Here is a 57,671-nt window from a genome sequence, read left to right as displayed (position 1 = left end):
CTGATACCTACCGCGGTTATCTGCTGCAAATGGTCAATCATGCTGACTGGGCCAGTTTTATGGCAGAACTGAATGATCATCGTGACCGGGTACAGCGTTTCTTTGATGATACGTTTAAAGATGCGAAAAACGAGGATTTGCAACAGGAAACGGCGTTATGGCAGGGGACTCTTTTTGCCGCAGAAGCCGAACAATGGCTTGTGCAGAACGGTTACACGCGCGCCAATGATATTGTGCATTTATTACAGCAGACCCGACAAAGCCAGCGTATCCAGCAGTTGCCGGAACAAAGCCGGCGGCGTCTGGATCAACTGATGCCTTTGCTGTTGCGTGAGGCCAGCCAGCAGCAAAGCACTACGCCTGATACTGCATTAATCCGCACACTGGATTTGCTCGAAAGTATTTGCCGCCGTGCCAGCTATCTGGCCTTACTGGCAGAATTCCCAGATGCACTTGCCCTGATTGTGAAGCTGTGTGCAGCCAGTCCGTGGATTGCCCAATATGTTTCAGCGCACCCGATTTTGCTGGATGAGTTACTGAACAAGCAAACCTTGTTCAAGCGTCTTGATACGGTGCAGTTGAAAGCTGAGCTGACACGGCACATGCAGCAGCTGGCTGGCGATGTCGAAGCGCAGATGGATGCCATGCGGCATTTCAAGCATGCCAACGTGCTCAAGATCGCAGCGCAGGACTTGATGACGGCCTTGCCGCTGGAGGCGATTTCGGATGATTTAAGTGCGCTGGCTGATGTGATATTGCAAGTGAGCGTGCAGACGGTATGGCAGAACCTCTCCTTCAAACACCTTGAAACGCCAAAATTTGCCGTGATAGGGTATGGCAAGCTTGGGGGCAAGGAATTGGGTTATTTGTCAGACCTGGATATTATTTTCCTGTATGACGATGAAGCGAATAAAGCACAGGAAGTTTATGCACGTTTTGCCCAGCGCCTGAATACCTGGTTTAACACCCTGACCAATGCAGGATTGCTATACGAAACAGATTTGCAGCTGCGACCAGACGGTAACAGTGGCTTGCTGGTGAGTACGGTCACCGCGTTTGCTGAATACCAGCAGCACAAGGCCTGGGTATGGGAGCATCAGGCCATTACCCGTGCGCGTTTTGTGGCGGGGAATACTGCAATCGGTGCGGCTTTTGAGCGCATCCGCCACGACATTATTTGCCAATCGCGTGACATCGGCGTCTTGAAGCAGCAAATTGTTCAAATGCGCGAAAAAATGCGTGTGGCGCATAAACCCAAAGTCGGTTTGTTTGACGTCAAACAGGGCGTGGGTGGCATCATTGATGTCGAGTTCATTGTTCAATATCTGATTCTCGCGCATGCTACCAGCTATCCACAGCTCACAGACAATATCGGCAATATCGGCATGTTGCGGCGTTGCGCGCAGTTAGGGTTGATCACGTCGCCTGCGCTGGCGGAGCAAGTGGCAGATGCCTATCGAGAGTATCGCACCTTGATTCATCATGTGAAATTACAGGGCGCGGAGGCGGTTGTTCCAAGCCAAGAACTGCAAGCTGAACGCGAAGTCGTCAGCCAGTTATGGCAGATGCTTTTTCCCTCTTGAATGACTGCTTGATCAGGGTGCGGAGATGTCTTCCTGTGCGGTAGTCCAGTTGCCAGAATAACTGACCACGCGGTTGCGTCCAGATTGCTTGGCTTCGTACAAGGCAAGGTCTGCGTGTTTGTAGAGTAGCTCATAAGCGTAAATAGTCTCCGATGAGCTGGAAATGCCTATGCTGATAGTGGTGTGGAAGCGAAGTGTATGTTGTGCCGTGTGGAATGATAGATCAGCAATCCTTGCACGGATACGTTCTGCGATAACTTGTGCTTCTTCCAGCCTGGTATCCGGCAATAACACTGCAAATTCTTCACCGCCTAGTCTGCCGAGCAGGTCATTGTCACGGATGGTTTTTTCTATAGTACGGGCGCAGGCAATCAATACCTGGTCACCTTGTGGGTGGCCATAGGAGTCATTGATGATTTTAAAGAAATCGATATCCAGCATCAGGAAACAGACTGTAGAACCAGCGTGATCTGCCTGTTGTAGCAAGGCTTTGGCCCGGTTGTAAAAAGAATGCCGGTTAGGAATAATCTGTGTGAGGCTGTCAATGGTTGCTTCTTTTTCAGCCTTTTCTTTTGCCTTTTGCAGTTCGCGTGTCCTGATCTTGACCTGATCTTCAAGCGTATGCGTGAGGTGCTGCATATCACCTCGGAATTGTTGCAGGCTGCTGGACATGCTTTTAAACAGCTTGGCCAGTTTGCCGATTTCATTATCCAGCTGGTCTGGAAGTGGCAGTACATTGCCGGTAATTTTGTCGTAATGCTGGGCCTCAATTGCACTAGAAGCATCTATAAAGGTTTCCAGGGGTTCAATGACTTTTTTCTTCATCACCAGATACAGCATGATCAGCTCGATAATCAAGGCTAATAGGCTGATGATCAAGATAAATTTGGCAGCTTTGAGTGAAGGAGAGGAGAGCAAGGATTTGGGATAGACAGTGACGAACCACCAGCCTGGGCCTTCAATCTTGGTGGTTGCCAGGAACTCGTCTTCTGCTTCGACGATAAAATAATCTGCCTGTTTTTTCTGGATCGTCGCCCGCAAAGTCTGGAAATAATGGCTGAGTTGAGCATCTTTCAGTTGTGAAATCATCAACATACCGTGCGTGCGGTTCATCTCTTTTATTTTTGCCGGATGTGCAATCAGGCGGCCATCTTCTCGGAAAATGAAGTTATAAGTGCCAGACAAGTGGTCATTAAAAACGCGGTCAAACAAGGCATTAAGTAAAATATCATGGCCGATATTCAAGGTGTTGGTGGGCGTAATGTCGACGGGTGTTTCCAGTGACACCATCCATTCGAGTGCGGTCGGGTCATAATAAAGGCCAGTCCAGACGCTTTTTCGCTCAGGATTATTTTTAGGGGTGGTGATATAGACCCATTCTTCCGACACCACATTCAGTTTGCTGCTTGCGTTATCGGCCCACCTGACCCCGGGCCAATATACGATGTTGACGTTTTCGGGCATGGAGACATAGAGGTTGGCGAATTGTTGCGTCCAGGCCACGCCGAAGTGATCCACAAGCGTGTAGGCCAGTAGGAGTTTTTTTCTGAAATCATGATCATCTGCCGGTGCATTCGCCCCTACATAGGCAGTAATGTCTTTGCTGATCAGGCCAGACGGGTTAAAAAAGCCATCGTAGGCTTTTTTTTGTAAATGAATGGTGTGGTCTGGCCTTTTTTCAAAGACCTGCCAGAAATAGCGGTCATTATAAAAAAAGTCCTGTTGCCAGTGGGCCAGGAAGCTCGCCCTGAAAATCTGGTGGTTTGATTCAGCCAGCCTGAAAATGACGCTTTCTCGCTGGCCGCGCTCATGTATGTAATGTTTCAGGCCATCTATGGTTGAATTGACCAGGGTTTTGTAGATATGCCAATACGTCAGCGCACTCACGACAATAATCACGATGCTGACCCTTAATGCCATTTGCAGCATGACTTCCATGGTGAGGGATTGTTTGTAATTCAGGAAACGCATGATCATTAAAGCTAGCTAAAGCTGCGGCAAGCAGACCCCGTGGGCTGGATAGGGCTAAAGGAATGATCAGTGATGATATTGCGGCAGTGCACGCGATAAATTCTTATTGTGATGTTGTATTAATCTACGTCAACAGCATTGGCTGAGTCGAAGTATCCCCAATTGCTAACATACTACTGCTCAGGCGCGGATGCAATGGCAAAATGCGGCAAACAACACGCCATATCCCCATTTGGCAGTGAGCAAGCAGCCAGCATAGCCTAACGCAAGCCGCCCGCATGGCAGGTCGCAGACATGCTGACCAGTCCCTGGACTTAGCAGCCCCAACGCAACCCGGCAGTATGCACGGGACTATCCCAGTGTTGGGTAATTTCATTGTCCAGCAAGCAAACGGTGAGCGAAGCACCGGCCATATCAATCGCGGTTGTGTAGTTACCCACCAGGCTGCGGGTAATATGAAAGCCTTTTTCAGTTAGCAACTTGGCGGCCGTATTGTAGATTAAATACAACTCCATCAGCGGTGTTGCGCCAAGGCCGTTGACCAGCAACAAAATATCCCCATGGGTGGGTAATTGTTTGGCTTCAATATCCTGCACGATGGCTGCGACCATATCACCCACAATCGCATCAGCCTCTCGCATAGCCTCACGACGGCGGCCTGGCTCACCGTGTATGCCGACGCCCATCTCTATCTCATCCTCACTGATATCAAATGTGGGGCGACCGGCCGCTGGCACAGTACAGCTGGTAAGGGCGGCGCCAATGCTGGAAGTGCGCACATTGATTTTATCGCCCAGTGCCTTGCAGCTTGCCAGATCAGCACCTGTTTCTGCCAGACTTCCTACACATTTTTCGACAATCACCGTCCCTGCCACGCCGCGTCTGCCAGTGGTGTAAGTGCTATTAACGACCGCACAGTCATCAGAAGTCAGCACGGTGGCATGCTCAAACGGCAGCATTTCAGTGGTCATTTCAAAATTCATGACATCGCCCGCATAATTCTTGACGATAAACAGCACACCTTTGCCAGCGTGCACTGCTTCAGCGGCCGCCAGCATCTGGTCTGGTGTCGGTGAGGTGAACACCTGGCCTGGGCAGGCAGCGTCCAGCATACCTCTGCCTACATAGCCAGCATGCAATGGTTCGTGACCAGAACCCCCACCTGAAATCAATACGACTTTGTTATCCGACTTTTGCTTGCGGGCTACAAAGGTAGGATCAAATTGAATGTCGACCAGATCTGAATGCGCAGCGGCAAACCCACTCAGGCTTTCAACAAGCATCTGGTCTACGTTGTTCAAGAATTTTTTCATATTCACTCCGGAGTGATAAATGCGTTTGAAGGTTGTCTAGCTGATTAAAACAGCGTCACAGACTGCATGTATCATGACCTCGCAGCTTTTTGCTCCTGCATCCAGATGACCAATCGCACGTTCCCCTAGCCCCGATGCGCGGCCTTTGGTGGCCAGCATATTGCGGGTAGATTCTAATCCTGTGCTTGCCACTTGTTTGAGGGCGGTGGCAATTTCCTGGCTGGATTTGTCTTGTTCCGCCATTTGCTTAAATGTATTTGCAACCGGAATCAGGACATCCAGCATGGTTTTTTCTCCGGCTTGTGCTTTACCACGCTGCATGATGGCTTGCACACCTGCTTCAAAAGCAAGGGCCATCTGAAGTGTGTTCAACGTTTCGCTGCCCTTGAGCGTTTTACTCATGCTCATGAAAAAGCTGGCAAACAAGGGTCCTGAAGCACCGCCGATCGTGCTTAGCAATTTCATGCCGATTTTATTGAGGGCATCTGCAGCGGACAAGGCAGTGAGTTCATCTGTCATGCTAGCAATCACCTCGCAACCACGTTTCATGTTGATGTAGTGGTCACCGTCGCCAATTTCGCGGTCCAGGCATTCTATATCTGCTTCATGGTCAAGAATGGCGTGGCGGATGGCGGCGGCATATAGGCTAATAGTGTGGCTGTTCATCACGGATGGCTTGAATTAAAGACTTAAAGCAGCATGTTACTCACAAGTCTTGTACCTCGGCAAGCCTGATTTTGTGCTTTGTGGGGTAGGCGTTTTACCTGTAAGCGTTTAAAATAGCGCGGCGCTGTCCTCGTGGTGAAACAGGATATCACCAGCCCCTCCTAAGGGCTAGTAATTTTATTAAGTTAAAATTATATATATAAATATCAATTACTTATATTTTTAAGTATCTTCAAAAAATTCGTTTTCCCTCATTATTTTGACAAAAAGTTGACAAAAAAAGAGGGGGCTGTTCTAATCGATTTTGTCAAAAATAAGGGTTAGAAATGGCACACATTCAAAAAGGTATACAAGAAGTCAGCTATAAGCAAAAAGACGGAACAGTCATAACTAAATACAGAGTTAGAATTAATAAAAAAGAACTCAAATTAAATAAGTTAGTTGATAGCCTGGACATTGCTAATGAAATCATTAACAACTCAAAAACGATTATCGGAAAAAATGCTTTAAATAACTTCCTTACACAAGAAGAACAACAAGCTTTTGACGAGTATGAAAGAAGTCAATATCAATTAAATGATAGCTTAGAAGCATTGTTAGAAGCTTTCAATGAAAAGCATTTCATTAGAAAACATAATGATTTAAACGAATTAGACAAAATGAGTAATCGTAAATATAGAAAGCTCATTAAAAATATTTCTGCATTAGAAATAACTGATAATTCAATGTTCTTAACTTCCCCTGTTGCAGTAGCTAATGCCTTTGCAGACGAGTATACGATTAAATTCGGGGAGCTAAACCCTTTAAAAATGACAAGCGCAGATATAGCCAGCTATATTGATAAAAGGTTAGAAACAGTTGCAAAAGCTACTGTTAAGAGAGAGCTGAACTATATAAGTAGTTTTTTTAATAACTTCTCGAATTATTATAGTAAATATGAAGTATTGAAAGACATTAACCCAGTTCGCAAAGTCAATAAGAAGGCTTTAAAAAATGCATTCATTAAAAGAGATCGTAGACTAAGTGAAGAAGAAGAAACAAAACTTTTAACAGCATTACAAAGCAATGACAATAAAAGTTTAGTCATTATCACAGTGTTAGCCTTACTCACCGGAATGCGAAAAAGTGAAATTATGCTACTTAAAAAAGGTGATTTGAAAGATAACTACATACAGCTATATAAAACAAAAAACGGCTTGCCCCGCAAGGTTAAATTGCTTCCAGAGGCTCAAATTATCGTAAGTAAGCTAATTAAAGATAATGAGCATAAAAAGCTTACTGATAAAGTCTTTAAGCTGACAATTGAAGGTTTCAATTCACAATGGCAGAGAATTAAGAAGTCGACAGGCATTGAAGATTTTAAATTTCAGGACTTACGAAGTGAGTTTATTAGTAGAGCATTAGAAGAACATTTAAACCCTATGTCTGTTAGTGAGCTTGCAAACATTAATGACATTGCATACTTTGAGAAAACTCACTTATTTAATCACGAAGAAAATTTAAGAGTTAATAGTGATAATAAATTGAATGAAAGAGACACACAAAGACAAGTTGGTCATTTAACCAAGGGAATGACAAAACACTACACAAGAAATTTAATTGACAATATAACTAAAAAGATTGAATAAAAAGTTTACTTTTGAATAAAACGTGAATATCATCGGTTTTGTTATATTTAATTAAACGAATTGGAGAATAATAAAAATGGCTAAAACACTAACAGAGATTGAAAAAGAAATTAAGGCATTAGAAGTTGAAAAACAAAAGGTTTTAAAAGAGTCAAGAAAAGACATAATCAAAGAATTGAAAAAAACTATTTCTCAATATGGCATTACAACAGAAGAGTTGTTTAAAACTAACAACACAGAAAAAAAGAAAGCTATGTATGCTAATCCAGATTTTCCAGAACAAACTTGGTCAGGAATAGGAAGACAGCCTGCTTGGGTGAAAGGTTTTATTGACTTGCACGGTTCACTTGATAAAGCATTGATTAAGTAATAACTAAAATGACAGTAAATAACTAAGCCCCAAAATTTGGGGTTTTTTTATTAGCTTTGAAATGCTGACCTTTTAGATTGTTTATAGCCTTCTAGCTCATTATCTTCTCTAATTGGTATGACAGTATCAAGAACAATAATATTATCGCTTGTAGACTCACTGTTTACTCTCACATACTCGGTAATAACAGTAATTCTATTGCCATTAAAAAAATAGTTTAGATTAAAAAAGAATATTCCCTTTTCTTCTGTCTCGTCAATAATATCTAATTCAATCAATTGTTTTCTAGCTAAATAAAAGCTTTTTTCACACAAAGGCTTTATTTTGCTGTATCTGCAAAACCTTGTGTAATGCTTAAAATTAACTTCTATTTCAGTCTTATTAAAGCTGGCACTGTCTTGTAAACATTTAAAAACATACTCAAAGACTAATTTAGAACTATTCTTTAAATTGCTCAATACACCGTTAGCACTAATAAAAACTTTAATAAACTGCTTATCGTCTGCAAGCTCAACAGTATTTTTAATTGATCTAGTATTCTTGCTATAAAACTTTCCGTTTTTAACTTCAATATTATTATTATCTAAATACTGCTTAATAAATTTATTCTCTTTCATTAATTCCACCCTTTATTGTTGTTCTAATTTAATTAAAGCAACTAAAAGGTAAAAGTCAATAACATAATTACAGATTTTCAAGAAAAAAATTCTATTTTATAGTCTCAAAAAACTGTAATTTAATAAAGAATATTCTGTAATTTGAAAGTGAATAAATACAGTTAGTCCAAAAATATACAGAAAATACTGTAATAAAGTGGACTAAATTAAAAATGCTTTTACAGTGAATTAAGCCTTATTCTAAAAGGCTTATAGAGAATTGACTAAAAAAGTCAGCTAGACAGATATAGATTTATCTATATCTATAAATAGATATAGATAAAGAGAAATCTTAATAAGAGCCGTTTTGTTTGTGTTCGCTATGGCTCACAACAAAACTAGTTAAGCTAAAACCTGCTAGGTCTTAACAACCCTGGTCGCTTCGCTCCTGGAAAGTAGCTTCTGCGAAGCAAGGTCAAGCTAAATCAAGAAGAACAGATAAGTTAAGAAACTCTACGAGCTCAGTCACATTTTAAGAGCCTACAAGCCTTTTAAATCAAATTTCTATATCTCATTATCAATAAGCCTTAATAAACACTCATTAGAGGGTTTATTAAGACCTATCAAGATCTTGTGCGAATGCACAACCTACTTTCAAAAAGCGAGCTTGCGAGCGACCTGTTTTTTTATAGAACTCAATAAATATATTTTTAAAATGTAATGACGATGTATTGACAATTGGAATTCATTTATTAAATTTAAAGAATAACAATAATAAAGGAGAGGTTTAATAATGATAAAAAAAATAAAAAATTACTTATTAGAACTAAAATACATAAATACTTATTACAAATATTACAAAGAACAAGTTAATAATTATCCTAGCTATTCAAGAGACTATTACATTCATATCACACCATTCGATTTTGGCGATACTGCAATAATTAATAATCTAGTTTGCAAAACAGGTTCAATTAACTTTTTAGATAGCTCAAAAGATTATTTTATAGATATTCCACAGCTTTGTGTAGCTAAATCAGTTTTATCTTGTATAGCTTCAATATTTTACGAAAAGCTTAAAGATAGAGATTTCTATGTATATAGAACAATCAAGAAAGAATATGCATACAGTCATTTCTTCAATCAGTATGAGTTTAAGATTTTCAAGCCAACACGATTTAAAAAAATTGGAATGATTAAGAACTGCAATCTTTTATATGAAATTCTTAAAGATCTAAATGATAGAAGAATGCAAGCATATGAAAGAATCAATGATAAAGAAGAGCTTGAAAAAGTATTGAAAGAGATTGTAAAAGAGGTAGAGAAAAAACTATACATTACATATAGATTTCAATGTAAGGCACCGATCCAATAATAAAAAAAATAAAGGAGATAATAAAATGGATAGCACATTAAAAAGTTATTTCAATGATTTAAAGCTAATCAATGAAATTGAGAAAGAAAAAGAAAATATGTTACATCTTGAATTAATGTATTTGAATGATATCAAAAAAAACTTATACGAAAACATAAATTTAACAATGGCTTTTGTTTTAGCAAGCATTGAAATGCAACACATTCAAGATATAGAAAGAGTTGAGAGAGAAAAAAAGAGATTAGCAGAACCCGTAAGAGAAAAGCAAGATTTTGATATTTTTGCAAATGACAATTTTTCCAGTGAAAGAGGTTTATTCCTCAATGAAGTAGAAGATTTATTCACAGACGAAGAAGTTGCAGACAAGATAGTTAATGAATTGTTTGACACAATAAAAACCAATAAGCACCCAGATAATAATAAAGGAGACAACTAAATGGAAGCTTTAATAAAACTAAAAAACAATTTATATGTATCAAAGAAAGAGAAAATTCCACTAGTAAAAGAGATTTTGAGATACAAGGACACTCAAATTTTCGGAGGCTGGAATAATCAATTTATTGCTTACAACAGAAATCAAATGATTTTTTCAATCTATGAGAGAACAGGTCTAAACAATTTCAATAAGTTAGATATCTATTTCAATGAGTTTGCAGAGCAACAAATTGAAGAATTTTTAGAGCTGTGGGATACATACGCAGGACATAAAGACATAGAAAAATTTATCATTCTTCATTTTCACAAGTCTATAACAATAAAATAAAGGAGACATTGAAATGAAAAAGACCAAAAAAATATCAATGAGAGTTAGTGAGGAGTTAAAAAAAGAAATGATAGAAGTTTCAAGTTACTACAACCTATCATTAAGTAAATTCATAGAGCTAATGTTTAGAACTTCACAAGATAAAGACAGTAAAACAAATAAACATATTGAAAAATTAACCAGTGATTTGTAAATTAAAATTTCCCCGAAAGGGGATTTTTTTTATTCAAAAACTAAGAACAAAAGCCAAAATCAAAAGAGCTAGCTAGCTACCCCAAGAATTATAACTAATTCTTTCAAACATAGTGCAACACTTCCGTGTCGCGATTCTGCTATATCCCTTATGGGATATAGATATATAGGTTAAAACCTATGAAGTGAGACTTAATTCTATAAACCCAAAAATCAAAGGCAAGACTTAATCAAAATCCTTATTTAAAGCCATTAATAAAAAAGTCTAATTCTAAATCTTGACATTGAATAAAAATGACTTATAACTAGAAGTATAAAAACAACAACAAAAGGATAATAAAAATGAAAAAAGAACAAATGACAATAAGATTAAAACCGTTGGTAAAAATAGTTTTAACAAAGAAATCACAAGAAGAAAAATTCAATAATTTAAACGATTTTATCAATGATATTTTAGAAAAATATATTTTAAAAAAGGAAGAAGAAAGCAAAGTATTAGAAAAAGTTAATCACACAAATGAAGAAATTGAAAACATAAATTTAGTGTTAGGAAAGATTTTAGAAGTTATGAGCAACAAATAAAATACAAAAAAATTACTGATAAAAATAACAATAAGGAGTAATTAAAAAATGAAAATTAGGTATATATCAAGTCCAAAGCAAGACGCATTTTTAGCACCGTCCGAGTTTAGAAGATACACAAATCACATAATTGTTTTCAATATCGTCTTATTCTCTGCTGTCTTTTTCTCACTCACATATTTATTTTTCAATAAGTATTTGGGTTTAGATTTTATAAAACAATTCAAATTGTTTTTGAATAAAGACTATGAGTATATGAAAATAAACTCAGTTTTATTTCAATTCACGATACTATTTTTTTTCATTCCTTCTTGTTTAGTTTCTCACTTTTTAACTAACCAATTTACAAAAGCACAAAATAGACAAGTAATAAAAGCTGGAAATATAGTAGACGATACAGAAGAAGTTTTAACTAATTTAAGCAAAAACTTTGCTCATAAGTCTACCGATCAAACAATAGCATTTTTAAGAGCTGGTGAACTTGATTTAAACAGCCACAAATACAAACCACTCAAAAAAACTATTTACTTGCCTAAGCCAGTTTTAGAGCTCTCAACAGTGATCACCGGAGAAGCTGGATCGGGTAAGACGCTTTACACAGATAGGCTATTAAAGGAAGTTATAGACAATGACCACAAAGCCATTGTTCACAATGTTAAAGGTGACGAATTAGAGAAGCTAGACGGATATACAAGCCTTTATCTTATAGAGCCCTGGAACAAGAAAGCAGGCTATGCAATAGATTTTCTTAATCTAGTAGCAAGTGACGAGCTAGAAAACGAAAATTCCAGAATTAGAACATTTGTAATGGCATTTACCGAAGGGGCTAACAAGAAGGACTTTTTTGACGTCGGCTCAATCTCTGTGATTGATAGCTTTGTAAGAAGTGTCGTTAGAACCACCAAAGAAAACGGAGTAGTTAAAGGCACATTAGGCGACATTGTTAAACAATGGAATAGCTTTAACATTCAGCCAGTAGATATAAACACTGTTACAAGTGACGATTTATCAAAGCTAAAAGAAGAGTTAAAGAAAAATCAGGGGCAATTGGATGAAATCAATAAATTCATTACAAAATACAACCCAACTGCGAGCATATACATTAATAGTGAAAATGCTAAAACTTCATTATGTGTTCTTGCTAGTTGCATTGAGATAATAAGAAAGTTTGAAACTTTAAGCAGTTTTTGGAATAAGAAAGAAAAAGAAAAGTCTCTTAATATTAGAGAGTGGATAGCTAATAAAAAAGATAGACAAGTAATAATGCTATCTAACTCTAATAAATATAGTGATATAGCAAACTCATATATTGGTGCATTTATTAATTTAATCGTGCCAGAGCTTATAGATAACTCATATAAGCCAACCTCTCAAATACATTTCATACTTGACGAATTCCCCCAATTATCTAGCATTGATTTAGATAATTTTATGAAGCTTCCAGACGTTGGCAGAAGTAAGAATATTAGAACAACTGTAATTCTTCAAAGAAGCTCACAAATCAAAGAGAAATTTCAATCTAACAATAAGCCAGCTGATCACAAATCATTTATGGCAAGTTTTCAAAACAAAATTGTCTGCCGTTTTGCTAGTGACGAAGTTGAATACATTAAGGAATTGATAGGCGAACAGGACATAATTGAATATTCAACAACTACAAACTTCACAGCCCAAGGTCAAACATTTTCAAATAAAACTACTGAGAAAAAACAACCTGCCTACAACATTAATGAGCTCAATAATATTCTTGGACCACAAACTGACAAAAACCTTAACTTCATTGGAGTAAGAGTTTTATTCAAATACTCACAAGATAAGGTTATGCCTGTTGTGATTATGCCCCCTGTTAAATTTCCTAAGAAATTTAAACCTAGCTTCAAATCAAGTTCAAGCGCTGCTAGCTCTAAGCCAATCAATAAAATTAATTCAGCATTAGAAGATAAGCAACAAGAGATTATTACGACCAATCAAGAGATTGTTATAAATGAAAGCATTGTAACAACTCATTTAGAGCCTTCAAAAACTGAGATTGATACAAACCCATTGGAAGGAGCCATTAAGGAGGTTATAGCTCACTCTATTGATACCACCGGAGCATTAGCAACTATCAATCTTGCTGGCGACATAGTAGAAAACTTAACAACAGAAAGCAAAAACAACAATATCACTGAGATAGACGAAATTAGAAGCTTGCTAACTAAAAACAAAAATAAAAAGGAGTTAGAAATATGATCTCAATCGGAAAAATCAATAATGTAAGTTATCACTTAGACCATTCTCAACACGACTATTACAGTGAGAACGACAACGAGCAAGGTATTTTTAAAGGCACTTTAATGAGATATCAAGGCTTAGAAAATAAGCCAGTTACAGAAAAACAATACTTGAAGCAAATAGACTTCGGAGGCGAAAACAATAAAGGCATTGATATTTGTTTCTCACCTCCTAAGGACTGGACCTTGATTTATAACCTATCGGACGAAGAAACACGTTTGAAAATGGACGTTTATAGAGATAAGGCAGTAAATGCGATATGTAGAGCCATTGAGCAAAACACATACATAAGAAAAACAGAGAACAATAAAACCACTTTTGAATTAGCCAAAGCCGTTGGAATAGCTACATTCAATCACCACACAAGCCGAGAGGTTAACGACAAAATCATTAACCCCTTAGGCGTAGTTGATGCCCAGGAGCACACACACTTTACAGTTTTCCCTAAGGTTCTAGGCAAAGATAATAAATACCATTCTCATACTTTATTGCAGGCTAAGTATGAAAAGCATAACGGACACGAAACGATTAGATACTTTGATCAAGTCGGGCAATATGAATTAGCAAAAGGTTTGCAAGAATTAGGCTTCAATCTTTATGAAGCTGATAAACACGGAAACTTTGCAGTAAAAGGTATTACAGACGAGTTAAGAGATAACTTCTCAAAAAGAAGTGAACAAATTAATAAATTAGCTGGGGAAAATGCAGACTATTCAAAAAAACAAGAAGTCAGCTTAAAAGTAAGAGCTAAAAAGGACAGTCATAATTTAGAAGATTTGAGATCTTACTGGCAAGGGAATGCTAAGGCATTAGGTTTTGATAAAAATAAATTAGAGAGCATAAAAGAAAAGCAAACTAGTCAAGACAAAACCCTTAATGAATTAATGAAGGATAGAAAAGCGACTGTTTCAATGAAGAAGCTTAAAACATTATCTTTAAGTAATGCAAAATTTTCTAATAAAACAAACACTGAAAAATTAGAAGAATTTAAAAAAGATAACAAATTAAGCAAATTCACCAAAAACAATTTTGTTTATTCAAAAAATGCATTCATAACAAAATCATTAAATACATTCAATAAATCTAGTCAATCTAAGACCTTTGCAAAGCTTTCTAATAGAAGTCCTGGTACTTCTACACTTAGCCAGAGCAAGCCACAGGCACAACCAAGCCAAGCAGCAACAAAAGCACAACCTAGCCAATCTGCAACACCACGCAAGCCAGCTAGCACACCTGTAACCACTTCAAGATCTGGTGATAGTAATAAGACAGCCACAATAGGGGATATAAAGCGATTAGAGCTCAGTTTATTGAGCCTAGACCCTCTTGATCCTGACTATATGAAACACAAGGGAGCTATTGAAGAACAGATAGCACAACTTAAAGAGGAATTAAGCCACAGCGAGAAATCAGGCACTACAAGCAACAATGATTTAACTAGTAATGATTACATTGAGAGTTTAAGCCAAGCAAATGAAATTGAGCTAAACAATAAATTATTAGAGCTTGAAGATAAAACTGAATTAACAGAAGGACAGATTAATAAAAAACTTAATGAAATAATTGAGTTTCATAATTCAATAAATAAAAAACTAAATGAAAAATTTATAAATAATTCTAAATCAGTTAGTAATGAAATTGTAATAGGAAAATAAATAAAACTTTAATTTATATTAAATATATGTTGTAAACATTTTTAAAATGTGTTAACATTATTTCTTTAGCGAAGAACCCACCAATCGGGTAAAGGAGAAACAAAACTAAACTTGAAATAAAGGAAATAATTATGCAAGCAATTACAAAACACCCGATCTATGGTGATTTATTTAGAGATGTTTTAAGAAGTAATAAAGGAATTAACTTAGCTAGTAATAACAATCATATATTAAAAGCTCTTGTTAATAGTGAGACCTTAGATAAATTTCTAAAATTCCAGAAAAAACTAAAAGACTTAAAATTAAAGCTTATACATTTCAGTATTGGCTTCAACTCCGAAACTGATAAATATCAATTAGTTTATGAGATTGAAAGCAAAATCCACAGCAATTCCCCTGCAAGAGTTGATAGGTTCTTAGATATCAATCTCCCTTTCGTATTCATTCCTAGCTTAGTTAATGACATTGTTAACTCAGCTTTAAATGATATTCCTTTTCCTTTGCTTGTTGAAGTTTCGGAAGGGAATTGATAATGAATAAAAATAAAAAATATCATGGTTATTCAAAGCAGCAATTCTTAATGTGTTGTGCTAAAAACATTATTCTTAAAGTTCCATATGAGCAAGATTACTTGTTATTAAATTATGGTCCTATGATTAGTGAGGTATTGATTAATTACCTAAGGGCAACAACGAAAGATAATTTAGAAATGATTTATCAAAATCAATTTGAGTTCAAAATGAAATTTGACGAATTGAATAATGTTTTCAATTATAAGTTTGATTATTATCATTAATGTTGTTTAGTGTGGAGAAATAACCTTAACCACATACCCACAACACACCCCACACTTTGAGATAGCTTGTTGGCTTCTCAGTGTGGTTTTTTATTATGGATATGCTGGATAAGCTGTAAGCTATTCTTGTATAAGCAATTTACGACAAAAGCCTTGTAAACATTGAGTTTTAAGTCATAATTTTTTGTTGTTCAGGTGCTACCAGAGCGCTTGTAAAAACTGTAATTGTGTTACAGTTTCGCCTGTAAATTGAGAGTGATAAAATGGCGAAAAACAAGCTTATAACCCCATTTGTTAAATGGGTGGGAGGTAAAAGACAGTTGATTGATCAAATCAAGCCTGTCTTACCCAAAGACATAGCTAAGCTTAAATATTTTGAGCCATTTATTGGTGGGGGAGCAGTGTTTTTCCACCTGCAAAATAAACACTCCATAATCAACGATTTTAATGCTGACCTGGTTAATGCCTACAATGTTGTTAAAAACAACTTAGACGACCTTATAGAAAGCTTGAAGAAGCACGAGAACACTTCTACATACTTCTATAAAATTCGTGAGCTAGACCGAGATAAAAGTTTTGCTGACCTTTCAGCAGTAGAGAAAGCTTCAAGATTAATTTACCTCAATAAAACCTGTTTCAATGGATTGTATCGGGTTAATAATTCAGGTGAGTTTAATAGTCCATTCGGCAACTATAAAAACCCTAATATTGTGAATGAGCCTGTATTAAAGGCTGTTAGCAAGTTTTTAGCTGAGCAGGATATAACAATACTCAATGGTGATTATGCCGAAGCTGTTAAATCTGCTGACGAAAAATCTTTTGTTTATTTTGACCCGCCATATCACCCAGTATCCGAAAGCTCAAACTTTACTGGATATGTTCAAGGTGGCTGGCAAGAAGCTGATCAAATACGATTGAAAGAAGTGTGTGACGATTTAACAAAAAGAAATGTTAAATTTTTGCTGTCTAATTCAAGCACTCAGTTTATTAAAGATCTCTACAAAGATTACACAATTGACATAATTCAAGCTAATCGTGCAATTAATTCAGTAGCAGATAAACGAGGTGCGGTTGACGAAGTTTTAATTAGAAACTATGAGTGAAACTAATCTTAATCAATTAGCTTGGACATCGTTATTTGAAAAATACGATATTTTCAATCAATTAGAAACACATAATTTCTTTAATATCACCTCTACACAAATAAACCAATTTCGTGAAGCAAGGTTAATGACTAAGTTTGATAATACTAGTCAACTTCCTAATATTTTTTCTAAAAATGGTATTGGAATATTGCCAACCTCTCGTGGCTCTTACACATTAGGAAAATTTAATATTTTCCATAAATTTGAAGAAATACCAGAAGAAGTAGAGCATTATAGATTTTGCAATATTTATGAAAGCCTAGATTTCAATAATATTAGTTCGGAGTCAACAGCTATAAGCTGCGCTTCTATATCAAAAATATTAGACGATTTTATTGGTGAAGAATTAGTTTCAACTGTTTCAGGCAGAATGGGAACAAGCACTTTTGAATTCAGTTTAGATAAATTTCATACTAAAAAAATCACAGTTGAAAAAGCACAAATTGAAATTGACGGAGGATATGAAGGCGAAAAATCTTTTGTATTGATTGAAGCTAAAAACTACATATCCGACGATTTCATTATTAGACAGCTTTATTATCCATTTAGAAAATGGAAAGAAACAATTCAAAAAGAGGTAAAAAATGTTTACCTCACTTATTCAAATGGAGTATTTGAATTAAGAGAGTATGCTTTTACAGATATTGAAGGCTATAACTCTATCTATCTCGTTAAAAGTAAGAGGTATGCTATTTACAATATTGTGATCAATGTTGAAATAATACAGCAATTAATTTTAGCTACTGCCATAGAGCCAGAGCCATTAGATACACCTTTCCCACAAGCCGACTCTTTTGAAAGAGTAATCAATTTATGTGAATTGATTAACACTTCCGAAATATTGAGCAAAGACGAAATTACAGAAAACTACGACTTTGACTCTCGGCAAACTGATTACTATTTGAATGCTTGCAAATATCTAGGCTTAACAGAAAAGGCATTTAAAGACGGTGGTATAGCTGCCTGTCTCAGTAGCAAAGGAAAAGCGATATTTAAAAAGGATATTAGCTCTCGTAGACTTGATTTTATTAAGCTGATATTGGCTAAAACCGTATTTAGAAAAACATTAGAGTTATATTTCAATAAAGCCAGCATGCCCACCAAAGACGAAGTTGTATTGATAATGAAAGAGTCAAAACTAAATAAAGTAACTTCCGAAGAAACATACAGCAGAAGAGCTTCTACTGTATTGGGCTGGACAAACTGGATAATTAATCAAATAGAAGAATAGTCATTGATTAATTACTCAGTAGTGTAAAATCTCGCTTTCTGTGTCCTCGTAGCTCAGTAGGATAGAGCGATTCCCTCCTAAGGAATAGGTCGCACGTTCGATTCGTGTCGAGGACGCCAATTTGACAAATTTGACAAAAAAATCAGAAACTTTCTAATTTATTTGACAAAAATTTGACAAAAAAACAAAGATTGAATTTGAATTAATGTTTTAAAACAAATGGTTGGCGATTTTTGAACCAAACCCTCCTAAGGGCTAGTTTCAGGTTCGAGTCCTGACGGGGACGCCAGTCCGCAATGGAAAGTTAGTTAAGTGCTTGAAAACAAGCGTTTTCTACCATATAATTGCGGATTGACTTTTTTGTCAATTAACTTTGCATGTACTCACATAGGGTGCCCTTTAAGGGTGTTATTGAGTACGTGTTTATGAATAACCCTTTGAATGGAAAGATAAAATCATGTCCGTGACTATGCGTCAAATGCTGGAGGCCGGTGTTCACTTTGGCCACCAAACCCGTTACTGGAACCCAAAAATGGCCGAGTTCATTTTTGGTGATCGTAACAAAATTCATATTGTAAACCTGGAAAAGACCCTGCCACTGTTTGAAGAAGCACAGAAATACGTGCGCACACTGGCAGCCAACAAAGGTCGTATTCTGTTTGTGGGCACCAAGCGCCAAGCCCGCGACATCGTCAAAGAAGAAGCTCAACGCGCTGGTTGTGCATACGTCAATCACCGCTGGTTGGGTGGTATGTTGACTAACTTCAAAACTGTTAAACAGTCTATCAAGCGTCTGCAAGACTTTGAAGCCATGATGATTGATGGCAGTATCGACAAGTTCGGTAAAAAAGAAGCATTGGGCATCAAGCGCGAAATCGAAAAGCTTGAGCGTTCAATTGGTGGTATTAAAGAGATGGGTGGCTTGCCAGATGCTATTTTCGTGATTGACGTTGGTCATGAAAGCGGTGCGATCACTGAAGCTCGCAAACTGGGTATCCCAGTGATTGGTATCGTCGATACTAACAACTCTCCAGACGGCATCACTTATGTGATTCCTGGTAACGATGACTCATCACGCGCAATTCGTCTGTATGCACGTGGTATGGCAGACGCAGTACTGGAAGGTCGTGCGAATGCGATTTCTGAAATCGTGAAAGCTGCCCAGGAAGAAACAGCACCAGTGGCTGAGGCGACTGCCGAGTAATCACTCGCTGCTGACAAAGGGGCGCTGCGCCCCTTTTTTCTATTGCATGGCATGCAATATGACTGACACACAGTCGGTGTATTGTAGAGAAAAGAATTCTTAGATAAATCCTCTAATAGCAGGAATCCTAATAAAAGGAGTAATAAATGGCTGAAATTACCGCAAGCATGGTGAAAGACTTACGTGAGCGCACTGATGCTCCAATGATGGACTGTAAAAAAGCACTGACAGAAGCCGAAGGCGATATGACCCGTGCGGAAGAAATTTTGCGTGTGCGTTTTGGTAACAAAGCAAGCAAAGCTGCTGGCCGCGTGGCCGCTGAAGGGACTGTTGGTATCAGCATCACTGCTGATGGCAAACTGGGTACCTTGATTGAAGTGAACTCAGAAACTGACTTCTGTGCCAAAAACGAAGAGTTCCTGAAGTTCGTTGGTGAGTTGGCACAAGTGGTCAACGAAAACAATCCAGCCAACATCGAAGCGGTTGCTAATGCACCTATGCGTGGCGAAACTGCTGAAGCAGTGCGCGCACAGCTGGTTGGTAAAATCGGTGAAAACATCACTCCGCGACGTTTTGTACGTGCACAAGCACAAGGCAAACTTTATAGCTACGTACACGGCAGCAAAATTGGTGTGTTGGTTGACCTGGTGGGTGGTGATGAGGCTTTGGGTAAAGATATTGCGATGCACATTGCCGCTGCTAAACCTAAATCACTGGATGCCAGCGGTGTAGACGCTGCATTGATTGAAGCTGAGCGCCGCGTTGCGATTGAGAAAGCAAAAGAAGCGGGCAAGCCTGATGCCATGCTGGAAAAAATTGCTGAAGGTACCGTGCAGAAGTTCCTGAAAGAAGTCACGTTGCTGAGCCAGGCTTTTGTCAAAGATGACAAAGTGACTATCGAGCAGTTGTTGAAATCTAAAGGTGCTTCCGTTGCTTCGTTCACCATGTATACCGTTGGTGAAGGCATTGAAAAAGCAGTGGTTGACTATGCTGCTGAAGTGGCTGCTGCTGCCAAAGTTTAATCGTTATTAAACGATGGACAGGAAAAGTGGAATCCAAGGATTCCACTTTTTTTATGGCTCACGGGTCGGTTTACGGCCCAAAAAACCTTGTTTTGTGATTAAATAAGCACATTTTGAGTTTGGGAAAATAACGATGGCACAACCTGTTTTCAAGCGCGTTCTCCTTAAATTATCCGGTGAGGCGCTGATGGGTGATGATGCATATGGAATCAATCGCGAAACAGTCAATGCGATAGTTGGGCAGATCAAAGAAATTGTCGATATGGGCGTGCAAGTCGGTATCGTGATTGGTGGAGGTAACATTTTTCGTGGTGTCGCACCTGCTGCCGAAGGCATGGATAGGGCAAATGCCGATTACATGGGCATGCTAGCCACAGTCATGAATGCGATGGCACTGCAGGATGCCATGAAGCATGCCGGCGTGCCAGCGCGTGTGCAAAGTGCGTTGAATATTGAAGCAGTCGCAGAGCCTTATATCCGTGGCAAGGCTATTCGCTACCTTGAAGAAGGTAAAGTAGTCATTTTTGGTGCTGGTACGGGTAATCCATTTTTCACCACCGATACTGCAGCGGCTTTGCGTGGCGTTGAAATCGATGCCGAAATCGTGTTGAAAGCCACCAAGGTTGATGGCATCTATACGGCTGATCCGAAAAAAGATCCGTCAGCGACGCGGTATGATCAGGTCTCGTATGACGAGGCAATTAATAAAAACTTAAAGGTGATGGATGCGACAGCTTTTACGCTTTGTCGTGACCAGAAAATGCCGATTGCTGTCTTCAGCATTTTTAAAGAAGGGGCACTCAAGAGCGTCATCTTAGGTGAGAATGAAGGAACACGCGTCAGGGCTTAAGCCGGACGCTGGCGTTATGGAGAAACAATAATGGTTGAAGATATTAAAAAATCTGCTGAGCAGAAAATGCAAAAGTCCCTGGAGGCTTTGAAAACTGATTTGGCTAAAGTCCGTACAGGACGTGCGCATGCTGGTTTGCTCGACCACGTGATGGTCGAGTATTACGGTTCCATGGTGGCGATTAACCAAGTGGCTAACGTCAACCTTGGCGATGCGCGTACGATTAACGTTCAGCCCTATGAAAAAAACATGATTGCGAAAGTTGAAAAAGCTATCCGCGATAGTGATTTGGGCCTGAACCCAGCCACAAATGGTGACTTGATCCGTGTCCCTATGCCTATGCTGACTGAAGAGCGTAGGCGTGACCTGACCAAAATTGTGCGTAATGAAGGTGAAGGCGCTAAAGTGGCGATCCGCAATGTGCGTCGTGATGCCAACGATGCCTTGAAAAAACTCATCAAGGATAAAGCGATTTCTGAAGATGATGAGCGCCGTGCCCAGGATGAGGTTCAAAAGATGACCGACAAGGCCGTGGCTGAAGTTGACAAAATCCTGCAACAAAAAGAAGCTGACTTGATGGCTGTGTAACAGCCATCAACGCGAACGGAAGCTGTTTTGGGTTTATTCTCCAGTTCTACCAAAGAGGTCCCGCCAATTCAAGAGGTGCCACAACATGTGGCTGTCATTATGGATGGCAACGGGCGTTGGGCCAAAAAACGCTTTTTACCGCGCGTGGCAGGTCATCAACGCGGTTTAGAGTCGGTGCGTGCCATGGTGAAGGCTTGTGTCCGCCTGGATATCAAGTACCTGACGCTGTTTGCATTTAGCAGTGAGAACTGGCGCCGACCTCCCGAGGAGGTTACTTTCCTGATGAGCTTGTTTCTGGAGGCGCTGGACCGCGAAGTCAAAAAACTGCATGAAGCCAACGTGATTTTGAAGCTGATTGGCGATCGTTCAGCTTTTAATGCCACCTTGCAGCAAAAGATGCTTGAAGCGGAGCAGAAAACAGCAGCGAACACAGGATTGACCCTGACGATTGCTGTCAATTATGGCGGGCGCTGGGATGTAGTGCATGCGGTTAACCAGTTATTGCAGGCGCAACCAGACCTCAAACAGATACAAGAATCAGATTTAACGCCATATCTTTCCATGCCTTATGCGCCTGAGCCTGATCTATTCATCCGCACCGGTGGCGAGACACGTATCAGTAACTTTCTGTTGTGGCAACTGGCCTATACCGAGCTTTATTTCACATCCACCTTATGGCCGGACTTTGATGATGCAGCATTTGAAGCGGCATTAAGTTCTTACCGTCAGCGTGAACGCCGTTTTGGGCGCACCAGTGAGCAACTGGTTGAGCCAAACGCTTCCTGATTATGCTAAAAACCCGAATTCTTACTGCCATAGTACTGTTGGGATTATTTTTACCCGCTTTGTTTTGGCTACCTTTGCTGGCGTGGGCCTCAATCATGTTAGGTCTCACGCTGATTTGCTTGAGTGAGTGGGCAGGGTTCCTGCAGTTGAGTAAGTCGCAGACCCATGTTTACCTGGCTGTCTCTGCTTTGCTGGGGCTGGCGATGTTATTTTTATTGCCGCAGCTGGGCTTTCACTGGTTTTTTTATCATGCCTTGCAGGTGTTTGCGTTCGCAACCGCGTTCTGGTTGATTGTCGTGCCTGTCAGTTTGTTCTTTCATGTGTTCTCAAAAAATAAAGGAATGAATGCAATCATCGGCTGGGGGTTGATGATGTCTTTGTGGCTGGCATTGGTGGCGGCCAAAGAGGTTAACCCTTATGTGTTGCTAGTGATTATTTCCACGATCTGGCTGGCCGATAGTGCAGCCTATTTTGCTGGCAAGCAGTTTGGACGACATAAGCTGGCGCCAGCCATCAGTCCTGGTAAAACCTGGGAAGGCGTATTCGGCGCCTTGCTGGCAGTGGCCATTTATGCCGCCGTACTCAAGATAACGGGTGCGGTGTCAACTTGGTGGATATTGCCTGGTTTGTGGCTGGTGACAGTTGCTGGTATCTATGGCGATTTGTTTGAGTCATTTTTCAAACGTCGCGCCAACCTGAAAGACAGCGGGCAATTTCTGCCCGGACATGGTGGATTGCTGGATCGCGTTGATGGCGTGATTCCAGCCTTACCTATTGGCATGTGCCTTCTGTTCTGGTTTCATTACTGGCAACAGGCTTATTCGTTTTAAGAGGTTATTTTGCAATACGTCACCATACTTGGCAGCACTGGCACCATCGGTCAGCAGACGCTGGATGTGATTTCACAGCATCCAGGGCGCTATGGCGTGTTCGCGTTGGCTGCGCACAGTAATGTGGATGCTATGTTGCAGCAGTGTGCAACATACAAACCTCGCTATGCCGTGATGCAGGACAAGGATGCCGCGCAGCTATTGCGTCAGCGCGTACAGGCCGAACAATTGAAAGTCGAAGTACTGGCCGGCGTTGAGGGATTAACCTTGGTGTCTGCCCATGCCGAAGTAACTATTGTCATGGCAGCCATTGTGGGTGCTGCAGGCTTGTTACCTGCGCTGGCTGCTGCAAAAGCGGGTAAAAAAATCCTGCTGGCTAATAAAGAAACCCTGGTGATGGCCGGTCAGTTGTTTATGGATGCTGTGAAACAGGGGCAAGCTACTTTGCTACCGATAGATAGCGAGCATAATGCCATTTTCCAGGTGATGCCAAAATTACCCTATGATGAGTTGGCTGATGTCGGTGTTAATCAGATTATCCTCACTGCTTCTGGCGGGCCTTTCCGCACTTATAGTCAGCTACAGCTGCAACAGGTGACCCCAGCCCTCGCGTTAAAACACCCTAACTGGGTGATGGGTGCAAAAATTACTATCGACTCTTCTACGCTCATGAATAAGGGGCTGGAAGTGATTGAAGCACATTGGTTGTTTGATGCACGCCCAGACCAGATTGATGTGGTCGTGCATCCGCAAAGTGTGATTCATTCCATGGTGTCATACGTTGATGGCAGTATTCTTGCGCAGCTGGGTAATCCTGATATGCGTACCCCGATTGCTTATGGCTTGGCTTATCCTGAGCGCATCGCTTCTGGCGTGAAACCGCTGAGCTTGATAGAGGTGGCCAGGTTGGAGTTTGAAGCGCCAGATACGCAACGTTTTCCATGCCTGAAATTGGCTTATGATGCATTGGCTGCTGGAGGCACTGGACCCGCGATGCTCAATGCAGCAAATGAAGTGGCCGTCGCCGCATTTTTACGCGAACAAATCCAGTATTTGGATATTCCGGCACTGATCAATGCCACTCTGCAGAAATTGTCCATCGAAACCGTGCAGTCGATTGAGCAACTGCTGCTTGTGGATAGCCAGGCCAGGGCTTATGTGCAAGCACTCATCTCAAAAATGACTGTTAAACCTGTACGCAAGGTTGCCAGCGTATGACATCAGTCCTGGCGTTTATTGTTGCTATAGGTGTCCTGGTCACTATCCATGAATTTGGCCATTACCTGGCTGCACGCAGTTGCGGTATACGCGTCCTCAAGTTCTCTATCGGCTTCGGCAAGCCGATATTCAAATATCAGGCGAACCCTCAATCCACGCAGTGGATATTATCCTGGATCCCGCTGGGTGGGTACGTCAAAATGCTGGATAGCCGTGAACATGAATCTGTGTCCGCGCAGGTGGATTGGTCGCAGGCATTTGACCGCCAAAGCATCGCTGCCAAAATGTGGGTGGTCTTTGCCGGGCCATTCGCTAATTTATTACTGGCATTTGTCTGCTACTGGGGCTTGATTGCCCAGGGCGAGGTGGGACTGAAACCCTATATTGGCCCGGTAGAGCCAGGCTCATTGGCGGCCCAGGCAAAATTACGCCAGGGTGATCTGATTGTTTCGCTGGATGGCAAGCCGCTCGAAACCTGGCAGGAAGCCCAATGGCATATGTTGGAGAACTGGGTTGCCCATCGATCAGTGCTTGTGTTGACCAAAACTGCACAAGGCGATGTACATCAGCATGTGCTGCCTTTAAATCGCTTGCCAGGTGACCCTGATGGCGAAGTCATGCAAAAAGCTGGTCTGACTGTATTAATGCCTGTTGTCCCGGCAGTGATTGGTGAAGTCATCCCTGGTTCAGTTGCTGAGAAAAGCGGTCTCCAGACCGGTGACCGTATCCTTAAGGTAAATCAAAAAACAATTTCTGACTGGCAACAGTTTGTTAAAGTGGTGCGGGGTAATCCAGGTCAGCCGTTAAAAATAGAATACCAACGCGCTGAGAATTTGTACCAGGTAAAACTGCTGCCTGAAACAGTCCAGCAAGGTGGCCAGAAGGTCGGGCGCCTAGGTGCTGCGGTCAATATGGATGCAGTCGATCTCACACCATATCAGGTGATCCGTCATTACAGTGCGTCACAAGCAGCACTACGTGCAGTAGATAAAATGCATGAAACGATTGCTTTCACCCTTAATATGCTGGGGAAAATGATCACGGGTGAGGCTTCGCTTAAAGCCATCAGTGGCCCCGTCAGTATTGCAGATGCTGCGGGTGAATCTGCTGGGATGGGTATCAAGCCTTATATTGGGTTTATTGCCTTACTCAGCATCAGTATTGCAGTCATGAACCTGCTGCCGATTCCAGTATTGGATGGCGGCCATTTGTTGTATCATATGGCGGAATTGATTCGAGGAGAACCATTACCCGACAAGGTGCTGGCAATAGGACAGCGTTTGGGCCTGGGTATTTTGGGGGCATTGATGTTTATTGCTTTTTTTAATGACATCAATCGTTACCTGATTGGTTGAAAGTATAGTTAATGAGAATAAAATCCAGTTCCAAGTTGTGGTTGTGTTTGTTGGCGGGGGTGATGCACCTGAACGCACATGCGACAGAACCATTTGTCATTACCGATATCCGTGTTGAAGGTTTGCAACGTACAGAGCCCGGTACTGTCTTCAATTACCTGCCCATGCAGGTAGGCGATGTCATGAGCGATGAAAAAGCCGCACAGGCGATTAAGTCTCTCTATGCAACTGGCTTTTTCAAGGATGTACGGATTGAAAATGAAGGCGATGTACTGGTCGTGACTGTGCAGGAGCGTCCTTCTGTCACGCAAATTGATTTCAGCGGTAACAAGTCCTTTCAGACAGACAAAATCAAGGAAGGCTTGAAACAGATTGGTATTGCCGAAGGCCAGATTTTTGATAAATCGCAACTGGACAGGGCAGAGCAAGAAATCAAGCGACAATACCTGTCTCAGGGTAAATACAGCGCTGAGGTCAAGGCCACCGCCAGTCCGCTGGAACGTAACCGTGTTGCCATACGCTTCGAGATTACAGAAGGTCCCGCAGCAAAAATCCGCGATATCAATATCGTTGGCAACCATTTGTTTACCACAGAAGATTTGCGCGCCAACTTTTTGCTCACGACGCCAAACTGGATGAGCTGGTGGAACAAAGATGACCAGTATTCCAAACAAAAACTGACGGCCGATCTGGAAGCATTGCGTTCTTTTTACATGAACCAGGGTTATCTGGAGTTTTCCATCGACTCCACACAAGTGTCCATTTCTCCTGACAAGCGTGATGTCTATATCACCATCAACCTGACTGAAGGTGAAAAATACAATATCAGCAAGACCAAGCTGGCTGGCGATATGTTGCTGCCAGAGGAGGACTTGCGCAAGCTGATCAATATCCAGGATGGTGAAGTATTCAATCGCCAGAAGGTGACAGATGCCAGCAAGATCATTAACGACAAGCTGGGTGAAGAAGGTTATGCGTTTGCCAACGTGAATGCAGTCCCTGAAATCAACAAGCAGGAGCATACGGTTGCGTTTACCTTCTTTATTGATCCTGGCCGTAAAGTCTATGTCAGACGGATTAACGTGCAGGGCAACACCCGCACACGTGACTCCGTGGTCAGGCGTGAAATGCGCCAGATGGAATCTGCCTGGTACGCAGGGGATAAGATCAAGCGTTCCAAAGAACGTATCCAGCGCCTCAACTTTTTTGATAGTGTTGAGCTGGAAACGCCATCAGTGCCTGGGATCAATGACCAGGTGGATATGAATGTGACTGTGGCTGAAAAAGCGACGGGTAGTGTGCAGTTTGGTGCGGGTTTGTCGAGTAGTGATGGTGTCGTTCTGGGGTTCAATGTGAACCAGCCTAACTTCCTCGGCACGGGTAACCGTGTAGCCTTGCAAGTCAATACAAGTAGCTTCAATACGATTTATTCGTTGTCGTATACAGACCCTTATTACACACCAGATGGTATCAGCCGTGGCTTTGATATTTATCGTCGTGATGTGGATACTAGCCGTAGAAATTCAACCCAGCTGAATGTGGGTACCTATAACAGTCAGTCTTACGGTCTTGGCGTACGTTTTGGCATGCCGATGTCCGAAATGGACTTTATCAGTGCTGGTTTGACGCTGGACCTGACTGAAGTTGAACTTTCCGACAGTAGTCCGATTCAATACCTGAGATTCTGTGAAAACAGCAGTGGCTGTAGCAGTAATTCCATCGTATTCAATGCTGGCTGGACCTTCGATTCAAGGGATAATATCCTGTTCCCGCGCAGGGGTGTTTTACAGCGGCTGTCTGGCGATGTATCCATTCCTGGTCTTGATCTGCAATATTACAAAGTCAGTTATCAGCACAGCTGGTATAAAGACATGGGCAAAGACTTCACGCTGATGCTCAATGGGGAAGCTGGCTATGCTAATAGCTACGGCGGTAAAAACTATCCGTTCTTCAAAAACTTCTATGCCGGTGGCGTGAATAGTGTCCGTGGTTTCCTGAACTCTTCTTTAGGCCCGCGTGATATCAATCCAAGTTCAGGTTCTGACTTTGCTGTCGGTGGTACGAAGCGTTTTGTTGGTAATGTCGAATTATTTATGCCTGTGCCATTTGTCTCGCAATCCAATCAGTTCCGTTTGAGTGCGTTTGTGGATGGTGGTGGTGTATATGGTAAAGATGATTCAATTAACTCCGAATATTTGAGATTCTCCACCGGTGTGGGCGTGACTTGGGTCTCACCATTTGGACCATTGAAACTGGTCTTGGCCAAACCACTGAATGAGAAAGATTATGATGACACGCAAGTGCTGCAATTCCAGTTCGGGCAACAGTTCTAATGCTGCGAGAAGCTAAAACTGGTGTGAAGGGAGTCATTGCATGAGAAGTATATGGTTAGGATTTTTCTGCTTGTTACTATATGGTAGCCAAGCGACTGCTGCTGACTTCAAGGTTGGTTATGTGCAAGTGGACAAGTTGCTACAAGAGGCTCCCCAAACTGCTGAGACAGGCAAAAAGCTAGAGAAAGAATTCAGTCCGCGATCCTTGGAACTGGACAAGTTGCAAAAACAGATCCGTGACTTGGAATCACAACTGGACCATGACCGTGCAACGAGTATGAGTGAAGCTGAACGCCGTCAAAAAGAGCGCCAATTGAATAATTCACGCCTTGAATTCCAGAGTAAGCAGCGTGAGTTACGCGAGGATATCAACCTGCGCAAAAATGAAGAACTTGCCTTGTTGCAAGAGCGTATCAACAAGGCTGTACAGACAGTGGCCGAAAGTGAAGGTTATGATCTGGTTGCTTACAGCGGCGTGGCCTATGCCAGCAAGCGTATTGATATTACGGATAAAGTCCTCAAATTGCTGGGTAAAAAATAACCAGTCATCTTTTCACGTCAAGTTTTATTCTCAAGGACAGTCTTTTTTATGGCGCAACACTTTACATTACATGAGATAGTTGCGTCTCTGGGAGGGCAGGTTGATCTTGGTCAGCCTGAGCAAGCAAAGTCGCTGAAAATTTCACGGTTGGCCTCTTTAAAGCAGGCCAAACCTGGCATGATCAGTTTTTTTAATGATACAAAATATACGCAATTATTACAGGAGACGCAGGCTTCTGTCGTGATTTTGCGTCCAGAGCATCGTGCCTTGACTGGATTGCCATGTATCCTCACGGATAATCCCTACGCCTATTTCGCCAAACTGTCAGCCTTGATGAACCCACCCAGGCAATATATCAATCATGTGCATCCTAGCGCTGTGATCGGTTTTGATACGCATTTGCCATCCGAACGGACGATTGATGCCATGACGAGTATCGGTGACCGTGTCAAATTGGGTCATGGTGTGCGCATTGGTGCTGGCTGTGTGATTGAAGATGATGTCACGATTGGACCAAATACAGTATTGGAGCCGCGTGTTGTCATCAAGCATGGGACAATCATTGGTAGCCATTGCCATTTATTTTCTGGCTGTATCATTGGAAATGATGGTTTTGGTTATGCCGAAGAGCAGGGGCAATGGGTTAAAATACCACAAGTTGGCCGCGTCGTGATTGGTAACCATGTGGATATCGGTGCCAACACCACCGTGGACCGAGGGGCGCTTGATGATACCGTCATCGAGGATGGGGTTAAGTTGGACAATTTAATACAGGTCGCCCATAATGTCCGCATCGGTGCGCATACGGTCATTGCCGGATGTGTGGGCATTGCTGGCAGTGCCGAGATTGGCGCACATTGCAAAATAGGCGGTGCGGCCATGATTCTCGGCCATTTGCAGATCGTGGATGGTGTCACCATTTCGCCGGGTTCAATGATTATGCGTTCGATACAGCAAGCAGGCACCTATACGGCACTGATGCCATTCCAGAAACATGAAGACTGGTTACGGACAGCAGCAAATATCCGGCATTTGGAACAATATCAGCTGAGACTCAAGCAACTTGAGCAAGCACTAAGCAATATACAAAAATATTCGGAAGATTGAGAGAATTTATGGCTGAAAACACAATGAATAGCATGGATATTCATGAGATTCTGGAACACCTGCCGCACCGCTATCCATTTGTACTGGTTGACCGTGTCCTGTCTATGGAGCTAGGCAAAGAGATTACTGCCGTGAAAAACGTATCGGTCAATGAGCCTTATTTTCCCGGCCATTTTCCATACCACCCGGTGATGCCCGGTGTACTGATTGTTGAGGCAATGGCACAGGCGGCAGCCTTGCTGTCGTTTAAAACCATGGGTACCAAGCCCACCAATGATTCGGTTTATTATTTTGCCGGTATCGACAATGTGCGCTTTAAAAAACCCGTCTCTCCTGGCGACCAGATTATTCTGCACGTCAAGATAGACCGTATCCTGAAGGGGATCTGGAAATACATCGCCGTTGCCAAAGTGGGTGACGAAATCGTGGCAGAAGCCAATATGATGTGTATCCTCAAAGCCATTGAAAAATAATTTTTGACTAGCGTGTCCTGAAAGACACCTGGGACGCCTGAACATGCAAAACCTGATTCATCCTACCGCAATCATAGATCCTAAAGCCGAGCTGGATAGCTCGGTAGAAGTGGGCCCTTATACCACCATAGGAGCTGGCGTACGAATTGATGCCGGCACCAAGATAGCCTCACATGTCGTGATTGAAGGGCCTACCACCATAGGCAAACATAACGAGATCTTCCAGTTCTCTTCACTAGGTGCCAAGCCACAGGATAAAAAGTTCAAGGATGAACCTACCTTGCTCGAGATAGGTGATCACAATACTATCCGTGAATTTTGTACCTTCAACCGTGGGACAGTACAAGATAAAGGCACGACCAAAATTGGCAACCACAACTGGATCATGGCGTACGTGCATATTGCGCATGATTGCATCGTCGGTAACCATATCATCATGGCCAATAACTCTTCACTGGCTGGACATGTGACGATTTACGATCATGCCATTTTGGGTGGATTTACCCTGATTCACCAGTTCTGCCAGATTGGCGAGCATATTATTACTGCTGTTGGGTCTGTGGTTTTTAAAGACATCCCGCCTTACGTGACGGCAGCAGGATATGATGCCCAGCCACATGGCATCAATGCTGAAGGGCTTAAGCGCCGTGGCTTCAGTGCCGAAACCATACAGCAGATTAAGCGTGCTTATAAAGTGCTTTATCGTCAGGGCTTGTCGCTTGAAGAGGCCAAAGTGACCTTGGCGGATATGGAGAAATCATGCCCGGAAATTGGCCTGATGACCCGTTTTCTCGCGCAAACTACGCGCGGCATTGTGCGTTAAATAAAAAATCATATGGCAAAGATTGCAATGGTGGCGGGAGAGGCCTCCGGAGACTTGCTGGGCTATCACCTCATCCAGGAACTGAAATCACTCCATCCTGATGTGGAGATTTTCGGCATCGCAGGCCCCAAAATGATGAGTTTGGGGGCTAAATCTCTATTTCCGATCGAGCGGCTTTCCGTGCGTGGCTATCTTGAAGTGCTCAGGCATTTGTGGGGGCTGTTAAAGCTACGAAAGCAGCTTTACAAACAGATACTCGAAGCAAAGCCCGATGTTTTTATAGGCATAGATGCGCCAGACTTTAATTTCTGGCTGGAACGCAAACTTAAAGCCAAGGGCATTGCCACCATTCATTATGTCAGCCCATCAATATGGGCCTGGCGTAAAAATCGCATCCACAAGATCAAACGGTCGGTTTCACATATGCTGGCACTGTTTCCATTTGAACCACCGTTGTATCAGCAAGTCGGTGTGCCCGTGACCTATATTGGCCATCCTCTCGCGGATGCGTTGCCTATGGAGCCGAATGCGGGGCAGACCAGGGAAAAACTCAAATTGAAAAAAGACAGCGTGGTGATTGCCATGTTACCTGGTAGCCGGCAATCCGAAGTGAATTTCCATGCGGCACTGGTGCTTGAAACCGCGATTGTTTTTGACCGTCTGATGCGTGAGAATGGCAAGAAAGTGCAATTCCTCGTGCCATTGGTGACACGCGAGACTCGAGATATTTTCCAGAATGCCTGGCACCAATTGCTGACGCAGCAGCCAGAGACCAACATAGATTTGCAAATCATGTTTGGTCACGCACATGATGCCATGACGGCGGCGGATGCGGTATTGGTGGCATCAGGTACGGCGACACTGGAAGCTGCCTTACTGAAAAAGCCGATGGTCATTACCTATAAAATGTCCAATATGAGCTGGCAATTATTAAAACGGATGCGGTTGCAGCCTTATGTGGGACTGCCTAATATACTGGCTGGTGAATTTATTGTGCCTGAATTGTTGCAAAATGAAGCGACGCCTGAAAGCATTGCACAAACCTTGTATAACTTGTTGGCAGATAAAGCGGGTTTAACGATCTTGCAAGAAAAATACCGCAGCATTCATACCCAACTCAAGCAAAACAGCGCGCAGAAAGCGGCAGCGGTGGTTAAACAATTCTTAAGGGCCTGATCGTATGCATGTACTGTGTGGGATTGATGAAGCGGGCAGGGGGCCATTGGCTGGAGCTGTGTACGCCGCCGCCGTCATCTTGAATCCTTCCAGACCCATTAAAGGCCTGGCTGATTCAAAGAAACTATCTGAAGCCAAACGCGATTCATTGGCCATTGAAATCAAATCGCATGCGCTTGCTTGGGGCATTGCCAGTGCCAGCGCAAAGGAAATTGATACCATCAACATCCTGCAAGCCAGCATGCTCGCCATGCAACGTGCCTATCAGGCGATGGCGGACCAGTTTGGACTGCATGCGACGCTGATTCAGGTCGATGGTAATCGCACGCCTAAATTTCATTTGCCGTGTGAAGCGATTGTGCAAGGCGATAGCCTCGTCGCTGAAATTTCAGCGGCTTCTATTCTGGCTAAAACGGCCAGAGATGCGTCATTACTTGAACTGGATGCACAATATCCGCAGTACGGATTCGCGCAGCATAAAGGCTATCCCACCGCTTTACATCTGGAACGATTGGAAAAGTATGGCGTCACGCCAGAGCATAGACGCAGCTATGCACCTGTGAAAAAATTGATCAGTATCATGATTGAGTAGCTACTTGATCTGCCTAAAACAAAAAAGCCGCTTAAAGCGGCTTTTTTATTGTTAGTGTAGCAGTGTGTGCTCATTCAACCAGCAACTCAGTTTTCCCTGGTTTACCATTCATTTCATCTGCATTGGGCAGTGGTTCTTTACGCGCAGTAATCGTAGGCCATACGGTGGCTAGGCGCGCATTGAGCGCGATAAAGTGCTGCTGGTCCGCTGGCACATCGTCTTCCGAGAAAATGGCTTCTGCCGGGCATTCAGCGACGCACAGCGTACAGTCAATGCATTCGTCTGGATTGATCGCCAGGAAGTTTGGGCCTTCAACAAAGCAATCCACCGGGCACACATCTACGCAGTCGGTATATTTGCACTGAATACAATTTTCGGTTACTACATAAGTCATGTTTTAAATCCTTTGCCGGCTATTTCAGCCAAAACGATATTTTATTGCAATTTAGCTTAAATGACGATGTGTTGTGTTGTCATTCATCAAACAATCATGCCCGCACCAACAGTGTTATTACTGCTCTCGTCAATGACAATAAATGCCCCTGTGGCTCGGTTTTTGTCGTAGCTGTCTACCATGAGCGGCTGTGCCAGTTTGAAGCTGACGCGTGCAATATCATTCATTTTGAGGTCAGAGGTCGCTTGTTGTTCCAGGGTATTTACATCCACCTTGTATTGAATACTGCCAATCTTGGCTTTGGACTCACGTGTGGTGTGGCGCACGATATAAGTCCTGGCGGGGGAAAGTGGCGTCTCGGACAGCCAGCAGACGTGTGCTTCAATCTGCTTGACGGCTTCCGGTGCTTCACTGGTTTTAACGATCATGTCACCGCGGGAGGTATCGATTTCGTCTTCGAGTAACAGCGTGATACTTTGCTCCGTTTGCGCACTTTGCAATTGCTCGTTACCCAGCTGGATGGCTTTGACTTTGGATTGATAACCGTTAGGCAATACTGTCACCGAATCGCCAACAGCAATCGAACCTGATTCAACGCGGCCCATAAAGCCACGGAAGTCGTGCAACTCTGGATTCGCTGAATCATGTGGACGGCACACAAACTGCACTGGGAAACGGAATTTTTCTGCCTGATCGCTATGTGCGGCTGGAGCCGCTTCCAGGAGCTCGAGCAAGGTTTCGCCCTGGTACCAGTTCATATTGTCCAGGCGGTCTACCAACATGTCGCCATTGAGGGCAGACATCGGAATAAACTTGATGTCACGTGCTTGTGCCAGGCCAATTTCGCTGGCAAAGGTGATGTAGTCAGCCTTGATTTTTTCATAAGTGGCCTGGTCGTAGTTGACCAGGTCCATCTTATTCACGGCAACCACAATATGTGGAATCCCCACCAGGTGCGCCAGGTAACTGTGACGACGGGTTTGTGTCAGCACCCCTTTACGCGCATCAATCAGGATAATCGCCAGATTAGCGGTAGAGGCGGCAGTGACCATGTTACGCGTGTATTGCTCATGGCCGGGGGCATCGGCAATGATGTATTTACGCGTACCAGTACTAAAGTAACGGTAGGCGACGTCAATCGTAATGCCTTGTTCGCGCTCAGCCTGCAGGCCGTCGGTCAGCAATGACAGATCCACTGCTTCCATGCCGCGTTTTTGCGATGTGCGTGCAATATTATTGAGCGTATCTGCCAGAATGGTTTTTGTGTCATACAGCAAGCGGCCAATCAAGGTACTTTTACCATCATCCACGCTGCCGCAGGTCATAAAGCGCAGCAAAGAGTCGTTATGTTGAGTTGTCATATTAAAAGTAACCTTCTTTCTTACGCTGCTCCATCGAAGCCTCGGAAGTTTGATCATCCAGACGGGTCGCGCCACGTTCGGTAATGGTGGTGGTGGCAGTTTCTACCACAATCTTGCTGACATCGTCGGCGTCAGAGAGCACAGGCGCGGTACATGTCACGTCACCCACAGTACGGAAACGCACTTGCATGTTAATCACTTCTTCACCTGCCTTAGGCTGGTTGATGACCTCACCGGACGTCAACGGCACGTTGACCGGGAAAATGGCGCCATTGCGCATGACGATGTCACGCTGATGGGCAAAATAAATGCTGGGCAATTCGAGTTTTTCGCGCTCGATATATTGCCAGACGTCCATTTCTGTCCAGTTGGAAATCGGGAAGGCACGGATATTTTCGCCCTTGTGTACACGCGCGTTATACAGGTTCCATAATTCCGGGCGCTGGTTTTTCGGATCCCATTGACCAAACTCGTCACGGAAACTCATGATGCGCTCTTTGGCGCGAGCTTTTTCTTCATCACGGCGGGCGCCGCCGATGCAGCAGTCAAATCCGAATTCTTCAATCGCTTCCAGCAAGGTCACAGACTGGTGTTTGTTACGCGGTTCATCAGGCGTTTTCAACACGACCGTACCGCGTTTCATGGAGTCTTCTACCGAACGCACAATCAGGCGTTCACCGAGCTCTGCTGCGCGCTGATCGCGAAAGTTGATCACTTCCTGATAGTTGTGGCCAGTGTCGATATGCATGAGTGGGAAGGGGAAACGGCCAGGGCGAAATGCCTTTTCAGCCAGGCGCAAAATGCACAGCGAGTCTTTACCGCCGGAGAACAGTAGCACCGGGTTAGCGCACTGACCAGCGACTTCACGCAGGATATGAATGGCTTCAGCTTCCAGCCAGTCCAAATGACTTAAAGGTTGTTTTGTAGACATGAGTTTTCAATCGTTACGAATTTATTTTTTGACGTGCAAACCGCACTCTTTGCTGTCGGGTTTTAGCTTCGCATGGCAATGTAATATTTTGCCATGCTACGCAGAAATCCATCATCCTCGTTTGACTTCATTTAACATGAAGTCCACACTCTTTAGATTCTGGATTTTCCCACCACCAGCGACCGGCGCGGATATCTTCACCCATAGCCACGGCGCGCGTACAGGGCGCGCAACCAATGCTGGGGTAAAACTGGTCGTGCAGGGCGTTATACGGTACTTCAAACAGGCGGATATAGGCCCAGACTTCTTTTTCAGTCCAGTCACTCAGCGGATTGAATTTTTCCAGCTGGTTGCCTGCGTCATATTCACGCGTAGGCAAATTGCTGCGGGTCGCCGCCTGTTCGGCACGCATACCGGTGACCCAGGCTTGCTTGCCTGCGAGTGCGCGTTGCAAGGGTTCCACTTTGCGCATATGGCAGCAGGCTTTGCGCAGCTCAATGCTTTCATAGAAGGCATTGATACCTTGGGTACGAACATAATTTTCCACGGCTTCATGCTTGGGGAAAAATACCAGCGGCTTAATGCTGTAAGTTTGTTCAACATCACCCATCAACGTGTAGGTTTCAGCAGGCAGGCGGCCAGTATCCAGCGAGAAAATCTCGATAGGCAGCTTTTCTTTGGCAATCAGGTCCGTTAAGACCATATCTTCGGCGCCATAGCTATTGGCAAACGTAATGGCTGGAAATTCAGCCGCTGCAGCACGCAGCAAGCCGAGCGCCTGCGCACGCTTGGCGTGTACGCTGGCGACCAGTTCATCTGTCAGTGTAGGACGCGTGGCCGGGTTGTTGGCGGCCGGTTTGAGCATGCTGACGCTGGAGTTCATGCGCGGTTCACCCTGCGCCAGACTGGGACATCAGCAACCCCGCCCTGGTAAGGCTGGCTGAAATCATTCAGGCTGGCCAGTGCATCTTCGGCGGAGCGGTCTGCCCGGATCAGGAAGCTGTTAAAACCGGCACGTTTGTGGAAAAACAATTGGTCACGCAATACGTCACCAATCGCACGCAACTCGTTTTTATAACCAAAACGTGTACGCAGCCAGGCGCCTAATGTGAAAATGCGACCATCGGCAAAGCGCTCGACAAAAATTGCAATAATAGGCAGGCTGTTGAGGTCGGCAAACTCTGCCTGCAAGGCTTCAGCCGTTTCGTGTGTGGCTAAAACAATCCCTAACTCGCCAGCTGCGAGGCGAGGCTCTAATTCGGCCTTGCGCGCTTGCCAGACAGTCAGCGGTACCAGAATCTTGCCGCTGGCCGGAATTTGCGTATTGGCGATCTGTTCTGGGGTAAAAGTAAGTTCACCTGTCAGTTTAAAAAGTACGACTTTACCTGCCTGTTTGCGCACAGACTCTTCAGCCGGCGCAGGTGGAACAACACGTGTCCATTCATCAGCCACAATGCTGGCCTGGCCATTGGCAGACAATTGAATCAGTTGACTCATTATGCAGTTTCCTTTTCAGCATAGACATGGGCCTTGAACGGTGCCACACCTAAACGACGTACAGTATCAATAAAGCGCTCTTCATCCTGGCGCTCGCGCACATAGACTTCAATCAGGCGTTTAACCACGTCTGGCATTTCCTCAGCTGAGAATGAAGGGCCAATGACGGTGCCTATGCTGGCGTCATTGCCTTGTTTGCCGCCAATCGTGACCTGATACCATTCAGAACCATCTTTATCCACACCCAGGATGCCGATGTGGCCAACATGGTGGTGACCGCAAGCGTTCATGCAGCCGGAAATGTTGAGTTCCAGGTCGCCGATTTCATAGAGGTAATCCAGATTGTCAAATTGCATCTGGATGGCTTCGGCAATCGGGATGGACTTGGCATTGGCCAGGCTGCAGAAGTCACCACCCGGGCAGCAGATAATGTCAGTCAGCAAGCCAATGTTAGGGGTGGCCAATCCAGCGGCACGGGCTTTTTCCCACACGGCAAATAAATCTGACAATTGCACATCGGCCAGGATCAGGTTTTGTTCGTGTGATGAACGCAACTCCCCAAAGCTGTAAGCGTCTGCCAGATCGGCGACAACATGCATTTGCTCGCTAGTGATATCGCCAGGAGCTTTGCCATGGGGCTTGAGTGACAAAGTCACGGCGCGATAGCCAGAGACGCGATGGGCGTGTACACAACGTTTTACCCATGCAGCAAACGCCGGATTGCTGGCAACGGCAGCGTCAAACGCAGCATCATGCGCTGGCAGCGTTTTATATGGCATGGGCTCAAAATATTTGGCTACGCGATCCAGTTCGTGTTGGGTGATGGTCAGCGGGCCATCTTTTAAATGCGCCCATTCTTCTTCCACCTGACGTTTGAATTCTTCAATGCCCAGTGCTTTGACCAGAATCTTGATTCGTGCCTTGTAAATGTTATCGCGGCGACCGTGGATGTTATAAACGCGGATAATCGCTTCGCAGTAAGACAACACGTGTTGCCATTCGAGGTGCTCACGGATCACGGTGCCCAGGATAGGCGTACGGCCCAGGCCGCCACCGACCCAGACTTTAATCGCCATCTGGCCCTCTGTGTCTTTATAAAACTCTAGGCCGATATCGTGCGCCTGCACAATGGCGCGGTCTTTTTCTGTGCCGGATACCGCAATCTTGAATTTGCGTGGCAACAGGGCAAATTCCGGGTGGAAGGTGCTCCATTGGCGCATGATTTCTGCGATTGCGCGTGGGTCAATAATTTCATCCGGTGCAATCCCGGCAAATTGGTCAGTCGTAATGTTACGGATGCAGTTGCCCGAGGTCTGGATGGCGTGCATTTCTACCGTCGCCAGTTCCGCCAGGATATCTGGTGTATCTTCCAGTTTGGGCCAGTTTAATTGCAAGTTTTGGCGGGTGCTGAAGTGGCCATAGCCACGGTCATATTTTTTTGTAATATCCGCCAGTTTGCGCAATTGTTTGCTGGACAGCAATCCGTAGGGTACCGCAATACGTAGCATGGGCGCATGGCGTTGAATATACAGGCCATTTTGCAGGCGCAATGGACGGAACTCCTCATCGGTGAGCTCGCCTGCCAGGTAGCGTCTAGTCTGGTCGCGATACTGCGCGACGCGTTCGTTAACAATTTGTTGGTCTATCGGGTCGTATTTGTACATGCTTGAGTCACTTTATTCGCAAAAAGCGAAGAGGCAGTATTTTAATGGAAAACGAGCTTAAAGCCTACATAAATCAATATCATAGCCAGCGCAATGCGCACCCAGTGTTCAGCGACGCGTGAGCTCATGTGGCTGCCAAGATAGATGCCGGGAATGGAGCCGATCAGCAATGTGCCCAGTAAGCTGTAATCTATGGTACCGAGGGAGGCATGTCCCAAACCCGCTACCAGGGTAAGCGGAACCGCGTGCGCGATATCACTACCGACAATGGTGGTGATTTTTTCTTTCGGGTAGAGCATGATTAGTGCCGTGACACCCAGCGCCCCGGCACCGACTGAAGTCAGTGTGACCAGCCCGCCCAAGGTGGCGCCCAACACAACGGTAGCCGCTGGCACGTAACGCGCTGGAATCCATTCATCTTTTGAAACCAGTGAGATCAATTTGTTTCTTAATAATACGGCGGCAGAGGTAATGATCAGTGCAACCCCCAGCCAGAATTTAATGGTAGTGACCACATCTCCAGATTGCAGGTCCATGTCATGCAAGGCCCAGAGTGTGAGAATAGACGCTGGTACGCTACCTGTCGCCAGACGTTTGACAATTCGCCAATCAATATTACCCAGTTTGCCATGCGCAAAAATGCCTACTGATTTGGTAATTGAGGCGTACAGCAAATCAGTCCCAACGGCAACTGCAGGCTTGATGTTGTAAATCAGTAATAAAATGGGCGTCATGAGCGAACCGCCACCCACGCCTGTTAAACCAACCAGAAAACCGACAGCGAACCCTGCCAGTATGTATCCGAATTCCATGTGGAGTATCTTCAAAAACGTTCAGAGCGCGCAATGTAACAGATTTTTAATCGTTGATTTAATAATAAATTGTTCTAATATATAGCATTTGGTTATATGGGAATGGGCAATGAAATTCCACCAGTTGCGCTATGTGCATGAAGTGGTACGCCAGCAGTTGAATATTTCGGCCGCTTCTGAAGCTTTGCATACTTCTCAGCCAGGCGTCAGCAAGCAGATTCAGCTACTGGAAGAAGAGTTGGGTTTGCAGATATTCCAGCGCAACGGCAAACGATTGGTCGGTATCACCGAGCCTGGGAGAAAAATCGTGGACCTGGCCGCCCGAGTCATGCTGGACATGCAAAATATCAAGCGGGTAGGGGATGAGTATAGCCAGGAAGACCGCGGTGAGCTGACCATTGCAACCACTCATACCCAGGCACGTTACCGCTTGCCGGCAGCGGTCAAGCAATTTATGGCGCAATATCCCAATGTAAAGCTGACCATACACCAGGGCAACCCTTCACAAGTCACCGAGCAAGTGGCCGCGGGCGAAGCTGATATCGGCATCGCGACTGAAAACATCAGCAAAGATGAGCGGCTTTCCTGCTTGCCCTGCTATGAATGGAACCGCTGCCTGGTGGTCCCACCCGGTCATCCTTTGCTGGAAAAGAAAAACCTGGGCCTGAAAGACTTGGTCAACTATCCTTTGATTACCTATGATTTTGCCTTTACTGGCGGCACGCTGGTCTCCAAAGTCTTTCATGATGCCGGTCTGCAACCCAACGTGGTGTTTACCGCAATTGATGCAGACGTGATCAAGACGTATGTCAATTTGGGGTTGGGGATTGGCCTGATTGCGAACATGGCTTATGACGACACAAGGGATGCGCCTCTTAAAAGCCTGGATTGCAGCCATTTATTTCCCAACAGTACCACCTATCTGGGCGTGCGCCGCGATGCTTTTTTACGCGACTATATGCTTAACTTTATTACCATGTTGTCACCACAATATGATAAGCGCAGTGTGCAACGGGCTTTGCATCAGCACTTGTGATGCAGGTCACATTTGGGTGTGGTGTGAAATGCTGTAATGGCTGGATGTAAGCAATATCAAGGAGGTGTCCGTGCGTCCGAAACATTTAAACATCTTGTGCTACCTTTGTTTTTTCGCCTCGCTGGCCGCTTGTGCCGCACCAGCGAATATCCGCGTGATTGGCAAAGGCATGCCTGATGTTGATCTTGATAATGCCATTTATGAGGTACCGGTTCAGAAGAATGTCAGTTACCAGGATCTCGTCGATAGCCTCAAGTCACTTGCCGAAGGTATGAACTTTGTGAATCCGGCCAACTTCCCCATCGGTGACCATATGAAGCAACGTGGCCAGGATCCGCAAGGCATCAAGGAAGTGCGTACCTTTTGCAACTTAAGCATGGGCACGGAAATTATCCTGGACCACCCTGAGTTCCTGGTGTTTGCCCCTTGCCGCCTGGCCATTTATGAAAAAACAGAGGCCAGCGGTCAACGCCAGCTTTATCTTGGGCTAGACCGGCCAACACATGATTTGAAAAATATCAAACAGCCGACTGTCAGGGCCCAAGCCTCTGCGCAACAGCTCGAAGATGCGCTGATCGACCTTATGGAAAAGGCGCGTCGTGGCGATTTTTAGAGAATGACTTACTTTTTTCTACCTTCCCCTTTTTTGCACCATCCCCTATACTCAAGTTAACTTCATTGTTCGAGTATATTCCATGATCCAACCCATGCTCATTGCTAAAAATAACGAGACTGACAGCGTGATGCTGCCCAAAATGGCTAACCGCCATGGTCTGATTGCTGGCGCGACCGGAACAGGAAAAACCGTCACGCTTCAGAGTTTGGCCGAGCAGTTTTCACGTATTGGTGTGCCGGTATTTATGGCCGATGTCAAAGGTGACTTATCCGGCATGAGCCAAGTGGGTGGTGGCAATGCTAAAGTTGAAGCCAGAGTTCAGCAATTGGGCCTGGCGGACTACGCCAATAAGGCTTACCCCGTCATGTTCTGGGATATGTTTGGAGAAAAAGGCCATCCGGTTCGTACCACTCTCAGCGAAATGGGGCCCTTGTTGCTGGCTCGTATGCTTAACCTCAATGAGGTGCAGGGGGGCGTGCTGAATGCCATTTTCAAAATCGCCGATGATCATGGCATGCTACTGCTGGACCTGAAGGATTTACGTGCCATGGCGCAGCATTGCGCCGAAAACTCGGCCACTTACCAGACGCAATACGGCAATATATCTTCTGCCAGTGTGGGGGCCATCCAGCGTGCATTGCTCCAACTGGAAACCGAAGGCGGTGATGTGCTGTTTGCAGAGCCAGCACTGAATCTGGAAGATATGATGCAAACCGATGGCAAGGGATTGGGATTTATCAATATCCTGGCGGCAGACAAATTGCTTAACTCGCCTCGCGTGTATGCGACATTGTTGTTATGGATATTGTCGGAACTGTTTGAAAAGCTGCCAGAAGTCGGTGATATGGAAAAACCCAAGCTGGTCTTTTTCTTTGATGAAGCACATCTGTTATTCAATGATGCACCTGCGATTTTGATGCAAAAAATTGAACAAGTAGTGCGCCTGGTACGTTCCAAAGGTGTTGGGGTATATTTTGTGTCGCAAAACCCGCTGGATATTCCAGATGTGGTACTTGGGCAACTGGGTAACCGTGTTCAGCATGCCTTGCGCGCGTTTACGCCGCGTGACCAGAAAGCGGTGCAGGTGGCAGCACAAACCTTCCGCGCCAATCCCAAACTGGATGTGGCAACTGCCATTACCGAGCTCGGCGTTGGCGAAGCGCTGGTTTCTTTCCTGGATGAGAAAGGCGCACCAACGCCGGTTGAACGCGTGTTGATCTGTCCGCCAGAAAGCCGTATTGGCCCGGCCACTGATGCCGAACGTCAGCGGGCAATGGCGCAATCTTTGGTGGCGGGCGTTTACGATAAGGTAGTAGACCGCGAATCGGCTTATGAGATTCTCAAGCAACGCGCCGAGCAAGCGGCTTCTGTAGCGCAGGCGCAAACGCAAAAAGAGCAGGAAGGCTCGGGATTTGATCTGGGGGGCATATTGGGAGGCAAAACCAGCCGATCCGACTCTGTGCTCGAATCAGCGGCAAAATCTGCCGCACGGGCCATTGGTTCGCAACTGGGGCGTGCCATTATCCGCGGTGTGCTGGGCTCGATTATGGGTAGTAGTAAAAGCAAACGCTAACGTCATACTATTGAGGATTTTTGCATGCTTAGCGATATCGAGATAGCTCAGGCCGCAACGCTAAAGCCCATCGTGGACATCGCTGGCAAAATCGGGCTTTCTGCAGGCGATTTGCATGCCTTTGGCCCACATATGGCCAAATTGAACCAGGCGACCATCAATCGCTTGTACGACCAGCCCGCCAAAGCCAAATTGATCCTGGTCACCGCCATTAACCCCACGCCGGCAGGCGAAGGCAAAACCACTACAACCATAGGCCTCACGGACGCTTTAAATCGTGCAGGGTATCATGCGATGGCATGCCTGCGCGAGCCTTCTCTGGGGCCGGTATTTGGCATGAAAGGCGGCGCCACTGGCGGCGGCTACGCACAGGTGGTCCCCATGGAAAACATCAACTTGCATTTTACCGGTGACTTTCATGCCATCAGTGCCGCCAATAACCTGCTGGCAGCCCTGATTGATAATCATATTTACCATGGCAATACGTTACAGTTTGATACCGTGAGCTGGCGGCGTTGCATGGATATGAATGACCGGGCTTTGCGCCGGATTACCATCAACCAGCCCACCTCGTATGACACTGGTTTTGATATCACAGTCGCCAGTGAGGTCATGGCGATTTTTTGCCTGGCGACCGATCTAGCAGATTTAACGCGCAGGCTGGGACGTATCCAGGTAGGGGTGTCGGTACAGGGGCAGCCTATATTGGCCAGCGACCTGCAAGCCGAAGGCGCGATGACGGCTTTGCTAAAAGATGCATTTCAGCCCAACCTGGTACAGACGCTGGAAGGCTCGCCGGCTTTGGTGCATGGTGGCCCATTCGCCAATATCGCGCATGGTTGTAATTCGCTGGTTGCCACCCAAACCGCCTTACGCCTGACGGATTATGTGGTCACTGAAGCAGGGTTTGGTGCAGATTTGGGCGCCGAGAAGTTTATGGATATCAAATGCCGTCAGTCTGGCTTGCGACCAGATGTTGCTGTGATTGTAGCGACTGTACGTGCTTTGAAATATAACGGTGGCGTGGAGGTGGCTGACCTCAATACCGAAAACCTGGTGGCTCTTTCTATTGGTGTCGCCAATCTAAAAAAACATGTGGTCAATCTGCGACAGCACTTTGGTTTGCCCGTGGTGGTGGCATTGAATCATTTCACTGCGGATACCGAGACTGAAATTGCCCTGGTTCAAGCGGCGGTGGCGTCTCTGGGTGCCAGCCTGCATGTGTGCAGGCATTGGGCGCAAGGTGGAGCGGGTGCTTTGTCGCTGGCACAGGCTGTTGCCACGCAAGCACAACAGTCAGCCAAACCAACGTTACTTTATGCAGATGACTTGCCATTGACAGAAAAACTCAACACGCTGGCTAAAAATATCTATGGTGCCAGTGCCGTCACTTTTAGTGAGCGGGCCCAACAGCAATTAGTGAATATGGCTGAAGCCAGCCTGGGCTTGCCGGTCTGTGTGGCCAAGACTCAGTATTCGTTATCCTGTGATGCCAGCTTGCGTAATGTACCAGAGCATCATGTCCTGCATGTGCGCGAATTGCGTTTGTCGCGCGGGGCTGGCTTTGTCGTGGCCATTTGCGGCGATATCATGACCATGCCCGGTTTGCCAAAACAGCCTGCCAGTGGTCGCATCAGCGTAGATGCCAGTGGTAAAATAAAGGGACTTTCCTGAAGTCTCTGTCATGCAAACCTTTAGCCAGTTCGGCCAGGCCGACCAAACCATCAACAAATCCCGTTTTATTGCGCGTGCCATGCGCTGCGAAAACGAGCGTGAACTCGCTTTGTTTTTGCGTCAGTTTGCCAGTGAGCACCAGACGGCCGGACATTTGGCCTATGCCTTCCGTATGAAAACGGCAGAAGGCATCGTCGCCCGTTTTTCAGATGCAGGCGAGCCAGCCGGGACAGCGGGTAAGCCGATTATGCAAATGCTGGACGGCCAGAATTATGTCAATTGCTGTGTCGCTGTCGTACGTTATTATGGCGGCATTAACCTGGGTACTGGCGGCCTGGTGCGTGCTTATGGCGGGACCGCCAAGCAGGCTATGGAACAGGCAGGCAGCATGCCGTTTGTGGAAATGGTGCAAGTAAAAATATCTACGACCTATAAACGTGTGGATGAGTTAACGAGAGAAGTCCAGAAACTGCATGGCGAAATTCTCGACAAGCAGTTTGGGGAAAATGTCCATTTTTTGCTCAAAGTGCCGCTGGATGCTGCCAGGCAATTACACGCCAGATTTGAGTGATTCACGTGATTAAAGACCGGAGCCAGTGGTGACCCAATCCCAACGATTCGACATTGCAACTTATCTATTGATGGCCCTGCTGATGTGGCTGGTATTGCAAGTACAGCTTCTGCCAGCGCTCCTGGTCGGGTTGCTAGTGTTTGAGTTGATCCATGTGATCTCTCCACTGATTGCCCGCAAACTCCCTGGGAGATACGCTAAATGGCTGGCCGTGGTGCTGATTGCGACACTGGTGATCGGATTGCTGGTAGCACTGGGTATGGGTATCGTGACCTTGATTCGCAGTGATGCCGGCGGACTGGCTGTACTGTTCGACCAGTTGGCCAGAATCATTGAAGATTCGCGCAAGGTTCTGCCGCCGTGGTTGAATGACCGTCTGCCTGATGATGCCATTACCTTGCAGCAAACCGTGATTGAGTGGCTGCGTGCGCATTCCGCTGACTGGCAATTATTGGGCAAGGAGGCCGGACATCATTTGGCGCACATCCTGATCGCGATGGTGATCGGGGCGATGATTGCCTTGCATGACGTCCAAACCAAGGTCAACCATAAACCGTTTGCGCAAAGCCTGTTGCAACGGATCAGCTTGTTTGCACAGGCCTTTAAAAATATCGTATTTGCCCAGGTGAAGATTTCTGCTGTCAATGCGGCCCTGACCGGTATTTACCTGACGATCATATTACCCATGTGCGGGGTGCATTTACCATTCACCAAGACCATGATAGTCATCACCTTTCTGGTTGGCTTGTTGCCTGTGATCGGCAACCTGATTTCCAACACCGTGATTGTGATTGTCAGTACCAGCCACTCGTTTATGGTGGCCATGGGTTCGCTGGCATTCCTGATTATTATCCATAAACTCGAATACTTTCTGAATGCCCGCATTGTGGGTGGCCAGATTCGTGCCTATGCCTGGGAGTTATTGCTGGCGATGCTGCTGATGGAGGCCACGTTTGGTTTGCCAGGTATCGTCGCCGCGCCTGTGTATTATGCTTATGTGAAAAGCGAGTTCCGTGAACGTGGCTGGGTTTAATACTGACTGTTTTAACCAAAATAAAATACTGCATTTTTAAACCAGTCACAGCGCTGAAGTGAAAGAGGTGTACAAGCAAGGTGTTGTTGGTGACCCGAACGGGCCATTGTGACCAGCTGGCAAGGCCAGTATTCTAACAACATCACAAGGACGCAGCGATGATCGCCCGCTTAAATTTGAAGATTTTATTGATCGGATTTTTGCTTTTACTGATTGTTGGCATCTTTGATGCAGTTGTGTGATTGTGGCGTGTTTTTCAAGTTTAAAGTCTCTTTATAGCCCCGCCAATGCGGGGCTTTTTTCTTTTTTACTCCCGGTAGCCATATAGCGGCGTAGTCAGGCCCGTCATATAAGCTTCATGTCATTGAAAACTTTCTGACATACAGTTTTTCAAGAATGCTCAAGGTAACACAGCGTATCTACCTGTGTTGAAACACAGCGGGCTTCATCGTAAGCGTACAGAGAGGATATTCAGAATGAAACTTAAATCTTGCACAATCACCCCCTGGTTAATAGCAGGGTTGCTGGGGACGGCAGTATTCACCCAGGCGCAGGCTGCAGAATTGATTCAAAACGGTGGTTTTGAAGTGCAGGGCGCAGATAACTACGACATTCCTGGTTGGCAGGTTGCCGAGCAAGGCTTTTTGGGGGGCGTATTGTCACAATCAGGCAATGCGTCTGAAGTGACTGGCAATGCCACCGCAGGTGCATACCAGGGCAGCTACTATGGCTTGCTGGACAACTATGGCCTGGCGGGTAATGTGCTGTATCAATCTTTTACCACAGCAGCCGTTAGCCAGGCGACCTTGTCATTCCAGATGTTTGTTAATAACCAGAGCGCCACGACCGAAATCGACGCGGCAGGGCTGGATTATAGCGTGGACGCCACTGACCATCCTAACCAGCACGTTCGCGTGGACTTGCTGAAAGCAGGTAGCGATCCATTCTCAACCGACAGCGCAGATATCCTGCAAAGTTTGTATCTGGGTGGTGCCAATGGTGGCCTGACTGTCAATAACTATGTCAGCTACCAGTTTGACCTGACTTCCACCCTGGCTGCTGGCGGCAGCTATGTACTGCGCTTTGCCACTGTGGCTAACCAGGGCTCATTGCAGTTGGGCGTGGATAACGTCAGCCTGCTAACGGCCTCTGCCGTACCGGAAGCCGAGACCAATGCCTTGATGTTGTCTGGCCTGGGCTTGATGGCATTGGTCATGCGTCGACGCTTTTCATAACTTACAATACTGAAACCTGATAAAGGACTCATCATGCAATTATTCAACTTAAAACGCACAGCCATGGTCGCCATGCTGTTGGGCTCACAATTACTTTCTAATACGGTGCTGGCTGAAGATGCCCAGTTCTGGCTGAATGATGGTGTAGCCAGCCTCAATGACAGTAAAAAACTGGTACCCAATGCTCGAAAAGCCAAAAACGTCATTCTGTTTGTAGGTGACGGTATGGGGATTTCTACCGTGACTGGTGCACGCATTTTTGAAGGTCAGCTAAAAGGCATGGACGGTGAACGTAACAAGCTGTCTTTTGAACAATTCCCTTATGTGGCCTTGTCCAAAACATATTCTACTAACCAGCAAACTGCAGACTCCGCCCCCACCATGACGGCGATGATCTCTGGTGTGAAAACCAACGATGGCATTATTTCACTGAATCAGTCTGTGGCACGCAATGAGCCAAGCCAAAGCGTATTGAATGCCAACAAAGTGACTACTTTGCTGGAGCAGGCTGAGCAGGCCGGAAAATTGACCGGTGTGGTTTCCACGGCCCGTGTGACTCACGCTACGCCAGCCGCGACTTACGCTCATATCTCCAACCGCGACTGGGAAGCCAACGCTAACCTGACACCAGCAGCCGTAAGCGGCGGTGTGAAAGATATTGCAGCGCAACTGATCGATAACTTCGGTGCCGGTAAAATTGGTGACGGTGTTGACGTGGTATTTGGCGGTGGCCGTAGCTACTTCCTGCCTAATACGATGACTGATATTGAAGGCACCAAAGGCCGTCGTACAGATGGCCGCAACCTGGCACAAGAGTATGTGACCAAGTTTGGTGGTGTGTATGTAGAAAACCAGGCAGGTTTTGATGCCATCAATCCGGCCACTGCCACTAAGGTGCTGGGCTTGTTTAACCCCTCTCATATGGAATATGAGCAAGATCGTCCGAATGATATCGCGGGCGAGCCATCACTGGCCGAGATGACCGGCAAGGCGATTGATATTCTCAAGAAAAACCAGAATGGTTTCTTCCTGATGGTAGAAGGTGGCCGTATCGACCACGCCTCCCATGCAGGTAACGCTTACCGTACGTTCAAGGATACCGTGGCATTGTCTGATGCGGTCCGTGAAGCAGTGACCAAAGTCAATCTGAACGATACCCTGATTATTGTGACAGCTGACCACAGTCATACACTCACCATTGGAGGTTATCCAAAACGTGGCAACCCTATCCTGGGAAAAGTGGTTGAGCCAGGCAAAACCACGCCAACGCTGGCTGCAGACGGCAAGCCTTATACCACCGTGAGCTTTGCCAACGGCCCAGGCTATCACACCAACTCTCCAGGTGATGCGGTTTACAATGAGTCCATCGCGGCTGGCCGTGTCGTCGATATGTCCGGCGTGGATACTGAAGATCCTGACTTCCACCAGGAAGCCCTGGTGCCACTGAGTTCTGAAACCCACGCCGGTGAAGAGGTGGCCATTTATGCGATTGGCCCTAAATCTTACCTGGTACATGGTGTACAAGAGCAGAGCTACATCTACCAAGTCATGAAAGATGCCTTTGGTTTCTAAGGTAGACGCGGTTAAATAGCAAGTGATAGCAGGGCAGCTTTAAGCTGCCCTGATCCCTTTGGAGGAATGGAATGAATATGATGTTTAAACAATCCGTTATATGCCTGGTCGCAATGTTGATGAGCGCTGGCGTAATGGCAGATGACGTGGTGAATGCGCGTTATGAAACGGTACAGTGCGCTTCGCCGTGCAAGGGTGAAGAGGCTAAGCATATGCAGTGGTGGCTGATGCGTGATGGAAACCAGGTCGAGATACGAAACTTATATCAAAATGGCGAACCAGCGCATCACAGCAGCTTGTGGCTTAAAAAACCAGCCGGACAAATGAATTATATCTATTTGATGCACGATGAACGACGCGCCATTGATTACGCCGATGTGGACTTGAAACTATTGTCTATCAAAACAGATGAGCAGTTCTGGCAACTAAAATCGCAACTGGTGACTGATAGCGAATTGGTCAGTCTGAAAAAAATGGCAGAGACAGAAACGCAATACGGTTATCCGGTGGAAAAATATACCGGTACGCTGGGAAACGGTATCCAGAGCGAAGTATGGTGGATCCCGGCCTTAAAGTTACCCTATAAGGTGAGCTATATTTACCCGCAACATACCGTCAGCATCCAGTTGCAATCATTACAACCCGCTGCCAAGCCAGATCAACCGGTAGAGATTGCGCCCAGCACTTCATTAACCGCGCTCTCAAACTACCAGCACGTGGACTATGCCGACCTGGGTGATATGGAACACAACCCTTCTGAAATGCAGTGGCTGGCTAAAGCGCACGCTGCGCCTGGCTTGCAGGCATATCATCATTAATCTTCGCCTGACTTGCAAGGCAAGTAAACTTTAAACAGCCATGCCCATAGTGAGCCTCTCATTGCAGAGGCTCAATTTCCTGTAACCTAATTTTCCGGTACTGTCATCGGCTATAATGCCGTCATGGCACTACAAATTATTCAATTATTGTTATTGCTGCTGGTTATCGGCATACTGCTCTGGCATTCACGCAAGCAGCAGCTGGCTTCACAGCAAGCGCTGGCGCAGCTTCTTGCGCAACAACTCGAAGAAAAACACCGCATGATGATGAGCGAGATGCATCAATCGCTTAATCAGTTGGCTGACCGGTTGCAAAACCTCAATGCGGATCAGCAGGACCGATTGCGTGCGCAGTTATCTCTGGAACTCACGGCCACGCGGGAAGCCATGCAGGCTTTGCAGGTCGCGCAACGAGACCATTTGACACAGAGCAGCGAACAATTAAGTTTAAGTTTGCGCAATGGCTTGTCAGAACAAGGCATGTTGCAACAAAACCTGCTTAAAACCGCCTTGCAAACCACGACCCAAAGCCTGACCCAAAGTATTGAAGCCCTGACCAAAATTGTGGATACGCGCCTCGAAGAAATGAGTGGCAAGGTCTCAGAGCGCCTGGAAGCGGGGTTCAAAAAAACCAACGAAACCTTTGTCAGCGTGATGGCTAGACTGGCCACGATTGATGAAGCACAGAAAAAAATTGATGGTCTCAGTGTCAATGTGGTGAGTCTGCAAGAGCTGCTAGGCGACAAGCGTAGCCGTGGCGCGTTTGGTGAAGTACAACTGGAAGGGCTCATACGCAATGTATTGCCCAATAGTAGCTTTGCCATGCAGCATACCTTTAGCAATGGCGCACGGGTAGACTGTGCCTTGTTCCTGCCTGAGCCCACAGGCACGGTGGCGGTCGACAGCAAGTTCCCGCTGGAAAACTATCATCGCATGACGGATAGTGGTCATGGTGACCTGATACAGGCGCAAGCGGCCAAGCTGTTTAAAGCCGATGTGAAAAAGCATATTGACGATATCAGCAACAAATACATTATTGCCAACGAAACCTCAGACGGGGCGGTCATGTTTATCCCGGCTGAAGCAGTGTTTGCCGAGATCCACGCCTACCATAGGGATGTGGTCGATTATGCGATGCAAAAGCGTGTTTGGATGGTGTCTCCCACCACCTTGATGGCTGTGTTGAATACCGCGCGCGCCGTGCTCAAAGATGTGGAAATGCGCAAGCAGGTACATATCATTAAGGATGAGTTGGGTAAACTCAGTAAAGATTTTGACCGCTTTGATACCCGCATGAAAAAACTGGCTGATAATATCCGCCAGGCGCATGAGAATGCACAGGACGTACATATCAGCAGCCAGAAAATTTCCAGGCGCTTTGCCCAGATTGAAAAAGTGGAACTGGCGCAGGCCGCAGGCCTGGAAACGCTGGAGTTGCTGGATGAATTAGACGAGGCTGGAAAGAACACCCCTACATGAAGATCACCATTTTATATTTTGCACGTATCAAAGAGGTCGTGAATTACTCCTCTGAAGATGTGGATTTGCCTGAAGGGGTAGAGACCATTGTCGCACTCAAGTCCTGGTTATCTGGCCGGGGCGATACCTGGCAAAAACTGTTCAGTGGTGGTGGGGTCGTACGTGCGGCCATCAACCACGAATTGGTGGACGATATGGCGACGTTTGATGAAGACGACGAAGTGGCGTTTTTTCCACCTGTTACCGGAGGCTAAGTTGAGCGAGCCAGTCTATCTAAATGTTTCCGTACAGCCGGAAGATTTTGATACCGGCCACGAGTTGAAGCAACTCAAGGCGGCGACGCCACAAGCAGGTGCGCTGGTGAATTTTGTGGGTCTTGTGCGTGAGGCTTCTGCCAGCGGCCATTTAAGCGAAATGGTCATCGAGCATTACCCGGGCATGACCGAAAAAGCCTTGCAGAAAATTGCACTGCAAGCTACTGAGCGTTGGCCGTTGCTGGGTGTGCGCATGATTCACCGGGTGGGTACATTAACTGCGCAATCACAGATCGTGCTGGTGGCCACCACCAGCCTGCACCGGCAGGCAGCGTTTGAAGCCTGCGCCTTTATGATGGATTATCTCAAAACCGAAGCGCCGTTCTGGAAAAAAGAAATCGGCGACTTTGGTGAGCACTGGGTAGAAGCCCGGGCGTCTGATGAACAAGCAAAACAACAATGGAAACAGCCTAAATGATGCAAGTACTTAGCCCTGATGAAATCACCGTTTCCCATAAGCTGTCGCCTATGTCGTTCGAGTCTACCGAAGAGCTGCTGGCTGCGGCTGATTTGAGCCTCACTGACTATGGCTGGAAATTACAGCCGGAGGCGCAGAAAACCCTGATGCTGGGGTTGTCATTACAGCAGGCTGGTTGCAATGTGCTGGTGCTGGGTACGCCTGGCTCTGGTCGAGCCGGACTGACCATGGCAGCCATGAAGACAGCGGCAGTCACTGGTATCGACAGTTCGCTCACCGACCTTGTGGCCTTGTACGATTTCAGCCAACAGTCCTGTGCCAATTACATCAAGTTGCCAGCCGGATTGGGTGCCCAATTGCGCACGGTGATGGAGTCCTTTATCAAGGCGTTGATAGCCGAGATGCAACAATGGGTGGATGCCAACGGCCAGGTGAATTTTCCGCAGGCGGAAACCTGGTTGGAAGAACGTGTGGATGGTTTACGCTCGCAGTTAAGCAGCGCCAAGCTGTCGCCTTTTTTTAATGTCATCAAACCCGAAGTGCTGGGGTATTTGCAGGCCTGGCAACAACTGGGTAATGACAGCGAAAACGGGACGGAGGGATTGGCTAACGAGGGCTTTTTATCTCGCTTACGTGTAAATTTGCTGGTGGATCAACGAGCCAACCTCACGGCAGGCGTCAAACAGCCGGTGGTAGAAGAAAAAGACCCGGGATTTGCGGCCTTGTTTGGCATGCTTGAAACAGCGGTTGGCGAAGCGGCGCAATGGCCGGAGTTCCTGCGCTTACGTGCCGGTAGTGTGCATCAGGCCGATGGCGGTATGTTGTTGCTGCACCTGCGCGACCTGATGCAGGACGAAGGAAATGGTAGTGCGCTGTTGGAAAAATTGTATCGCCTGATGCGCAACCGCGAAGTGCAGATTGAAGATTGGGCTAACCATGCCCAGCAGGGGGCTGGCGGTAACCGTCATGGCGGACTCCCTGTGCATGTCAAAATCGTCATGATAGCCAGCCGCGAAGACTATTATGATTGCCTGGAAGCGCAGCCGGACTTTTTTGATTTCTTCCCGATCAAGGTCGAGTTTGAAGACCGTGTTGCCGCATCTCTGGACAATTATGCCTGGATCGCGGGCTATATTGCGCGCAAGTGCCAGCAACAAGTATTGCCACATTTTAGCGGTGCGGCTGTCAATGTCATGTTGCAATTTATGCACAGGGTAGAAGAGGACCAGGGCCGTATCAGCACGCGTTTTGTCCATTTGGATCAGCTGATGCATGAGAGTGTGGCCGTCGCAGGCGATGCCCGCCTGGTGAGGGATGACCACGTTAAGCAGGCACTGTCAGCGCGTTTGTTGCGCCAGCAATTCTTTGAAACGCAGATTCGTGACTCTATCATTGATAATGAGCTACTGATCCAGGTGCATGGTCATGTGGTAGGCCAGGTGAACGGTTTGACCCATATTGAGCTTGGCGATGCCAGCTTTGGCTCACCTATCCGTATTACAGCTCGCTGTTACCCCGGTCGCAGTGGTGTCATCAATATTGACCGCGAGGTCGAGATGAGTGGCCCCAGCCATGACAAAGGCATCTATATTCTGCAAAACTGGCTCAGTGCCAGTTTTTGGGCGCTGGCGCCATTGAGCCTCAATGCTTCACTGGTGTTTGAGCAGGAATACAACGGTGTGGAAGGAGATTCTGCGTCTTGTGCCGAGTTGTTTGCGTTGCTTTCGGCGCTGACAGGCTTGCCGATCAAACAGGGCATGGCGGTGACTGGTGCGCTCAATCAATTCGGTGAGGTGATGCCGATTGGCGGCGTCAACGAAAAAATTGAAGGTTATTTCCGCGTCTGCCAGGCGCTGGGTTTGAATGGAGAGCAGGGTGTGATTATTCCCAAACGCAACCAGCGCCACCTGATTCTGGATGAAAGTGTGGTGAATGCCGTCAACAATGGCATGTTCAAGATTATTGCCATCGACCATGTGCTGGAAGGCATTGCCCATTTGACAGACTGTGAAGCCGGTGTGCAGGAAGCTGACGGTACCTATCAGGGCGATAGCCTGATGGCCCGCGCCCAGGCGACATTGGCCAATTACCGCCTCACGCTGGAGCGTAACCAGGCACGCATGGCCCATATTCAACAACAGCAAGACCATTTGAGCGCTTAAGGTATGCCACGTACGCATCATCGCAGGCAGGAATCACCGCCAGAAAAGGATGACGGTTGTCGCCTGGATAAATGGCTGTGGGCGGCGCGTTTTTTCAAAACCCGTAGCCTGGCGGCCGAAGCCGTAGATGGCGGTAAAGTGCGGATTGATGGTGATCGTGCCAAGAATGCGCGCGAAATGAAGCCAGGTATGCGCGTGAGCATTAAAAACAAGGATATGCAGATCGAGGTTGAAGTGCTGGCCTTGAGCAATGTACGGCGAGGTGCGCCCGAAGCGGCTTTGTTATACCGGGAAACGGAAGAAAGCCAGCGTTTGCGCTTACAGGCCAAAGAGAGTGGAGCAGAGCATTATGCTGAGCGTGACCGTGGCATGGGTCGCCCGACCAAGCGCCAGATGCGCGAGATTCAACGTTTTACGGGCCGCGGGTAAGTGCGCTAGCTTGGTCTGCGCGTACTGTTGCTCAGGCCGGTTTTAGCGACTGCCTGAGCGCGGCAGGAAACATCCAGTTTCTGGAATATGCGTTTGAGGTGATTTTTCACCGTATTGGCGCTGATATCCAGAATCATGCCGATCTCAAGATTGGTTTTGCCACTACGTACCCAATGCAGAATTTCCTGTTCACGGTCTGATAATCCCCCTTGTGTCATGCTGTCGAGCAAGTCTTCATCCTTGACGATTGGGGTCAGGTGACCGACGCGGCGGATGGCGGCATCCACATGTGGCATGATCATGCCCAGCATCTGGTCTGGCACGTGAAATTCCTTGGTGCGGTCAAAAAAGACATAGATGCAATCGGCCTTGCCACGTGTATCGCGCACACCATACACCAGCAGGGAATGCATTTTGATCAGTTGCTGCGTAAACGGGTTAGGGGATTGGGCATGAATGCCGCTGGCGTCAAAGCGGTTCACTACATACCATTTGTCGTCATTTTCTACCCAGCGTTTATAGAGATTACACATCAGGTAATTGACGATGGCAGAGTCTTCGAGCAGTCGTTGCGTGGTCAGTTCCGGCAAGGAGGAAGAAACATCAAAATGCAGGTCACCATTGCTAAAGTCCCCCCACGCAGCCAATAAAACATCGTGCCGCATCAGCGGATGAATGTCTTGTTTCAGCCAGTTAAAAAATTCGATATGGCGTTTGATTGCATATGAATTCTGGATGGCCTGCAGGATACCTTCCCAATGAGTTTGTTTTTTTTGTGCCAGCATGGAGTCCCCTCAATTGATGCTACGCAGAGCGCAGCCTGCCCTTGTCTGTTCATGGTCTAAGGGTTTTACGGCTGAAATTTGCACTTCTTTAATTTAAATGTGTTAAGAAAACAAATTGATCTGGCACAAACATTGAACAATTAGGCAGTCTCCCTTTCCAAATTAAATCGTGTATTGGATAAAATAGCGTTTGTTACGCACAGACTGAGCATTTTTTCTGTTAGGTAATCAATGGGCATATTGAACAAACTTCCAGGTGGAGTACGCTACCCCAGCCATAAAGAATGGCAGTTATTAAAAAAACTGCCAAAATGGTGGCTGGTGGGGACAGTACTGTTCGCAGCCCCTATTGTGCATGCCTGGTGGCAAGACGGTGATTTGCTGACGCATGATATTGAGCGTACCTCCATGTTTCTGGGCCTGCTGTTTACCTTCTGGTTTTTTATAGGCGCGATGATGATTGGCCTGATAGTGATCATTATCATGAAAGGGCCAGGCTATGTATCAGACCCTTATTACCTACCCAAGGAAGACAAAAGCCTGGAGAATCCACCCAGAGAGGAATAAGTGCTTGATTGCAACATGAAAATCAGTTTATAATCGCCTGTTTTTCAACCTTGCCACACTTTGTTCGTGACCTTTTAAGTGTTTTGACACAAAAAGGGTTGGCTCTGAAGGTGGCTTTAAACCACAAGGAAATCTCATGCGACACTATGAAATCGTGTTTATTGTTCACCCTGACCAGAGTGAACAAGTGCCTGCGATGATTGAGCGTTACCGCGCACAAATCACAGGCAATGGCGGCAACATCCACCGTCTGGAAGACTGGGGCCGCCGTCAACTTGCCTACCCAATTCAAAAAGTACACAAAGCGCACTATGTGTTGATGAACATCGAGTGCAGCCAGGAAGTGCTGGAAGAGCTGGAGCATGGCTTCAAATTTAACGATGCTGTATTACGTCACCTGACCATCTCGACTAAAACAGCCGTCACAGCACCAAGCCCAATGATGAAAGAGGAAAAATCCAAAACCATCGTAGGTGATGCACCTGCTGCGACCACTGAGGCAGCTGCTTAAGGGTTGTGAATACGCTGGTGATTGCGGCAACCATTCACTCTGTTGAAGCGTTGCGTTACACACCGGCAGGCTTACCCTTGTTGCGATTGCAATTGCAACATGATTCAGAACAGCAAGAAGCCGGGATGAATCGCAAGGTGCAGTGTCAGTTACCCGCAGTACTGATTGGTGAAAAAGCCAATCTGCCATTGCAAAGCGGCGATCAAATCAAAGTAAAAGGGTTTTTGGCACAACGCAGTGCAAAGAGCACACAGGTGGTACTGCACATACAAGAGTTACAGCGAATACAGTATTAAAGAATTTAAGGAGTTTCAAATGGCAAGAGATATGTACAAACGTCGCCGTTACTGCCGTTTTAGCGCAGAAGGCATCAAAGAAGTTGACTACAAAGACGTCGATCTGTTGAAAGATTTCGTTTCAGAAAACTTCAAAATCATTCCAGCCCGTATGACTGGTACCAAGGCTAAATACCAGCGCCAACTGACAACTGCGGTTAAACGCGCACGTTTCCTGGCCCTGATGCCTTACACAGACAAACACCCAGGTTAATCGGCGGCTTAGGAGAACAACATGCAAGTAATCTTATTGGAAAAAGTAGCAAACCTGGGTTCCCTGGGTGACGTGGTAAAAGTGAAAGACGGTTACGGCCGTAATTTCCTCATTCCACAAGGCAAAGCCAAACGTGCAACAGAAGCGAACAAAGCTGTATTTGCTGCACAACGTGCCGAGTTGGAAAAACAACAGGCTGACTTGTTGGCCGCTGCGCAAGCACGTGGTGAAAAACTGGCTGGTTTCGTACTGACCGTGGCTCAAAAAGCTGGTGTTGATGGTCGTCTGTTCGGTTCCGTGACTAACATGGACATCGCTGAAGGTTTGAAAGCACATGGCCACGAAGTGAAAAAAGCAGAAGTGCGCTTGCCTAACGGCCCACTGAAGACCATTGGTGACTTCGCTGTGAGCGTGGCTCTGCACCACGACGTAGTCGTAGACATCACTGTGACTGTGACGCCAGAAGCTTAATCAAGCCTCTGTTTGCACTACTAGAAAAGGCTACTTCGGTAGCCTTTTTGTTTTAAGCCACAGAGATCTCTGTGGCTAAAGTATTTTTAATCTTTCATCTGTCCTGAAAGCCCAAAAAGCCCGACAGCTTTTCGGTATAATCGCCAGATGGCTGATGAACA

61 protein-coding genes and 1 tRNA gene (2 of these 62 only partly in view) are annotated in these 57,671 nt (G+C 45.6%); 50 read left to right on the top strand and 12 right to left on the bottom strand.

Annotated features, from left to right (window positions below):
- A protein-coding gene (gene glnE / locus F463_RS0103515) for a bifunctional [glutamate--ammonia ligase]-adenylyl-L-tyrosine phosphorylase/[glutamate--ammonia-ligase] adenylyltransferase (protein WP_281163709.1) crosses the window boundary here: on the top strand, window positions 1-1,583 show its 3' portion. It extends 1,186 nt beyond the left edge of the window; 1,583 of the gene's 2,769 nt are visible here — the last part of the coding sequence; its start codon lies beyond the left edge, outside the window; its stop codon occupies window positions 1,581-1,583.
- A gap of 12 nt (window positions 1,584-1,595) precedes the next feature.
- Here glnE and F463_RS0103510 read toward each other — a convergent pair whose 3' ends face one another.
- The 3 genes from F463_RS0103510 to dhaL form a co-directional block, all read right to left on the bottom strand.
- Window positions 1,596-3,554 carry a GGDEF domain-containing protein gene (locus tag F463_RS0103510; RefSeq protein WP_245545120.1) on the bottom strand — a complete coding sequence of 653 codons (1,959 nt, stop codon included), beginning with the start codon at window positions 3,552-3,554 and terminating at the stop codon, window positions 1,596-1,598.
- 314 nt (window positions 3,555-3,868) lie between these two features.
- Entirely contained in the window at window positions 3,869-4,867 is a 999-nt protein-coding gene (gene dhaK / locus F463_RS0103505) for a dihydroxyacetone kinase subunit DhaK (protein WP_018985666.1), read from the bottom strand.
- Window positions 4,868-4,903: 36 nt separating this feature from the next.
- Window positions 4,904-5,533 (bottom strand): dihydroxyacetone kinase subunit DhaL, encoded by a 630-nt coding sequence (gene dhaL / locus F463_RS0103500; protein WP_018985665.1) that lies wholly within the window; start codon window positions 5,531-5,533, stop codon window positions 4,904-4,906.
- A gap of 326 nt (window positions 5,534-5,859) precedes the next feature.
- Here dhaL and F463_RS0103495 point away from each other — a divergent pair, with 326 nt between their 5' ends.
- Both F463_RS0103495 and F463_RS0103490 read left to right on the top strand, forming a co-directional pair.
- Window positions 5,860-7,161 carry a tyrosine-type recombinase/integrase gene (locus tag F463_RS0103495; protein WP_018985664.1) on the top strand — a complete coding sequence of 434 codons (1,302 nt, stop codon included), beginning with the start codon at window positions 5,860-5,862 and terminating at the stop codon, window positions 7,159-7,161.
- Window positions 7,162-7,237: 76 nt separating this feature from the next.
- Window positions 7,238-7,531 (top strand): H-NS histone family protein, encoded by a 294-nt coding sequence (locus F463_RS0103490; RefSeq protein ID WP_018985663.1) that lies wholly within the window; start codon window positions 7,238-7,240, stop codon window positions 7,529-7,531.
- A gap of 50 nt (window positions 7,532-7,581) precedes the next feature.
- Here the strand turns inward: F463_RS0103490 and F463_RS0103485 are convergent, their stop codons facing one another.
- Window positions 7,582-8,148 (bottom strand): hypothetical protein, encoded by a 567-nt coding sequence (locus F463_RS0103485; RefSeq protein ID WP_018985662.1) that lies wholly within the window; start codon window positions 8,146-8,148, stop codon window positions 7,582-7,584.
- Between the two features lie 772 nt (window positions 8,149-8,920).
- On the opposite strand from F463_RS0103485, the gene F463_RS0103480 reads away from it, so the two are divergent.
- From F463_RS0103480 to rnhB, 27 genes are all read left to right on the top strand, one after another.
- Window positions 8,921-9,502, top strand: coding sequence for a hypothetical protein (locus F463_RS0103480; RefSeq protein ID WP_018985661.1), 582 nt, complete (start codon window positions 8,921-8,923; stop codon window positions 9,500-9,502).
- 25 nt (window positions 9,503-9,527) lie between these two features.
- Window positions 9,528-9,938, top strand: a complete 411-nt coding sequence (locus F463_RS0103475; protein WP_018985660.1) for a hypothetical protein — start codon at window positions 9,528-9,530, stop codon at window positions 9,936-9,938.
- Window positions 9,939-10,265 carry a hypothetical protein gene (locus F463_RS0103470; RefSeq protein WP_018985659.1) on the top strand — a complete coding sequence of 109 codons (327 nt, stop codon included), beginning with the start codon at window positions 9,939-9,941 and terminating at the stop codon, window positions 10,263-10,265. It begins immediately after the preceding gene.
- 13 nt (window positions 10,266-10,278) lie between these two features.
- On the top strand, window positions 10,279-10,458 hold the full coding sequence (locus F463_RS0103465) for a hypothetical protein (RefSeq protein WP_018985658.1): 180 nt from the start codon (window positions 10,279-10,281) through the stop codon (window positions 10,456-10,458).
- Between the two features lie 341 nt (window positions 10,459-10,799).
- A complete protein-coding gene (locus F463_RS0103460) occupies window positions 10,800-11,039 on the top strand; it encodes a hypothetical protein (RefSeq protein ID WP_018985657.1) in 240 nt (79 codons plus the stop codon).
- 48 nt (window positions 11,040-11,087) lie between these two features.
- Window positions 11,088-13,271, top strand: coding sequence for a type IV secretion system DNA-binding domain-containing protein (locus F463_RS0103455; protein WP_018985656.1), 2,184 nt, complete (start codon window positions 11,088-11,090; stop codon window positions 13,269-13,271).
- Window positions 13,268-14,968: a MobF family relaxase gene (gene mobF / locus F463_RS0103450; protein ID WP_018985655.1), complete on the top strand. Its 1,701-nt coding sequence runs from the start codon at window positions 13,268-13,270 to the stop codon at window positions 14,966-14,968. Before F463_RS0103455 ends, mobF begins: the two co-directional genes overlap by 4 nt.
- 131 nt (window positions 14,969-15,099) lie before the next feature.
- Window positions 15,100-15,498 carry a hypothetical protein gene (locus F463_RS0103445; protein WP_018985654.1) on the top strand — a complete coding sequence of 133 codons (399 nt, stop codon included), beginning with the start codon at window positions 15,100-15,102 and terminating at the stop codon, window positions 15,496-15,498.
- Window positions 15,499-15,500: 2 nt separating this feature from the next.
- Window positions 15,501-15,764, top strand: a complete 264-nt coding sequence (locus F463_RS0103440; protein ID WP_018985653.1) for a hypothetical protein — start codon at window positions 15,501-15,503, stop codon at window positions 15,762-15,764.
- 263 nt (window positions 15,765-16,027) lie between these two features.
- Window positions 16,028-16,867 (top strand): DNA adenine methylase, encoded by an 840-nt coding sequence (locus F463_RS0103435; RefSeq protein WP_018985652.1) that lies wholly within the window; start codon window positions 16,028-16,030, stop codon window positions 16,865-16,867.
- Complete coding sequence (locus F463_RS0103430) at window positions 16,860-18,140, top strand: type II restriction enzyme (RefSeq protein WP_018985651.1); 1,281 nt, start codon at window positions 16,860-16,862, stop codon at window positions 18,138-18,140. The genes F463_RS0103435 and F463_RS0103430 overlap by 8 nt, the downstream gene beginning before the upstream one ends.
- A 42-nt stretch (window positions 18,141-18,182) precedes the next feature.
- Window positions 18,183-18,259 (top strand) — tRNA-Arg (locus F463_RS0103425).
- A gap of 338 nt (window positions 18,260-18,597) precedes the next feature.
- The gene (gene rpsB, locus F463_RS0103420) at window positions 18,598-19,344 is read left to right on the top strand and encodes a 30S ribosomal protein S2 (protein WP_018985650.1); all 747 of its coding nucleotides are present in this window, start codon (window positions 18,598-18,600) and stop codon (window positions 19,342-19,344) included.
- Window positions 19,345-19,490: 146 nt separating this feature from the next.
- Window positions 19,491-20,366: a translation elongation factor Ts gene (gene tsf / locus F463_RS0103415; RefSeq protein ID WP_018985649.1), complete on the top strand. Its 876-nt coding sequence runs from the start codon at window positions 19,491-19,493 to the stop codon at window positions 20,364-20,366.
- Between the two features lie 133 nt (window positions 20,367-20,499).
- Complete coding sequence (gene pyrH / locus F463_RS0103410; RefSeq protein ID WP_018985648.1) at window positions 20,500-21,216, top strand: UMP kinase; 717 nt, start codon at window positions 20,500-20,502, stop codon at window positions 21,214-21,216.
- A 30-nt stretch (window positions 21,217-21,246) separates the two neighbouring features.
- Window positions 21,247-21,804 carry a ribosome recycling factor gene (gene frr / locus F463_RS0103405; protein ID WP_018985647.1) on the top strand — a complete coding sequence of 186 codons (558 nt, stop codon included), beginning with the start codon at window positions 21,247-21,249 and terminating at the stop codon, window positions 21,802-21,804.
- A 27-nt stretch (window positions 21,805-21,831) separates the two neighbouring features.
- Window positions 21,832-22,590, top strand: coding sequence for an undecaprenyl pyrophosphate synthase (locus F463_RS0103400; protein ID WP_018985646.1), 759 nt, complete (start codon window positions 21,832-21,834; stop codon window positions 22,588-22,590).
- A 2-nt stretch (window positions 22,591-22,592) separates the two neighbouring features.
- Complete coding sequence (locus F463_RS0103395) at window positions 22,593-23,420, top strand: phosphatidate cytidylyltransferase (protein WP_026295267.1); 828 nt, start codon at window positions 22,593-22,595, stop codon at window positions 23,418-23,420.
- Between the two features lie 9 nt (window positions 23,421-23,429).
- Window positions 23,430-24,638 carry a 1-deoxy-D-xylulose-5-phosphate reductoisomerase gene (ispC, locus tag F463_RS0103390; protein ID WP_018985644.1) on the top strand — a complete coding sequence of 403 codons (1,209 nt, stop codon included), beginning with the start codon at window positions 23,430-23,432 and terminating at the stop codon, window positions 24,636-24,638.
- Window positions 24,635-25,993: an RIP metalloprotease RseP gene (gene rseP / locus F463_RS0103385; protein WP_018985643.1), complete on the top strand. Its 1,359-nt coding sequence runs from the start codon at window positions 24,635-24,637 to the stop codon at window positions 25,991-25,993. The genes ispC and rseP overlap by 4 nt, the downstream gene beginning before the upstream one ends.
- A 62-nt stretch (window positions 25,994-26,055) precedes the next feature.
- Window positions 26,056-28,326 carry an outer membrane protein assembly factor BamA gene (bamA, locus tag F463_RS0103380; RefSeq protein WP_018985642.1) on the top strand — a complete coding sequence of 757 codons (2,271 nt, stop codon included), beginning with the start codon at window positions 26,056-26,058 and terminating at the stop codon, window positions 28,324-28,326.
- Between the two features lie 40 nt (window positions 28,327-28,366).
- Window positions 28,367-28,867 carry an OmpH/Skp family outer membrane protein gene (locus F463_RS0103375; protein ID WP_026295265.1) on the top strand — a complete coding sequence of 167 codons (501 nt, stop codon included), beginning with the start codon at window positions 28,367-28,369 and terminating at the stop codon, window positions 28,865-28,867.
- 48 nt (window positions 28,868-28,915) lie between these two features.
- Window positions 28,916-29,974 (top strand): UDP-3-O-(3-hydroxymyristoyl)glucosamine N-acyltransferase, encoded by a 1,059-nt coding sequence (lpxD, locus tag F463_RS0103370; protein ID WP_018985640.1) that lies wholly within the window; start codon window positions 28,916-28,918, stop codon window positions 29,972-29,974.
- A gap of 8 nt (window positions 29,975-29,982) precedes the next feature.
- Window positions 29,983-30,447: a 3-hydroxyacyl-ACP dehydratase FabZ gene (gene fabZ, locus F463_RS0103365; RefSeq protein WP_018985639.1), complete on the top strand. Its 465-nt coding sequence runs from the start codon at window positions 29,983-29,985 to the stop codon at window positions 30,445-30,447.
- 43 nt (window positions 30,448-30,490) lie between these two features.
- On the top strand, window positions 30,491-31,270 hold the full coding sequence (gene lpxA / locus F463_RS0103360) for an acyl-ACP--UDP-N-acetylglucosamine O-acyltransferase (RefSeq protein WP_018985638.1): 780 nt from the start codon (window positions 30,491-30,493) through the stop codon (window positions 31,268-31,270).
- 12 nt (window positions 31,271-31,282) lie between these two features.
- Window positions 31,283-32,446, top strand: a complete 1,164-nt coding sequence (gene lpxB / locus F463_RS0103355) for a lipid-A-disaccharide synthase (protein WP_026295264.1) — start codon at window positions 31,283-31,285, stop codon at window positions 32,444-32,446.
- A 4-nt stretch (window positions 32,447-32,450) separates the two neighbouring features.
- Complete coding sequence (gene rnhB / locus F463_RS0103350; RefSeq protein WP_018985636.1) at window positions 32,451-33,038, top strand: ribonuclease HII; 588 nt, start codon at window positions 32,451-32,453, stop codon at window positions 33,036-33,038.
- A gap of 70 nt (window positions 33,039-33,108) precedes the next feature.
- Here rnhB and fdxA read toward each other — a convergent pair whose 3' ends face one another.
- The 7 genes from fdxA to F463_RS0103315 all read right to left on the bottom strand — a co-directional run bounded on the left by fdxA (window position 33,109) and on the right by F463_RS0103315 (window position 39,697).
- Window positions 33,109-33,432 (bottom strand): ferredoxin FdxA, encoded by a 324-nt coding sequence (fdxA, locus tag F463_RS0103345; protein WP_018985635.1) that lies wholly within the window; start codon window positions 33,430-33,432, stop codon window positions 33,109-33,111.
- 86 nt (window positions 33,433-33,518) lie between these two features.
- Window positions 33,519-34,793: a sulfate adenylyltransferase subunit CysN gene (gene cysN, locus F463_RS0103340; RefSeq protein WP_018985634.1), complete on the bottom strand. Its 1,275-nt coding sequence runs from the start codon at window positions 34,791-34,793 to the stop codon at window positions 33,519-33,521.
- 1 nt (window position 34,794) lies between these two features.
- Window positions 34,795-35,724, bottom strand: a complete 930-nt coding sequence (gene cysD, locus F463_RS0103335; protein WP_018985633.1) for a sulfate adenylyltransferase subunit CysD — start codon at window positions 35,722-35,724, stop codon at window positions 34,795-34,797.
- A gap of 127 nt (window positions 35,725-35,851) precedes the next feature.
- Window positions 35,852-36,607, bottom strand: a complete 756-nt coding sequence (locus F463_RS0103330) for a phosphoadenylyl-sulfate reductase (RefSeq protein WP_018985632.1) — start codon at window positions 36,605-36,607, stop codon at window positions 35,852-35,854.
- Complete coding sequence (locus tag F463_RS0103325) at window positions 36,604-37,221, bottom strand: DUF934 domain-containing protein (RefSeq protein WP_018985631.1); 618 nt, start codon at window positions 37,219-37,221, stop codon at window positions 36,604-36,606. The genes F463_RS0103330 and F463_RS0103325 overlap by 4 nt, the downstream gene beginning before the upstream one ends.
- Window positions 37,221-38,885 (bottom strand): nitrite/sulfite reductase, encoded by a 1,665-nt coding sequence (locus F463_RS0103320; RefSeq protein ID WP_018985630.1) that lies wholly within the window; start codon window positions 38,883-38,885, stop codon window positions 37,221-37,223. Before F463_RS0103320 ends, F463_RS0103325 begins: the two co-directional genes overlap by 1 nt.
- Window positions 38,886-38,926: 41 nt before the next feature.
- On the bottom strand, window positions 38,927-39,697 hold the full coding sequence (locus F463_RS0103315; protein WP_018985629.1) for a sulfite exporter TauE/SafE family protein: 771 nt from the start codon (window positions 39,695-39,697) through the stop codon (window positions 38,927-38,929).
- A gap of 109 nt (window positions 39,698-39,806) precedes the next feature.
- Here F463_RS0103315 and F463_RS0103310 point away from each other — a divergent pair, with 109 nt between their 5' ends.
- The 14 genes from F463_RS0103310 (at window position 39,807) to F463_RS0103240 (ending at window position 54,627) form a co-directional block, all read left to right on the top strand.
- Complete coding sequence (locus F463_RS0103310) at window positions 39,807-40,733, top strand: CysB family HTH-type transcriptional regulator (protein ID WP_018985628.1); 927 nt, start codon at window positions 39,807-39,809, stop codon at window positions 40,731-40,733.
- A gap of 70 nt (window positions 40,734-40,803) precedes the next feature.
- Complete coding sequence (locus tag F463_RS0103305; RefSeq protein WP_018985627.1) at window positions 40,804-41,346, top strand: DUF302 domain-containing protein; 543 nt, start codon at window positions 40,804-40,806, stop codon at window positions 41,344-41,346.
- 82 nt (window positions 41,347-41,428) lie between these two features.
- Entirely contained in the window at window positions 41,429-42,922 is a 1,494-nt protein-coding gene (locus F463_RS0103300; RefSeq protein WP_026295262.1) for a helicase HerA-like C-terminal domain-containing protein, read from the top strand.
- A gap of 24 nt (window positions 42,923-42,946) precedes the next feature.
- Window positions 42,947-44,596, top strand: coding sequence for a formate--tetrahydrofolate ligase (locus tag F463_RS0103295; protein WP_018985625.1), 1,650 nt, complete (start codon window positions 42,947-42,949; stop codon window positions 44,594-44,596).
- Between the two features lie 10 nt (window positions 44,597-44,606).
- Complete coding sequence (locus F463_RS0103290) at window positions 44,607-45,167, top strand: IMPACT family protein (RefSeq protein WP_018985624.1); 561 nt, start codon at window positions 44,607-44,609, stop codon at window positions 45,165-45,167.
- Between the two features lie 28 nt (window positions 45,168-45,195).
- Complete coding sequence (locus tag F463_RS0103285; RefSeq protein WP_026295261.1) at window positions 45,196-46,200, top strand: AI-2E family transporter; 1,005 nt, start codon at window positions 45,196-45,198, stop codon at window positions 46,198-46,200.
- 476 nt (window positions 46,201-46,676) lie between these two features.
- Window positions 46,677-47,435 (top strand): PEP-CTERM sorting domain-containing protein, encoded by a 759-nt coding sequence (locus F463_RS0103275; RefSeq protein WP_051082014.1) that lies wholly within the window; start codon window positions 46,677-46,679, stop codon window positions 47,433-47,435.
- Between the two features lie 33 nt (window positions 47,436-47,468).
- Window positions 47,469-49,007, top strand: coding sequence for an alkaline phosphatase (locus F463_RS0103270; RefSeq protein ID WP_018985621.1), 1,539 nt, complete (start codon window positions 47,469-47,471; stop codon window positions 49,005-49,007).
- 71 nt (window positions 49,008-49,078) lie between these two features.
- Window positions 49,079-49,825: a hypothetical protein gene (locus F463_RS0103265; RefSeq protein ID WP_018985620.1), complete on the top strand. Its 747-nt coding sequence runs from the start codon at window positions 49,079-49,081 to the stop codon at window positions 49,823-49,825.
- A 123-nt stretch (window positions 49,826-49,948) separates the two neighbouring features.
- Entirely contained in the window at window positions 49,949-51,304 is a 1,356-nt protein-coding gene (locus F463_RS0103260) for a DNA recombination protein RmuC (protein WP_018985619.1), read from the top strand.
- Entirely contained in the window at window positions 51,301-51,558 is a 258-nt protein-coding gene (moaD, locus tag F463_RS0103255) for a molybdopterin converting factor subunit 1 (RefSeq protein WP_018985618.1), read from the top strand. The genes F463_RS0103260 and moaD overlap by 4 nt, the downstream gene beginning before the upstream one ends.
- Window positions 51,512-52,036: a molybdenum cofactor biosynthesis protein MoaE gene (locus tag F463_RS0103250; protein ID WP_051082012.1), complete on the top strand. Its 525-nt coding sequence runs from the start codon at window positions 51,512-51,514 to the stop codon at window positions 52,034-52,036. Before moaD ends, F463_RS0103250 begins: the two co-directional genes overlap by 47 nt.
- Window positions 52,033-54,198 (top strand): Lon protease family protein, encoded by a 2,166-nt coding sequence (locus F463_RS0103245; RefSeq protein WP_018985616.1) that lies wholly within the window; start codon window positions 52,033-52,035, stop codon window positions 54,196-54,198. The genes F463_RS0103250 and F463_RS0103245 overlap by 4 nt, the downstream gene beginning before the upstream one ends.
- A 3-nt stretch (window positions 54,199-54,201) precedes the next feature.
- Window positions 54,202-54,627, top strand: a complete 426-nt coding sequence (locus F463_RS0103240) for an RNA-binding S4 domain-containing protein (protein WP_018985615.1) — start codon at window positions 54,202-54,204, stop codon at window positions 54,625-54,627.
- A gap of 5 nt (window positions 54,628-54,632) precedes the next feature.
- On the opposite strand, the gene epsA is transcribed toward F463_RS0103240, so the two are convergent.
- Entirely contained in the window at window positions 54,633-55,412 is a 780-nt protein-coding gene (gene epsA, locus F463_RS0103235) for an XrtB/PEP-CTERM-associated transcriptional regulator EpsA (protein WP_018985614.1), read from the bottom strand.
- Window positions 55,413-55,643: 231 nt separating this feature from the next.
- On the opposite strand from epsA, the gene F463_RS0103230 reads away from it, so the two are divergent.
- From F463_RS0103230 to dnaB, 6 genes are all read left to right on the top strand, one after another.
- Window positions 55,644-55,979: a hypothetical protein gene (locus F463_RS0103230; RefSeq protein ID WP_018985613.1), complete on the top strand. Its 336-nt coding sequence runs from the start codon at window positions 55,644-55,646 to the stop codon at window positions 55,977-55,979.
- A gap of 136 nt (window positions 55,980-56,115) precedes the next feature.
- Window positions 56,116-56,490 carry a 30S ribosomal protein S6 gene (gene rpsF / locus F463_RS0103225; RefSeq protein WP_018985612.1) on the top strand — a complete coding sequence of 125 codons (375 nt, stop codon included), beginning with the start codon at window positions 56,116-56,118 and terminating at the stop codon, window positions 56,488-56,490.
- A gap of 5 nt (window positions 56,491-56,495) precedes the next feature.
- The gene (gene priB / locus F463_RS0103220) at window positions 56,496-56,786 is read left to right on the top strand and encodes a primosomal replication protein N (protein WP_018985611.1); all 291 of its coding nucleotides are present in this window, start codon (window positions 56,496-56,498) and stop codon (window positions 56,784-56,786) included.
- Between the two features lie 19 nt (window positions 56,787-56,805).
- Window positions 56,806-57,039 (top strand): 30S ribosomal protein S18, encoded by a 234-nt coding sequence (rpsR, locus tag F463_RS0103215; protein ID WP_024929836.1) that lies wholly within the window; start codon window positions 56,806-56,808, stop codon window positions 57,037-57,039.
- A 21-nt stretch (window positions 57,040-57,060) separates the two neighbouring features.
- Window positions 57,061-57,510, top strand: a complete 450-nt coding sequence (gene rplI / locus F463_RS0103210) for a 50S ribosomal protein L9 (RefSeq protein ID WP_018985609.1) — start codon at window positions 57,061-57,063, stop codon at window positions 57,508-57,510.
- Window positions 57,511-57,657: 147 nt separating this feature from the next.
- A protein-coding gene (dnaB, locus tag F463_RS0103205) for a replicative DNA helicase (RefSeq protein WP_018985608.1) crosses the window boundary here: on the top strand, window positions 57,658-57,671 show its 5' portion. The gene runs 1,369 nt beyond the window's last position; 14 of the gene's 1,383 nt are visible here — the first part of the coding sequence; the start codon lies at window positions 57,658-57,660; the stop codon falls past the right edge of the window.

The sequence above is a fragment of the Methylophilus methylotrophus DSM 46235 = ATCC 53528 genome (assembly GCF_000378225.1).
In the GTDB taxonomy this organism is placed as follows: domain Bacteria; phylum Pseudomonadota; class Gammaproteobacteria; order Burkholderiales; family Methylophilaceae; genus Methylophilus; species Methylophilus methylotrophus.
Note: the sequence above shows the minus strand (reverse complement) of the source record. Positions and strands in the feature narration are given on the sequence as shown.

Coding starts and splice junctions, on each gene's coding strand:
- F463_RS0103510 (WP_245545120.1), bottom strand. CDS start 3,554: ATGCGTTTCCTGAATTACAAACAATCCCTCACCATGGAAGTCATGCTG.
- dhaK (WP_018985666.1), bottom strand. CDS start 4,867: ATGAAAAAATTCTTGAACAACGTAGACCAGATGCTTGTTGAAAGCCTG.
- dhaL (WP_018985665.1), bottom strand. CDS start 5,533: ATGAACAGCCACACTATTAGCCTATATGCCGCCGCCATCCGCCACGCC.
- F463_RS0103495 (WP_018985664.1), top strand. CDS start 5,860: ATGGCACACATTCAAAAAGGTATACAAGAAGTCAGCTATAAGCAAAAA.
- F463_RS0103490 (WP_018985663.1), top strand. CDS start 7,238: ATGGCTAAAACACTAACAGAGATTGAAAAAGAAATTAAGGCATTAGAA.
- F463_RS0103485 (WP_018985662.1), bottom strand. CDS start 8,148: ATGAAAGAGAATAAATTTATTAAGCAGTATTTAGATAATAATAATATT.
- F463_RS0103480 (WP_018985661.1), top strand. CDS start 8,921: ATGATAAAAAAAATAAAAAATTACTTATTAGAACTAAAATACATAAAT.
- F463_RS0103475 (WP_018985660.1), top strand. CDS start 9,528: ATGGATAGCACATTAAAAAGTTATTTCAATGATTTAAAGCTAATCAAT.
- F463_RS0103470 (WP_018985659.1), top strand. CDS start 9,939: ATGGAAGCTTTAATAAAACTAAAAAACAATTTATATGTATCAAAGAAA.
- F463_RS0103465 (WP_018985658.1), top strand. CDS start 10,279: ATGAAAAAGACCAAAAAAATATCAATGAGAGTTAGTGAGGAGTTAAAA.
- F463_RS0103460 (WP_018985657.1), top strand. CDS start 10,800: ATGAAAAAAGAACAAATGACAATAAGATTAAAACCGTTGGTAAAAATA.
- F463_RS0103455 (WP_018985656.1), top strand. CDS start 11,088: ATGAAAATTAGGTATATATCAAGTCCAAAGCAAGACGCATTTTTAGCA.
- mobF (WP_018985655.1), top strand. CDS start 13,268: ATGATCTCAATCGGAAAAATCAATAATGTAAGTTATCACTTAGACCAT.
- F463_RS0103445 (WP_018985654.1), top strand. CDS start 15,100: ATGCAAGCAATTACAAAACACCCGATCTATGGTGATTTATTTAGAGAT.
- F463_RS0103440 (WP_018985653.1), top strand. CDS start 15,501: ATGAATAAAAATAAAAAATATCATGGTTATTCAAAGCAGCAATTCTTA.
- F463_RS0103435 (WP_018985652.1), top strand. CDS start 16,028: ATGGCGAAAAACAAGCTTATAACCCCATTTGTTAAATGGGTGGGAGGT.
- F463_RS0103430 (WP_018985651.1), top strand. CDS start 16,860: ATGAGTGAAACTAATCTTAATCAATTAGCTTGGACATCGTTATTTGAA.
- rpsB (WP_018985650.1), top strand. CDS start 18,598: ATGTCCGTGACTATGCGTCAAATGCTGGAGGCCGGTGTTCACTTTGGC.
- tsf (WP_018985649.1), top strand. CDS start 19,491: ATGGCTGAAATTACCGCAAGCATGGTGAAAGACTTACGTGAGCGCACT.
- pyrH (WP_018985648.1), top strand. CDS start 20,500: ATGGCACAACCTGTTTTCAAGCGCGTTCTCCTTAAATTATCCGGTGAG.
- frr (WP_018985647.1), top strand. CDS start 21,247: ATGGTTGAAGATATTAAAAAATCTGCTGAGCAGAAAATGCAAAAGTCC.
- F463_RS0103395 (WP_026295267.1), top strand. CDS start 22,593: ATGCTAAAAACCCGAATTCTTACTGCCATAGTACTGTTGGGATTATTT.
- rseP (WP_018985643.1), top strand. CDS start 24,635: ATGACATCAGTCCTGGCGTTTATTGTTGCTATAGGTGTCCTGGTCACT.
- bamA (WP_018985642.1), top strand. CDS start 26,056: ATGCACCTGAACGCACATGCGACAGAACCATTTGTCATTACCGATATC.
- F463_RS0103375 (WP_026295265.1), top strand. CDS start 28,367: ATGAGAAGTATATGGTTAGGATTTTTCTGCTTGTTACTATATGGTAGC.
- lpxD (WP_018985640.1), top strand. CDS start 28,916: ATGGCGCAACACTTTACATTACATGAGATAGTTGCGTCTCTGGGAGGG.
- fabZ (WP_018985639.1), top strand. CDS start 29,983: ATGGCTGAAAACACAATGAATAGCATGGATATTCATGAGATTCTGGAA.
- lpxA (WP_018985638.1), top strand. CDS start 30,491: ATGCAAAACCTGATTCATCCTACCGCAATCATAGATCCTAAAGCCGAG.
- lpxB (WP_026295264.1), top strand. CDS start 31,283: ATGGCAAAGATTGCAATGGTGGCGGGAGAGGCCTCCGGAGACTTGCTG.
- rnhB (WP_018985636.1), top strand. CDS start 32,451: ATGCATGTACTGTGTGGGATTGATGAAGCGGGCAGGGGGCCATTGGCT.
- fdxA (WP_018985635.1), bottom strand. CDS start 33,432: ATGACTTATGTAGTAACCGAAAATTGTATTCAGTGCAAATATACCGAC.
- cysN (WP_018985634.1), bottom strand. CDS start 34,793: ATGACAACTCAACATAACGACTCTTTGCTGCGCTTTATGACCTGCGGC.
- cysD (WP_018985633.1), bottom strand. CDS start 35,724: ATGTCTACAAAACAACCTTTAAGTCATTTGGACTGGCTGGAAGCTGAA.
- F463_RS0103330 (WP_018985632.1), bottom strand. CDS start 36,607: ATGAACTCCAGCGTCAGCATGCTCAAACCGGCCGCCAACAACCCGGCC.
- F463_RS0103325 (WP_018985631.1), bottom strand. CDS start 37,221: ATGAGTCAACTGATTCAATTGTCTGCCAATGGCCAGGCCAGCATTGTG.
- F463_RS0103320 (WP_018985630.1), bottom strand. CDS start 38,885: ATGTACAAATACGACCCGATAGACCAACAAATTGTTAACGAACGCGTC.
- F463_RS0103315 (WP_018985629.1), bottom strand. CDS start 39,697: ATGGAATTCGGATACATACTGGCAGGGTTCGCTGTCGGTTTTCTGGTT.
- F463_RS0103310 (WP_018985628.1), top strand. CDS start 39,807: ATGAAATTCCACCAGTTGCGCTATGTGCATGAAGTGGTACGCCAGCAG.
- F463_RS0103300 (WP_026295262.1), top strand. CDS start 41,429: ATGATCCAACCCATGCTCATTGCTAAAAATAACGAGACTGACAGCGTG.
- F463_RS0103295 (WP_018985625.1), top strand. CDS start 42,947: ATGCTTAGCGATATCGAGATAGCTCAGGCCGCAACGCTAAAGCCCATC.
- F463_RS0103290 (WP_018985624.1), top strand. CDS start 44,607: ATGCAAACCTTTAGCCAGTTCGGCCAGGCCGACCAAACCATCAACAAA.
- F463_RS0103275 (WP_051082014.1), top strand. CDS start 46,677: ATGAAACTTAAATCTTGCACAATCACCCCCTGGTTAATAGCAGGGTTG.
- F463_RS0103270 (WP_018985621.1), top strand. CDS start 47,469: ATGCAATTATTCAACTTAAAACGCACAGCCATGGTCGCCATGCTGTTG.
- F463_RS0103265 (WP_018985620.1), top strand. CDS start 49,079: ATGAATATGATGTTTAAACAATCCGTTATATGCCTGGTCGCAATGTTG.
- F463_RS0103260 (WP_018985619.1), top strand. CDS start 49,949: ATGGCACTACAAATTATTCAATTATTGTTATTGCTGCTGGTTATCGGC.
- moaD (WP_018985618.1), top strand. CDS start 51,301: ATGAAGATCACCATTTTATATTTTGCACGTATCAAAGAGGTCGTGAAT.
- F463_RS0103250 (WP_051082012.1), top strand. CDS start 51,512: ATGAAGACGACGAAGTGGCGTTTTTTCCACCTGTTACCGGAGGCTAAG.
- F463_RS0103245 (WP_018985616.1), top strand. CDS start 52,033: ATGATGCAAGTACTTAGCCCTGATGAAATCACCGTTTCCCATAAGCTG.
- F463_RS0103240 (WP_018985615.1), top strand. CDS start 54,202: ATGCCACGTACGCATCATCGCAGGCAGGAATCACCGCCAGAAAAGGAT.
- epsA (WP_018985614.1), bottom strand. CDS start 55,412: ATGCTGGCACAAAAAAAACAAACTCATTGGGAAGGTATCCTGCAGGCC.
- F463_RS0103230 (WP_018985613.1), top strand. CDS start 55,644: ATGGGCATATTGAACAAACTTCCAGGTGGAGTACGCTACCCCAGCCAT.
- rpsF (WP_018985612.1), top strand. CDS start 56,116: ATGCGACACTATGAAATCGTGTTTATTGTTCACCCTGACCAGAGTGAA.
- rpsR (WP_024929836.1), top strand. CDS start 56,806: ATGGCAAGAGATATGTACAAACGTCGCCGTTACTGCCGTTTTAGCGCA.
- rplI (WP_018985609.1), top strand. CDS start 57,061: ATGCAAGTAATCTTATTGGAAAAAGTAGCAAACCTGGGTTCCCTGGGT.